The sequence below is a fragment of the Massilia timonae CCUG 45783 genome (assembly GCF_000315425.1).
GTDB classification, from domain to species: domain Bacteria; phylum Pseudomonadota; class Gammaproteobacteria; order Burkholderiales; family Burkholderiaceae_D; genus Telluria; species Telluria timonae.
The window spans coordinates 453,650-509,422 of sequence record NZ_JH992924.1 but is presented as its reverse complement, the minus strand read 5'-3'; the positions used below and the strand labels follow the sequence as shown (position 1 = coordinate 509,422).

Annotated in this window: 54 protein-coding genes and 1 tRNA gene (2 of these 55 only partly in view); 25 read left to right on the top strand and 30 right to left on the bottom strand. The window is 65.1% G+C overall.

Annotation, left to right across the window (positions count from 1 at the left end):
* From ntrC to glnA, 4 genes are all read right to left on the bottom strand, one after another.
* On the bottom strand, positions 1 to 1,358 hold the 5' portion of the coding sequence (gene ntrC, locus HMPREF9710_RS17450; protein WP_005668495.1) for a nitrogen regulation protein NR(I). Its footprint begins 145 nt before the window's first position; the window shows 1,358 of its 1,503 coding nt (coding positions 1–1,358); it begins with the start codon at positions 1,356 to 1,358; its stop codon lies beyond the left edge, outside the window.
* A gap of 64 nt (positions 1,359 to 1,422) precedes the next feature.
* Entirely contained in the window at positions 1,423 to 2,526 is a 1,104-nt protein-coding gene (gene glnL / locus HMPREF9710_RS17445) for a nitrogen regulation protein NR(II) (RefSeq protein ID WP_005668494.1), read from the bottom strand.
* Complete coding sequence (locus HMPREF9710_RS17440; RefSeq protein ID WP_005668492.1) at positions 2,523 to 3,047, bottom strand: DUF4124 domain-containing protein; 525 nt, start codon at positions 3,045 to 3,047, stop codon at positions 2,523 to 2,525. Before HMPREF9710_RS17440 ends, glnL begins: the two co-directional genes overlap by 4 nt.
* Before the next feature lie 162 nt (positions 3,048 to 3,209).
* Positions 3,210 to 4,625, bottom strand: coding sequence for a type I glutamate--ammonia ligase (glnA, locus tag HMPREF9710_RS17435; RefSeq protein ID WP_005668489.1), 1,416 nt, complete (start codon positions 4,623 to 4,625; stop codon positions 3,210 to 3,212).
* A 317-nt stretch (positions 4,626 to 4,942) separates the two neighbouring features.
* Here glnA and HMPREF9710_RS17430 point away from each other — a divergent pair, with 317 nt between their 5' ends.
* Both HMPREF9710_RS17430 and HMPREF9710_RS17425 read left to right on the top strand, forming a co-directional pair.
* Positions 4,943 to 5,398, top strand: coding sequence for a rhodanese-like domain-containing protein (locus tag HMPREF9710_RS17430; RefSeq protein ID WP_040776999.1), 456 nt, complete (start codon positions 4,943 to 4,945; stop codon positions 5,396 to 5,398).
* Positions 5,395 to 6,135 carry a hypothetical protein gene (locus HMPREF9710_RS17425; RefSeq protein WP_005668484.1) on the top strand — a complete coding sequence of 247 codons (741 nt, stop codon included), beginning with the start codon at positions 5,395 to 5,397 and terminating at the stop codon, positions 6,133 to 6,135. Before HMPREF9710_RS17430 ends, HMPREF9710_RS17425 begins: the two co-directional genes overlap by 4 nt.
* Here HMPREF9710_RS17425 and HMPREF9710_RS17420 read toward each other — a convergent pair.
* The gene (locus HMPREF9710_RS17420) at positions 6,128 to 8,077 is read right to left on the bottom strand and encodes a CocE/NonD family hydrolase (protein ID WP_005668482.1); all 1,950 of its coding nucleotides are present in this window, start codon (positions 8,075 to 8,077) and stop codon (positions 6,128 to 6,130) included. The two genes, HMPREF9710_RS17425 and HMPREF9710_RS17420, sit on opposite strands and share 8 nt — an antisense overlap.
* A gap of 307 nt (positions 8,078 to 8,384) precedes the next feature.
* Between HMPREF9710_RS17420 and HMPREF9710_RS27255 the strand changes: the two genes are divergently transcribed.
* Complete coding sequence (locus tag HMPREF9710_RS27255) at positions 8,385 to 9,026, top strand: IS607 family transposase (RefSeq protein WP_005668480.1); 642 nt, start codon at positions 8,385 to 8,387, stop codon at positions 9,024 to 9,026.
* On the top strand, positions 8,998 to 10,332 hold the full coding sequence (locus HMPREF9710_RS17410; RefSeq protein WP_005668478.1) for an RNA-guided endonuclease InsQ/TnpB family protein: 1,335 nt from the start codon (positions 8,998 to 9,000) through the stop codon (positions 10,330 to 10,332). Before HMPREF9710_RS27255 ends, HMPREF9710_RS17410 begins: the two co-directional genes overlap by 29 nt.
* On the opposite strand, the gene HMPREF9710_RS17405 is transcribed toward HMPREF9710_RS17410, so the two are convergent.
* The 4 genes from HMPREF9710_RS17405 to HMPREF9710_RS17390 all read right to left on the bottom strand — a co-directional run bounded on the left by HMPREF9710_RS17405 (position 10,329) and on the right by HMPREF9710_RS17390 (position 16,587).
* Positions 10,329 to 10,598: a hypothetical protein gene (locus HMPREF9710_RS17405; protein ID WP_005668476.1), complete on the bottom strand. Its 270-nt coding sequence runs from the start codon at positions 10,596 to 10,598 to the stop codon at positions 10,329 to 10,331. The genes HMPREF9710_RS17410 and HMPREF9710_RS17405 overlap by 4 nt on opposite strands.
* A 25-nt stretch (positions 10,599 to 10,623) precedes the next feature.
* On the bottom strand, positions 10,624 to 12,078 hold the full coding sequence (locus tag HMPREF9710_RS17400; protein ID WP_005668473.1) for a TAXI family TRAP transporter solute-binding subunit: 1,455 nt from the start codon (positions 12,076 to 12,078) through the stop codon (positions 10,624 to 10,626).
* Positions 12,075 to 15,407, bottom strand: a complete 3,333-nt coding sequence (locus HMPREF9710_RS17395; RefSeq protein WP_005668471.1) for a transglycosylase domain-containing protein — start codon at positions 15,405 to 15,407, stop codon at positions 12,075 to 12,077. Before HMPREF9710_RS17395 ends, HMPREF9710_RS17400 begins: the two co-directional genes overlap by 4 nt.
* Positions 15,408 to 15,771: 364 nt before the next feature.
* Positions 15,772 to 16,587, bottom strand: a complete 816-nt coding sequence (locus tag HMPREF9710_RS17390; protein ID WP_005668470.1) for an EI24 domain-containing protein — start codon at positions 16,585 to 16,587, stop codon at positions 15,772 to 15,774.
* Between the two features lie 132 nt (positions 16,588 to 16,719).
* On the opposite strand from HMPREF9710_RS17390, the gene HMPREF9710_RS17385 reads away from it, so the two are divergent.
* Positions 16,720 to 17,076, top strand: coding sequence for an FKBP-type peptidyl-prolyl cis-trans isomerase (locus HMPREF9710_RS17385; protein ID WP_005668468.1), 357 nt, complete (start codon positions 16,720 to 16,722; stop codon positions 17,074 to 17,076).
* Between the two features lie 177 nt (positions 17,077 to 17,253).
* Positions 17,254 to 17,508 carry an acyl-CoA-binding protein gene (locus HMPREF9710_RS17380; protein ID WP_005668466.1) on the top strand — a complete coding sequence of 85 codons (255 nt, stop codon included), beginning with the start codon at positions 17,254 to 17,256 and terminating at the stop codon, positions 17,506 to 17,508.
* Between the two features lie 42 nt (positions 17,509 to 17,550).
* Here the strand turns inward: HMPREF9710_RS17380 and HMPREF9710_RS17375 are convergent, their stop codons facing one another.
* On the bottom strand, positions 17,551 to 17,835 hold the full coding sequence (locus HMPREF9710_RS17375; protein ID WP_005668465.1) for a polyhydroxyalkanoic acid system family protein: 285 nt from the start codon (positions 17,833 to 17,835) through the stop codon (positions 17,551 to 17,553).
* Positions 17,836 to 18,016: 181 nt separating this feature from the next.
* On the opposite strand from HMPREF9710_RS17375, the gene HMPREF9710_RS17370 reads away from it, so the two are divergent.
* From HMPREF9710_RS17370 to HMPREF9710_RS17350, 5 genes are all read left to right on the top strand, one after another.
* Positions 18,017 to 19,555, top strand: a complete 1,539-nt coding sequence (locus HMPREF9710_RS17370; protein WP_005668463.1) for a gluzincin family metallopeptidase — start codon at positions 18,017 to 18,019, stop codon at positions 19,553 to 19,555.
* Entirely contained in the window at positions 19,552 to 19,827 is a 276-nt protein-coding gene (locus tag HMPREF9710_RS17365; protein ID WP_005668460.1) for a protealysin inhibitor emfourin, read from the top strand. Before HMPREF9710_RS17370 ends, HMPREF9710_RS17365 begins: the two co-directional genes overlap by 4 nt.
* Before the next feature lie 250 nt (positions 19,828 to 20,077).
* On the top strand, positions 20,078 to 20,401 hold the full coding sequence (gene fdxA, locus HMPREF9710_RS17360; RefSeq protein ID WP_005668458.1) for a ferredoxin FdxA: 324 nt from the start codon (positions 20,078 to 20,080) through the stop codon (positions 20,399 to 20,401).
* A gap of 102 nt (positions 20,402 to 20,503) precedes the next feature.
* Positions 20,504 to 21,601, top strand: coding sequence for an NAD(P)/FAD-dependent oxidoreductase (locus tag HMPREF9710_RS17355; RefSeq protein ID WP_005668455.1), 1,098 nt, complete (start codon positions 20,504 to 20,506; stop codon positions 21,599 to 21,601).
* A gap of 267 nt (positions 21,602 to 21,868) precedes the next feature.
* Entirely contained in the window at positions 21,869 to 23,104 is a 1,236-nt protein-coding gene (locus HMPREF9710_RS17350) for a polyhydroxyalkanoate depolymerase (RefSeq protein ID WP_005668454.1), read from the top strand.
* A 76-nt stretch (positions 23,105 to 23,180) separates the two neighbouring features.
* On the opposite strand, the gene HMPREF9710_RS17345 is transcribed toward HMPREF9710_RS17350, so the two are convergent.
* Positions 23,181 to 23,522, bottom strand: coding sequence for an RcnB family protein (locus HMPREF9710_RS17345; protein WP_005668452.1), 342 nt, complete (start codon positions 23,520 to 23,522; stop codon positions 23,181 to 23,183).
* Between the two features lie 191 nt (positions 23,523 to 23,713).
* Between HMPREF9710_RS17345 and rsxB the strand changes: the two genes are divergently transcribed.
* Both rsxB and nth read left to right on the top strand, forming a co-directional pair.
* Entirely contained in the window at positions 23,714 to 24,391 is a 678-nt protein-coding gene (rsxB, locus tag HMPREF9710_RS17340; RefSeq protein ID WP_051205134.1) for an electron transport complex subunit RsxB, read from the top strand.
* Between the two features lie 5 nt (positions 24,392 to 24,396).
* Positions 24,397 to 25,080, top strand: coding sequence for an endonuclease III (gene nth, locus HMPREF9710_RS17335; protein WP_005668448.1), 684 nt, complete (start codon positions 24,397 to 24,399; stop codon positions 25,078 to 25,080).
* A 9-nt stretch (positions 25,081 to 25,089) separates the two neighbouring features.
* Here nth and HMPREF9710_RS17330 read toward each other — a convergent pair whose 3' ends face one another.
* The 7 genes from HMPREF9710_RS17330 to rplU all read right to left on the bottom strand — a co-directional run bounded on the left by HMPREF9710_RS17330 (position 25,090) and on the right by rplU (position 30,658).
* Entirely contained in the window at positions 25,090 to 25,449 is a 360-nt protein-coding gene (locus HMPREF9710_RS17330; RefSeq protein ID WP_005668447.1) for a nuclear transport factor 2 family protein, read from the bottom strand.
* Between the two features lie 94 nt (positions 25,450 to 25,543).
* Positions 25,544 to 26,992: a methyl-accepting chemotaxis protein gene (locus tag HMPREF9710_RS17325; protein ID WP_005668445.1), complete on the bottom strand. Its 1,449-nt coding sequence runs from the start codon at positions 26,990 to 26,992 to the stop codon at positions 25,544 to 25,546.
* Between the two features lie 277 nt (positions 26,993 to 27,269).
* On the bottom strand, positions 27,270 to 28,388 hold the full coding sequence (proB, locus tag HMPREF9710_RS17320) for a glutamate 5-kinase (protein WP_005668443.1): 1,119 nt from the start codon (positions 28,386 to 28,388) through the stop codon (positions 27,270 to 27,272).
* The gene (locus tag HMPREF9710_RS17315) at positions 28,385 to 28,810 is read right to left on the bottom strand and encodes a hypothetical protein (protein ID WP_005668441.1); all 426 of its coding nucleotides are present in this window, start codon (positions 28,808 to 28,810) and stop codon (positions 28,385 to 28,387) included. Before HMPREF9710_RS17315 ends, proB begins: the two co-directional genes overlap by 4 nt.
* A gap of 2 nt (positions 28,811 to 28,812) precedes the next feature.
* Complete coding sequence (gene cgtA / locus HMPREF9710_RS17310; protein ID WP_005668439.1) at positions 28,813 to 29,925, bottom strand: Obg family GTPase CgtA; 1,113 nt, start codon at positions 29,923 to 29,925, stop codon at positions 28,813 to 28,815.
* Between the two features lie 106 nt (positions 29,926 to 30,031).
* Positions 30,032 to 30,304 carry a 50S ribosomal protein L27 gene (gene rpmA / locus HMPREF9710_RS17305; protein WP_005668438.1) on the bottom strand — a complete coding sequence of 91 codons (273 nt, stop codon included), beginning with the start codon at positions 30,302 to 30,304 and terminating at the stop codon, positions 30,032 to 30,034.
* Positions 30,305 to 30,346: 42 nt separating this feature from the next.
* Entirely contained in the window at positions 30,347 to 30,658 is a 312-nt protein-coding gene (gene rplU / locus HMPREF9710_RS17300; RefSeq protein ID WP_005668436.1) for a 50S ribosomal protein L21, read from the bottom strand.
* A gap of 282 nt (positions 30,659 to 30,940) precedes the next feature.
* Here rplU and ispB point away from each other — a divergent pair, with 282 nt between their 5' ends.
* From ispB to HMPREF9710_RS28930, 3 genes are all read left to right on the top strand, one after another.
* On the top strand, positions 30,941 to 31,930 hold the full coding sequence (gene ispB, locus HMPREF9710_RS17295) for an octaprenyl diphosphate synthase (RefSeq protein WP_005668435.1): 990 nt from the start codon (positions 30,941 to 30,943) through the stop codon (positions 31,928 to 31,930).
* A 54-nt stretch (positions 31,931 to 31,984) separates the two neighbouring features.
* Positions 31,985 to 32,061, top strand: a tRNA-Pro gene (locus HMPREF9710_RS17290).
* Positions 32,062 to 32,117: 56 nt separating this feature from the next.
* Positions 32,118 to 32,648 (top strand): DUF6538 domain-containing protein, encoded by a 531-nt coding sequence (locus HMPREF9710_RS28930; protein WP_370660080.1) that lies wholly within the window; start codon positions 32,118 to 32,120, stop codon positions 32,646 to 32,648.
* Here HMPREF9710_RS28930 and HMPREF9710_RS28265 read toward each other — a convergent pair.
* Both HMPREF9710_RS28265 and HMPREF9710_RS27990 read right to left on the bottom strand, forming a co-directional pair.
* Entirely contained in the window at positions 32,556 to 33,230 is a 675-nt protein-coding gene (locus HMPREF9710_RS28265) for a hypothetical protein (protein WP_005668433.1), read from the bottom strand. The two genes, HMPREF9710_RS28930 and HMPREF9710_RS28265, sit on opposite strands and share 93 nt — an antisense overlap.
* A 52-nt stretch (positions 33,231 to 33,282) precedes the next feature.
* Positions 33,283 to 33,753, bottom strand: coding sequence for a DUF6402 family protein (locus HMPREF9710_RS27990; protein WP_157225635.1), 471 nt, complete (start codon positions 33,751 to 33,753; stop codon positions 33,283 to 33,285).
* Here HMPREF9710_RS27990 and istA point away from each other — a divergent pair.
* Positions 33,721 to 34,800: an IS21 family transposase gene (gene istA / locus HMPREF9710_RS17280; protein ID WP_005663623.1), complete on the top strand. Its 1,080-nt coding sequence runs from the start codon at positions 33,721 to 33,723 to the stop codon at positions 34,798 to 34,800. The genes HMPREF9710_RS27990 and istA overlap by 33 nt on opposite strands.
* Entirely contained in the window at positions 34,797 to 35,582 is a 786-nt protein-coding gene (gene istB / locus HMPREF9710_RS17275) for an IS21-like element helper ATPase IstB (protein ID WP_005663619.1), read from the top strand. Before istA ends, istB begins: the two co-directional genes overlap by 4 nt.
* A 36-nt stretch (positions 35,583 to 35,618) precedes the next feature.
* On the opposite strand, the gene HMPREF9710_RS17270 is transcribed toward istB, so the two are convergent.
* From HMPREF9710_RS17270 to HMPREF9710_RS17260, 3 genes are all read right to left on the bottom strand, one after another.
* Entirely contained in the window at positions 35,619 to 36,647 is a 1,029-nt protein-coding gene (locus tag HMPREF9710_RS17270) for a DUF6402 family protein (protein WP_005668431.1), read from the bottom strand.
* A 368-nt stretch (positions 36,648 to 37,015) separates the two neighbouring features.
* Positions 37,016 to 37,654, bottom strand: coding sequence for an NAD(P)H-dependent oxidoreductase (locus HMPREF9710_RS17265; protein WP_005668429.1), 639 nt, complete (start codon positions 37,652 to 37,654; stop codon positions 37,016 to 37,018).
* A 115-nt stretch (positions 37,655 to 37,769) separates the two neighbouring features.
* Entirely contained in the window at positions 37,770 to 38,117 is a 348-nt protein-coding gene (locus tag HMPREF9710_RS17260) for a TonB-dependent receptor domain-containing protein (RefSeq protein WP_005668428.1), read from the bottom strand.
* Positions 38,118 to 38,260: 143 nt separating this feature from the next.
* Between HMPREF9710_RS17260 and HMPREF9710_RS27245 the strand changes: the two genes are divergently transcribed.
* The 6 genes from HMPREF9710_RS27245 (at position 38,261) to HMPREF9710_RS17230 (ending at position 43,484) form a co-directional block, all read left to right on the top strand.
* Complete coding sequence (locus tag HMPREF9710_RS27245) at positions 38,261 to 38,641, top strand: DUF4398 domain-containing protein (protein WP_005668427.1); 381 nt, start codon at positions 38,261 to 38,263, stop codon at positions 38,639 to 38,641.
* A gap of 9 nt (positions 38,642 to 38,650) precedes the next feature.
* A complete protein-coding gene (locus HMPREF9710_RS17250) occupies positions 38,651 to 39,481 on the top strand; it encodes an OmpA family protein (RefSeq protein ID WP_005668425.1) in 831 nt (276 codons plus the stop codon).
* Between the two features lie 265 nt (positions 39,482 to 39,746).
* The gene (locus HMPREF9710_RS17245) at positions 39,747 to 40,445 is read left to right on the top strand and encodes a dienelactone hydrolase family protein (protein WP_005668424.1); all 699 of its coding nucleotides are present in this window, start codon (positions 39,747 to 39,749) and stop codon (positions 40,443 to 40,445) included.
* 187 nt (positions 40,446 to 40,632) lie between these two features.
* Positions 40,633 to 41,613 (top strand): TerC family protein, encoded by a 981-nt coding sequence (locus HMPREF9710_RS17240; RefSeq protein WP_005668422.1) that lies wholly within the window; start codon positions 40,633 to 40,635, stop codon positions 41,611 to 41,613.
* Positions 41,614 to 41,786: 173 nt separating this feature from the next.
* Entirely contained in the window at positions 41,787 to 42,536 is a 750-nt protein-coding gene (locus HMPREF9710_RS17235; RefSeq protein WP_005668420.1) for a DUF6345 domain-containing protein, read from the top strand.
* Positions 42,537 to 42,539: 3 nt separating this feature from the next.
* The gene (locus HMPREF9710_RS17230; RefSeq protein WP_005668418.1) at positions 42,540 to 43,484 is read left to right on the top strand and encodes a hypothetical protein; all 945 of its coding nucleotides are present in this window, start codon (positions 42,540 to 42,542) and stop codon (positions 43,482 to 43,484) included.
* A 5-nt stretch (positions 43,485 to 43,489) separates the two neighbouring features.
* Here the strand turns inward: HMPREF9710_RS17230 and HMPREF9710_RS17225 are convergent, their stop codons facing one another.
* The 7 genes from HMPREF9710_RS17225 to HMPREF9710_RS17195 all read right to left on the bottom strand — a co-directional run bounded on the left by HMPREF9710_RS17225 (position 43,490) and on the right by HMPREF9710_RS17195 (position 53,713).
* On the bottom strand, positions 43,490 to 46,180 hold the full coding sequence (locus HMPREF9710_RS17225; RefSeq protein ID WP_005668416.1) for a nitrate reductase: 2,691 nt from the start codon (positions 46,178 to 46,180) through the stop codon (positions 43,490 to 43,492).
* A 13-nt stretch (positions 46,181 to 46,193) separates the two neighbouring features.
* Positions 46,194 to 47,411: an NAD(P)/FAD-dependent oxidoreductase gene (locus HMPREF9710_RS17220; protein ID WP_005668414.1), complete on the bottom strand. Its 1,218-nt coding sequence runs from the start codon at positions 47,409 to 47,411 to the stop codon at positions 46,194 to 46,196.
* Positions 47,408 to 47,755: a nitrite reductase small subunit NirD gene (gene nirD / locus HMPREF9710_RS17215; protein ID WP_005668412.1), complete on the bottom strand. Its 348-nt coding sequence runs from the start codon at positions 47,753 to 47,755 to the stop codon at positions 47,408 to 47,410. The genes HMPREF9710_RS17220 and nirD overlap by 4 nt, the downstream gene beginning before the upstream one ends.
* An 11-nt stretch (positions 47,756 to 47,766) precedes the next feature.
* A complete protein-coding gene (nirB, locus tag HMPREF9710_RS17210) occupies positions 47,767 to 50,292 on the bottom strand; it encodes a nitrite reductase large subunit NirB (protein ID WP_005668411.1) in 2,526 nt (841 codons plus the stop codon).
* Positions 50,293 to 50,306: 14 nt separating this feature from the next.
* Positions 50,307 to 51,605 carry an MFS transporter gene (locus HMPREF9710_RS17205; protein ID WP_005668409.1) on the bottom strand — a complete coding sequence of 433 codons (1,299 nt, stop codon included), beginning with the start codon at positions 51,603 to 51,605 and terminating at the stop codon, positions 50,307 to 50,309.
* 258 nt (positions 51,606 to 51,863) lie between these two features.
* Entirely contained in the window at positions 51,864 to 53,033 is a 1,170-nt protein-coding gene (locus HMPREF9710_RS17200) for a CmpA/NrtA family ABC transporter substrate-binding protein (RefSeq protein ID WP_005668408.1), read from the bottom strand.
* 35 nt (positions 53,034 to 53,068) lie between these two features.
* Complete coding sequence (locus HMPREF9710_RS17195; RefSeq protein ID WP_040776989.1) at positions 53,069 to 53,713, bottom strand: ANTAR domain-containing response regulator; 645 nt, start codon at positions 53,711 to 53,713, stop codon at positions 53,069 to 53,071.
* Between the two features lie 664 nt (positions 53,714 to 54,377).
* On the opposite strand from HMPREF9710_RS17195, the gene HMPREF9710_RS17190 reads away from it, so the two are divergent.
* On the top strand, positions 54,378 to 55,773 hold the 5' portion of the coding sequence (locus HMPREF9710_RS17190; protein ID WP_005668403.1) for a S9 family peptidase. It continues 989 nt past the right edge of the window; only the first 1,396 of its 2,385 coding nucleotides appear in the window; it begins with the start codon at positions 54,378 to 54,380; the stop codon falls past the right edge of the window.

The window sequence follows — 55,773 nt, the reverse complement described above, 5'->3', positions numbered from 1 at the left end:
CGCCCCAGGATGTCCATCACGTCCATCTGCCCCGCGCTGAGCATGCCGGCGGCCTGCAGTTCGAGCAGGTCGATCCAGCCGTCGGGCGAGGCCGGCGCCTGCGCCGCGACCTGCATGACGATGCCGCCGGCGCCGGCCACGGGCAGCGCGCCCGCCCCCACCACGCCGTCGGCCAGCGGCACCGGATTGGCGCCGGCGCCGGCCTGGCCCTGGGTCAGGTCGCGCGGCAAGTCCTTGATCTCGACGGTCTGGCCGGGCGCCATCACGGTGATCCAGTTGCACAGGTTTTCCAGCTGGCGCACATTGCCCGGCAATTCGAGCCCGGTCAGGAAGCGCATCGCCTGCTCGCTCATGCGCTTCGGTTCGACGCCCAATTGGTGTGCGCTCTGCACCAGGAAGTGGCGCGTGAGGATCGGGATGTCGTCGCTGCGCTCGCGCAGGGACGGCAGGCGCAGGCGGATCACGTTCAGGCGGTGGTACAGGTCTTCGCGGAACAACCCGTCGCGCACGCGCTGCTCGAGGTTCTGGTGGGTGGCGGCGATCACGCGCACATTGGCCTTCACCGGCTGGTGGCCGCCGACGCGGTAGAAGTGGCCGTCGGACAGCACACGCAAAAGGCGCGTCTGCAGGTCGAACGGCATGTCGCCGATCTCGTCCAGGAACAAGGTGCCATCCTCGGCCTGCTCGAAACGGCCACGCCGCATGGCCTGGGCGCCGGTGAAGGCGCCGCGCTCGTGGCCGAACAGTTCCGATTCCAGCAAGTCCTTCGGGATCGCCGCGGTGTTCAGGGCGATGAAGGGCTGTTGCGCGCGCGGGCTGTGCTTGTGCAGCGCGCGCGCCACGAGCTCCTTGCCGGTGCCCGATTCGCCCGTGATCAGCACCGTCACGTTCGATTGCGACAGGCGGCCGATGGCGCGGAACACCTCCTGCATCGCCGGAGCATGGCCCAGGATCTCGGGCGTCTCGGCGGGCAGCGCCTCGACGCTGGCTTCGCGCAGGCTTTCTTCCAGCGCGCGCCGAATCAGCGCCACCGCCTTGTCGATGTCGAACGGCTTGGCCAGGTAGTCGAAGGCGCCGCCCTGGAACGAGGACACCGCCGAATCGAGGTCCGAAAAGGCGGTGATGATGATGACCGGCAGGCCGGGATGGCGGGCCTTGACGGCCTGCAGCAGGTCGATGCCGGATTCGCCCGGCATTCGGATGTCCGATACCAGCACCTGCGGGGTATCGGTTTCAAAGGCGGTCAGGGCCTCGCGCGCGTTGGCGAAGCTGCGGGTCTCCAGGCTTTCGCGCGCCAGGGCTTTTTCGAGCACCCAGCGAATCGATGCGTCGTCGTCGACAATCCAGATTGGTTTCATGTATTCGTGCTTCCCGCAACATGGATTCAATAAAGGACTGGTCGGCGCTTCTCGCTGCCCGCGCTTATGGCAGGGGCAGCAGGATACGGAAATCCGTCAGTCCAGGCCGGCTTTCGCACTCGATCACCCCCAGGTGCTGCTGCACGAAGGTTTGCGCCAGCGTCAGCCCGAGGCCGCTCCCGCCGTCGCGCCCGGATACGAGCGGATAGAAAATGCGGTCGCGGATATCGGGCGCGATGCCCGGTCCATTGTCGATGATATGCAAGTCTAATGCCAGCCCGTAACGAACCTTGGCCAGGGTGACCTGGCGCGCCACGCGGGTGCGCAAAACGATCTCGGCATCGCCCCCGGCGATGCGGCCGGCGAGCGCCTGGGCGGCGTTGTGGGCGATGTTCAGCACCACCTGGATCAGCTGCTCGAAATCGCCGCGAAACTCCGGAATCGAGGCATCGTAGTCGCGCTTGATGCTCAAGCCTTGCGGGAATTCGGCCAGGATCAGGCTGCGCACCCGCTCGCACACCTCATGGATATTGACGTCCCCGACGATGTGAGGTTTCCTGTGCGGCGCCAGCAGGCGGTCGACCAGGGTCTGCAGGCGGTCGGCTTCCTTGATGATCACCTGCGTGTATTCCTGCAGCTCGAGCAGGTGGTGCGGCGGCAGCTCGAGCTCCAGCAGCTGGGCCGCGCCGCGGATGCCGCCCAGCGGGTTCTTGATCTCGTGCGCCAGGTTGCGGATGAGTTCCTTGTTGGCCTGGCTCTGGTCGAGGATGCGCTCCTCGCGGTCGAGCTTCAGCTGCTGCACGTTCTCGCGCAGCTCGATCAGGAGGGTGCCGTCGCCCAGCGCGCTGACGATGCTGTTCACGTGCAGCGGCTCGCGGTTATTGCGCTGCAGGGTCAGGTCCTGGCGCAGGTCGGCGTACTGGTGGGCCAGCGCCTGGCCGATCAGGGCCGCCAGCTCGGCGCCGTTCTGGAACAGCTCGGGCAGGCGATGGCGCTGCAGCGACTTGAGCGACAGCTCCATCAGGTTCTCGGCGGCGGCGTTCGCATACAGCACCTCGCCATCGGCGCCGGTCAGCAGCACGGCCGAGGCCAGCAGGTCGAGGCCGGCGTAGCGCGCCGGATCGCCCGCGTCAAAAGCGGGAGTGTCCTTCAAAGGTGGCAGGGTCATCTGATATTGCCGATCTCGCGCCGCAGCGCCTCGATATTGCGTTCGGTCCGGTTGATCTCGTCGCGCATCGACGCCACCCGCTCCTGGTACTTGGCGTAATTACGCTCGTTACCCTGGCGCTCGGGCTCGCCGTTATTGAATTCCTTCCTGAGGTCCGCCAGCTTGCGTTCCTCGATGCGCAGCTCGTCGCCCAGGATCTCGCGCCGCTCGTCGTCGCGCGCGCGCTGCACCACGTTGTCCACGCGCGGGAAGCCCGACGGGGTGCTGGCGGCGGCCGGGCTCGGCGCGCTTGCCGAACCCGATCCGCCCGAGGCGCTCGATGAGCGCGGGGCCGGGATCGGCTTCGACGCGGCCGGCGGCGAACTGTAGCCGGTGTCGATCAGCTGGCACTTGCCGACCTTGGTGTCGGTGTACAGCGGGCGGCCGTTGGCATCGAGACAGCGGTAGATCTGGGCTTGGGCCGAGGCGCAGAACAGCAGGGCGAACATGGCCACGGCGCCGTGAAAAACGATGTTTGTCATTCCTATCACTCGGTAGCTTGCATCGGCGGGAAGATGCATTGTAGTCGCGCCCGACTATACCCGAAGCAACAAAAAACGCGGGGAAAGCCATCGCTTTCCCCGCGTTTCATGGCATCGCCGTGGAGCATGGCGATGCGCAGGCACAACAGTATTGCTAACCGATTACGACGAGTAGTACATGTCGAATTCGGCCGGGTGCGGGGTCATGCGCAGACGCTGCACTTCGTTCATCTTCAGCTCGATGTAGGCATCGATCATGCTGTCGCTGAACACGCCGCCGCGGGTCAGGAACTCGCGGTCCTTGTCCAGGGCTTCCAGCGCTTCTTCCAGCGAGGCGCACACGGTCGGGATCAGCTTGTCTTCTTCCGGCGGCAGGTGGTACAGGTCCTTGGTCGCGGCTTCGCCCGGGTGGATCTTGTTCTGGATGCCGTCCAGGCCCGCCATCAGCAGCGCGGCGAAGCACAGGTAGACGTTGGCCAGCGGATCCGGGAAGCGGGTCTCGATGCGGCGGCCTTTCGGGTTCGCCACGTGCGGGATGCGGATCGATGCCGAACGGTTGCGGGCCGAGTAGGCCAGCTTGACCGGGGCTTCGTAGCCAGGCACCAGGCGCTTGTACGAGTTGGTGCCCGGGTTGGTGATCGCGTTCAGCGCGCGTGCGTGCTTGATGATGCCGCCGATGTAGAACAGCGCGGTTTCCGACAGGCCGGCATAGCCGTCGCCTGCGAACAGGTTCTTGCCGTCTTTCCAGATCGACTGGTGCACGTGCATGCCCGAGCCGTTGTCGCCGTTGATCGGCTTCGGCATGAAGGTCGCGGTCTTGCCGTAGCTGTGGGCGACGTTCCAGATGACGTATTTCAGGTTCTGGGTCCAGTCGGCGCGCTCGACCAGGGTCGAGAACTTGGTGCCCAGCTCATTCTGGCCGGCGCCGGCCACTTCGTGGTGGTGCACTTCGACCGGGATGCCCATCGATTCGAGGATCAGCGACATTTCCGAACGCATGTCCTGGAACGAATCGACCGGTGGGACCGGGAAGTAGCCGCCCTTGACGGTCGGACGGTGGCCGCTGTTGCCGCCTTCGAACTCCTTGTCGGTCGACCACGAGGCTTCTTCCGAGTCGATCTTGACGAAGCAGCCCGACATGTCGATCTTCCAGCGGACCGAGTCGAAGATGAAGAATTCAGGTTCCGGGCCGAAGTAGGCGGTGTCGCCGATGCCCGACGATTTCAGGTAGGCCTCGGCGCGCTTGGCGATCGAGCGCGGATCGCGGTCGTAGCCCTTGCCGTCCGACGGTTCGATGACGTCGCACTGCATGAACAGCGTGGTCTCTTCCATGAACGGGTCGAGGTTGGCGGTGTTCGGGTCCGGCAGCAGGAGCATGTCCGAGGCTTCAATACCTTTCCAGCCGGCGATCGACGAGCCATCGAAGGCGTGGCCGGATTCGAATTTGTCCAGGTCGAAGTGCGACACCGGGACCGTGACGTGTTGTTCCTTGCCGCGGGTATCGGCGAAGCGTAAATCAACGAATTTGACTTCGTTGTCCTTGACCAGTTGCATTACATCTGCGGCGGACTTTGCCATTCGGAATCTCCTAATTGAAAAAAGGAAGTCGAGTCATGAGAACCGACAACTTGCATCATGTTGAAGCACGAAGCATGCCAACTTGGTGACACCCCACGCGCCATCTCATTTGCATGAGGGCATGCACAAATCGTTCTTGGGGGACGGGCCAGTTTACCCATAAAATCGCGTCGATCGGCAAGCTTGTCGAAAGATTTACAGTACAGGCCGAATGCACCAATGGAGTGCGATCGTAGCCAGACGCACCATTTCAGAGCAGGATACACTGATCCATGGTGGTGCAGCGCGAGCGAATGCCCAAAAACGGAACGGACATTATGACTAAAGAAAACATTCTCGAAGCAGCGCGCCAGCGCGGCGCAGGGCAGCCCTATGCCGGTGCGGTGACGCCCCAGGAGGCGTTCGAGCTGCTCAAGAGCAGCCCGAAGGTCAAGCTGGTGGATGTGCGCACCAATGCCGAACGCGACTGGGTGGGCCGGGTCGCCATCCCCGACGCCCAGCACGCGGCAGTGCAATGGGCCACCTACCCGGGCGGCGTGCCGAACCCGGATTTCGGCGCCCAGCTCGAAAAAGTCGCGAGCAAGGACGACACCCTGCTGTTCCTGTGCCGCTCGGGCGTGCGCTCGCGCCACAGCGCCCGCGTCGCGACCGAACTCGGTTACGCCAACTCCTTCGACATCCTCGAAGGCTTCGAGGGCGACAAGGATGGCGAAGGCCATCGCAAGACGGTCGGCGGCTGGTGCAAGGCGGGATTGCCGTGGGTGGGCGCATGAGCGACGCCATGGAACGCCTGGTCAGGGCGCGCGAGCTGGCCGACCAGGGGCAGTATGACGCGGCGCTGCAAGAGCTGGCCTGGTTCCACGAGCACGCCCTGGAACAGGATCCCTCGTTGTATGGCGTGCGGCGCTCCTACGCGCTGGCCGACTGGGCGGTGCTGGCCGAGGCCCATCCGCCCGCGGCCGCAGCGCTCGAAGCGGTGCGCGAGCGCAATACCACTGCCCTGCTGAACGGCCAGGGCGCCCGCGACCAGCTGCTCGACGTCCTCTCGATCGACCATGCGCGCGACCAGCCGGTGCGCACGCGCGACTTGTTCCTGCAATTGGAAAAGGTGGCGCCGGCGCTGGCCGCTTCCTGCATCCGGGTCGTGCTGCCGCAGGTGATCGCCGCCGGCGACGCCGAGCTGGCCGAACGCCTGATGCCGAATCCCGAAGAGAACATCCGCCAGCATGCCGACTACCTGATGGACGCCTTCCGCGAGCGCCGCAAGCGTTTCACCGCCGCGCCCAGCATCCCGGCCGAGGTCCACAACTATGTGCAGGACGTGAACGCCATCCTGGACGTGCTGGCGGCGCGCGGCCGGCAGGCCGACGTGCGACGCCTGCGCCAGCTGGCGGCCGACGCGATTCCCGCCACCACCCTGCGCCGCGAAGTGCGCGCATCGCTCGTTCCCGGCGCGCCGGCGTGGTACGAGCGCGGCGTGCCGCGCCGTCGCAACGAACGGTTCAGTTAGGCATCACCATCAGCTGGAGGCCAGAGGCGCTGCCCGGCGTGCGATACACACGCTGGCTCGCTTTCCTGAAATCCTCCGGCCTGGCGTCGGGAATGCGCATGAAGCTCTGCGGATTCAGGTCGATCAGCGGAAACCACGAACTCTGCACCTGCACCATGATGCGATGGCCGCGGCGGAAGGTGTGGTTCACCTGCCCCAGCTCGTAGTCGATCGCTGTCACCTCGCCGGGCACGAAGGGCTGCGGCTTCTCATAGCTGTTGCGGAACTTGCCGCGCAGCGGATTGCCGCGCACCAGCTGCTGGTAGCCGCCCAGCTTCATGGCCGGCGGTGCGACGTCGTTGCCCGCGCGCGGCGAAGGGGGCGTCGGATAGTCGCTCGGGTAGACGTCGATCAGCTTGACCACCCAGTCGGCGTCCGTGCCGGTGGTCGAGACGAACAGCTTCGGGACGACGGAGCCGGCCACCGTGACGTCTTGTTCCAGCACCTCGCTCTGGTACACCAGCACGTCGGGACGGGTCGCGGCGAAGCGCTGGTCGGACACCATGTATTCACGCGGCACGCCCTGCGCCGGATAGCCGATGTAGGGCACCGGGCGCTTCGGATCGGCCACGTATTCATCGTAGCCGGCGCCGCCGGCGACCGGCTGCTGCCAGGTCAGGCTGCCGTTGGCGTTGAAATACAGGGTGCGCGCCCGGGCCGGCTTCGGCGGCCAGGCGTCGTAATTGCGCCAGACATTGGTGCCGGTCTCGAACATGGTGAACGGCGCCAGCTCCGTGGCCGGCTTGACGCCTTTCAGGTGCTGCTCGAAGAACGGGAACTGGATATGGCGCCGGAAGTAGTCGCTCGTATTGGCGTCGAAGCGCACGTGCCCGAGGCGCGCACCAATGCCGCGCATCCAGCCGCCATGCACCCATGGGCCCACCACCAGCTTGTTCGCCGCGGCCGGACTGTGGCGCCTGACCGCGTCGTGGATCGTGAACGGACCCTGGAAATCCTCCGCATCGAACCAGCCGCCCACGGTCAGCATCGCCGCCTTCACGTTCTTCATGTGCGGGCCGATGGCGCGCGACTGCCAGAATTCGTCATAGGTGTCGTGCTCGATGTTCGGCATGAACAGCGCGCGCTGGCGCTCGCTCATCGTGCCCGCGATCGCCCCCAGGGTCAGGTGCTTGAGGAAGAAATCGTAGCCGTCGGCCTCGTCGTAGTCGAAGCCGCCGCCCGACGCCGGCTTGGGCGATGGATTCGGCGCCGCGACGAACGACGAATAGAAGTCGAAGTTGGCGGCCAGCTTGAACGCGCCGCCATGATAGGAATCGTCGCCCATGTACAGGTCGGCGATCGGCGCCTGCGGCGAGGCGGCCTTGATCGCCGGATGCGAATCGATCACGCTGGCGGCGGCGTAGAAGCCGGGATAGCTGATGCCCCAGATGCCGACCTTGCCGTTGTTGTTCGGGACGTTCTTCAACAGCCAGGCGACGGTGTCGTGCATGTCCTCGGCTTCGACGCCCTCGCCTTTCGCGCGCTGCGTCTTGCCGTGCGGCGTCATCTCCTGCCACACGCCCTCGGACATGTGGCGGCCGCGCACGTCCTGGACCACGAAGATGTAGCCGGCCTCTTCGAACTCGCGCGAGGGGCCGAGCGTTTCCGGCATCCAGTCCACGCCGTAGCGCAACGCTCCTTCGGCGCGCACGCCGGCGCTGTAGGGCGTGCGCTGCATCAGGAAGGGATAGGAGCGCGAAGCGTCCTTCGGCACGTACACGGCCGTGAACAGGCGCACGCCGTCGCGCATCGGTATCCGGTACTCATACTTGGTATAGGCTTCGCGCGCCGGTCGCTCCCTCGCGGACGGCGCGGCGTCCATGCCGGCCGCAAGAACGGGCGAGGCGGCCGGCCAGGCCAGCAGGCAACCCAGGACGAGGGCGGAGAACGAACGGCGGATCATGGCTTCCTTCGGGACGGTACACGGGGCCGCCAGTGTAATCCGTTTGCCCCGGGCGTGGCTATGCCGACAAGTTCCTGGCCGGCTGCCGCAACTCGCACGCGACCACGCGGTCGCGGCCTTGCGCCTTGGCCTGGTACAGCAGCGCGTCGGCCGCTTGGCCCCATGCCAGGGCGGGCCCGTCGTCGACGGCGCATCAGACACCGGTGATGGAGCTGGAGTTCCACTCCTGGATCTGCGGCGTGACGGAGCGGAACTCTAGTCACAATAATGGTGTCTGAATCTACGTAAGCGTACATGCGAGAACACCATGGAAATGATGCTGAAGACCGGCGCGGCAGCGCGCCGGCTTGGCGTGACACCCAAGACGTTGCAACGCTGGGATCGCTGTGGCACGTTCTCTCCATTAGCGCGCAGCCCAACCGGCCTGCGCCTCTATAGCGAAACGCAGATTGCTGAGCGGATCGGCTTGCAGTCACGCCCGGTGCCATACCGGATCATCGCTTACTGTAGGGTGTCTAGCGCTGCGCAAAAGCCTGATTTACGCAATCAGCGCCGGGTTCTGGAAGAATTTTGCACAGCCCGTGGACTGGCAAATGTCGAGTTCATCAAAGAGATCGGCGGCGGGCTCAATTTCAAGCGCCCGCGCTTGCTGGAGCTGACCGACGCGATCGGGCGAGGCGAGGTCCGCACCCTGGTGCTGGCGCATCGGGATCGCCTGGCGCGCTTCGGGTACGAATGGTTCGAACACATAGCGCACGTGCATGGCTGCGAGCTTCTCGTACTGAATCAGGAGCGCCTGTCCCCCGAGCAGGAAATGGTGCAAGACATGATGACCATCGTGCATTGCTTTTCAAGTCGTTTAGATGGGCTGCGCAACTATCGCCGCCAGTTGGATGTTGCATTGAACAAGGATGTGCGCAATGTTGCTGTCACATCGCATCCGGCTTGAAGCCACATCCGAGCAGCGCGACTATTTCGTACGTGCGGCAGGGACGGCGCGCAAGGTCTGGAACTGGGCGCTGGCCGAGTGGCAGCGGCAAACCGCGCTGGGCCAGCGGCCGGATGCCATGAAACTGAAGAAGCAGTTCAATGGGATCAAGTATGCCCACCCGGACTGGCTCGATGCCGAAGGCAAACCGTGGTTGCGAACAATCCACCGCGATGCGCATGCACAGCCTTTCGCGCATCTTCAGCGAGCTTGGCGTCGCTACGTCGAGCAACGGCAAGCCGGCAAGAAAGCCTATCCACCGACGTTTAAACGGAAAGGTCGCTGCCGGGACGCGTTTTATATTGCCAACGACAAGATTCGTTTTGAGGGCAAGTGCGCCGTGCTGCCAAAGATCGGCGAGGTTTTGCTGACCGAGGTTCTACGGCTCCCCGGCAAGATCATGGGCGCCTGCGTGTCGCGCGAAGCCGACCACTGGTATCTGGCCGTGCAGGTCAAGCTACCGGAGCAACTGGCCCGTCTGCAGCGTCAGGGCGATGGCGTGGTTGGGGTCGATCTTGGCGTGAGCGCCGCGGCCGTTCTGTCCAGCGGCGAGAAGATCGCGGCCCCACGGCCGCTACGTGCAAGCCAGCGGCGCCTGCGCATCCGCTCGCGGCGCCATGCACGCAAGCTGAAAGCAGCGAAGGCCGGTGCCGGGATCACGGGCGCGATCCCGAAAGGGGTACGTTTGCCGGTGTCGCGCAACCGACAAAAGGATGCGCATGCGCTGGCGCGCCTGCATGCGCACATCACGCACGTACGCACCGATTTCATCCATAAGCTCACGACTCGACTGTGCCGCGAAAACCAAGCGATAGCGATCGAGGACCTGAACGTGAGCGGCATGCTGGCCAACCATCGGCTGGCGCGTGCGATCGCCGACGTTGGATTTTACGAGATCCGGCGTCAGCTCCAGTACAAGGCGCAACGTTACGACACGTTATTGGTGCTGGCGGATCGCTGGTATCCGTCCAGCAAACTGTGTTCGACATGCGGCGCGCATTACACCGGGTTGAAACTCGGTGAGCGCAATTGGATTTGCGCCTGCGGCGCGCGTCACGACCGTGATGTGAACGCCGCGGTCAATCTGCAACGGCTCGCCACCGGCGCCCTCGTGGCGAGAACGGCGCTACCCGAGGCGAGTCATGCGGCAACGTATGGCACTGCCGCTGGAGCGGTTCCAGCGGCAGGCGGGAAAGTCACGCCTGTCAGGTACGAGCACGGTCAACAGGACGGCTCGGGGCAGGAAGAGAACGGTGCGCACGTTTAGGCACCTTTTCGATAGCAGGCGATATGGGCCAGCCGCGCATGCAGCCCGGCATCCTCGGCGGCCACCGTCGCGCCGGCCCCGGCGCGCGCCGTCATCTCGTCCAGGATCGCGTCGCCCAGGTCGATCGTGCGCTCCGCGTGCGAGGCCAGCGCGCGCGCCATGTTGGTGGTGCTGGTGCCCGTATTGTCGATCTCGGCCTGGCGCGCCACCAGCGGCTTGCGCAGGCGGTCCAGGCGGTCGATCGCGGGTTGGGCGGAGTCGCACATGGGATCGCAATCGAAAAAGGAAAAATCAGGCGCTGCCGCGCACCGGATGGCCCGGCGTCGCATCGTGGCTCGCGTCGCTGGCCGTGCCCTCCTGCTGCCAGCCGCGCACGCGCTCGCGCACCAGGTGGATATGGCTGCGCAGCCGGTACAGCTCGTCCGCATAGGCCAGCGGCACCGAGATGTGGTTGACGCGGTCTTCGAGGCTGTCCAGGCGCCGTTGCAAATCGTTGCGCACCTTGTCGTCCGGCGCCGCGCCGCTGTCCTCGAACGCCTGCTCGATCGCGCGCAGTTCGCCGTACCAGCGATAGACGCGCGAGCGCACGCGCCACACGTAGATCGGCGGCACGATCTTCGACAGCGGGATCAACAAGGCGGTCAGCGCCACCACCACCACCCACAGGCGTTCGGCCAGGTTGGCCAGCCAGAAGCTCAGGTAGCGCTGCATGAAGGGCGGACCGTCGCGGTAGTAGCGCGCGGCTTCCGCCGCCACCGGGATCTCGGTGTACTTCGGCGACGGGAACTGGCCCTGCTGCTGGAACCAGCCGGCCCCGCCGTGGATCTCGGTGGCGGCCTTGACCAGCAGGCCCACCAGGGCCGGATGGATTTCCTCGCGCGCCACCAGGGTCGCGGTCGGCGCGATCAGGTGGTAATCCTGGGCCGGGATGTTGCGGCCCAGGTCGACGATCCCGCGCGGCAGCACCACATGGGTCAGGAACGGCAGGCGCCGCGTATACGCCTCGGCCTGGGCGAAGTCGAACAGCTTGATGCCGGGCGTCTGCAGCAGCATCTGGATCAGCGGCGCTTCCGGCGCCGAGGAAAACACCAGGCCGTCGATGCGGCCGGCCAGCAGCTCCACCGTGGCTGGCGTATCGGCCAGGTCGCCGATGCGCAGGTCTTGCGGCGCGATGCCGTTGGCGTCGAGCACCTGGCGCAGCAGGCGCGGCACGCCGGTGCCCTCCGGCCCCAGGTTGATGCGCTTGCCGCGCAGGTCGGTCAGCTTCGTGATATTGGCTTCCGCGCGCAGGAACAGCCACACCGGCTCGGTGAACAGGCTGCCCAGCGACACCAGGTCGCGGCGCTCGGCGCTGCCCTCGGCATCGGCGTTCATCGTGTCGCCGTCGGTCGAGCCGCTCTGCACGAAGGCGACGTCGGCCTCGCCCGCCAGCAGGCGCTGCAGGTTGTCGCGCGAGCCGAGCGTCGGCGCCAGCGTCACCTTGATCTCGTCGCGCGCGAGCACCGCGGCATACTGCTTGCCGAAGGTTTCGTAGGCGGAGTTTTCCTGGCCGGTGGCCAGGCGCAGGCTGCGCGGCGGCGCCGGGTCGACCCACCAGTAGGCCAGCAGCAGCGCCGCGCCGACCAGCAGGATGGTCGGGCCGGACGCCACGACCAGATCGCGCAGCGAGACGATGCTGAAATTCTGCAGGCGCGCGCGCAGGCCTTTCACCTGCGCGCCGCCGGTTGCGCCCTGGCCTGGCTTCAACGCACGCACTGGCGCTGGGCCGCCGCCGCAGGGGTCGCGCCAGGAGCCGCGGGCGCGGCCGAAGGCTCGATCATCGGCATCAGGCTCGGCGCCAGCGTCACCAGCAGCTGCACCGGCAGCGCGCTGGTGAAGTCGTAGTGTTCCGACTGCGGGCCGTGCACATAGGCCGTCATGCTGCCGTAGAAACGTTCGCCGATGTTGAAGACGAAGGTCGCCGAACGGTTCACGTAGCGCGATTCGATCAGGCGGCCGCCGCGCGCATACACGTCGAAGCGCTGGTCGCCGGTGCCGGTCTTGCCACCCAGCGCGATGATGCTGCCGTCGGCCTGCACGAAGGCGGTCTTGACGCGCTTGGCGGTGCCGTCCGAGACCACGCCCTGGATGGCGTCGGCCACGGTGCGCGCGACTTCCGGCGCCAGCACCTGTTCCTTGCCGCCCCCCTTGTTGCGCTTGACCAGGGTCTCGTACGGCGTGTCCTTGGCGAAGTGCAGCGAATCGATGCGCTCGGTGGGTTTGCGCACGCCGCCGTTGACGATGATGCCCATCAGCTCGGCCAGCGAGGCCGGACGGTCGGCCGAGGCGCCCAGCGTGGTCGCGTACGACGGCACCAGCGAATCGAAGGGATAGCCCATCTTCTTCCACTGGGCGTGGATCTTGAGGAAGGCCTCGACCTCGAGCAGGCCGGCGATGCGCTTGTCCTGGGCGTTCTTGCGGCTGGTCTTGAACAGCCACTGGTAGACTTCCTGGCGCTCCTTGACGCTGGCCGCCGTGACCTCGGACCAGGTGGCCTTGGGATGGGTGCGCAGATAGCTCACCAGCCACAGTTCGAGCGGGTGCACCGAGGCCACGTAGCCGCGGTCGGCCAGCGACATATTGCGCGGATCGTACATCTCGTACATCTTCGGGATGCGTTCCGGATCGACCTCGTTGGCGGACGGCAGGGTCGCATTGATGAAGGCGCCGAACTGGTCCAGCGTGGCGTTCGGCGCCACCGTGCGGTGGGCCGCGGCCAGCTTCGAGGCCAGCGGACGCACGCCGGAGAACAGCAGCGCTTCGATCTCCGCCGGGGTCTTGCCCTTGTATTTATTCCAGAACTTGGCCAGGAAGTCCTTGCCTTCGTTGTCAGCAAAGCGCGCCAGGTAGGCGGCGCGGCGCGGATCGTTGGCGTCGGCCAGCAGCTGGGCCGACGAGCCCGGCAGCTGGAACATGTAGAAGCGCACCACGTCGCGCATCATGCGCACGAACACCAGGTTCGTGGACTGGCGCAGGGCCTGGTGCACGTCCATGATCTTGCTGTCGTCGAGCTTGCTGAAGTTGCCGAAGGTGTGCAGGCCGCCGCCGGTCATGAAGCGCTCGTAGGGGCTGGCCGAATAGCGGCGCGCCATGGCCGCGTCGAGCATGGGCTTCAGGCCGCGGTCAGCGCCTTCCGGCAGGGTCTGGAAGTATTCCAGCGCCCATTGCGACAGGCGGTCCTTCGGATCGATCTCGACGCCATGCAAGCCGATCTTGTCGAGCGGCTCGAAGCGCTTGTGCAACTGGTCGACGATGTCGAGATAGGTCACCAGCGTGCGCAGCTTGGCGGTCGAACCGAGGTCGAGCTTGGCGCCCTCGTTGATGTCGAGCGGCTGGTCGTAGTTGTCGGTCTGGACCCGCAGGTAGTTGACGTGCTCGCCCCGCTCCATCAGGGTGAAGCTGTACACCACCTGGGCCGGGTCGCCGTTGCCGAGCAGGCCCTTGCCGGTCAGGCCGGCCGCTTTGGCGTGCTCGGCGTCGGACAGCTGGCGCAGGGCCGCCGTCACCGCCTGCTGGGCATTGCCGTCCAGGGTCGAGACCACCGACAGGTCGAGGCGGTCGACGTTGTACAGGCGCGTGTCGCCGATCAGGTAGCCGAGGTGGTTGCGCACCGCGTTGGCCGCCTTGCGCGACACGAAGGCGTCGGCCGGCGGCGGCGCCACGCCGCTGTGCAGCGCCGGCTGCAGCTTGACGCTCAGGGCGGCGTCGCGCAGCTGCGGCGAGATCACGCCGGCCTGGGCCAGCACGCGCAGGTGGCTGTCGGTCAGCACTTCGAGGTCGGGCTCGCCGGCGCCCAGGTAATAGGCCGGACGGCGCTGGGCGATCATCAGGGACAGCGCTTCCTTGTAGGCCAGCACGGCGTCCGGGCTCGTCATCGGGCCCTTGAGCATGGCGTTCACCTTGTCGAAGTCGCGGCCATACCAGACCCACAGGCCGTCGCCGATGCCGTTCACTTCGCCATAGCCGGACTTGGCCGACAGCGGCACCGTGTTCAGGTAGTCGAGCACGATCTGGCGGCGCGAACCGGTGGTGTCTTCGCCGTCCTGGTAGGCGCGCAGGGTGGCCGAGGCCATCTGGATGATCTTGTCGGTGGTCGAGCTGGTGCGGCCTTCGGGCGAATGGCGGTATTTCTCGATCTGGGTCGCCAGCGTGCTGCCGCCGGCCACGCGGCCGCCGCCGCCCAGGCCGACGCTGGACAGGGTCTTGTCGAACACGGCCTTCGAGAAGCGGTCCCATTCGACCGCCGGGTTGCGGCGCGGATGGCTGGCGTCGAGCAGTTCGCGGTTTTCGATGAACAGCAGGCTTTGCACCAGCAGCGGCGGCGCGGCGCTGAATTCGTGGTAGAAGCGCTCGGGGAAGCGCGAGGTATAGATCGGCTGCGAGCGGCAATCGAGGATCTCGAGGCCGACCTTGGTTTTCTCGTGGTAAGTCGCGTACAGGCCCAGGTCGGCCATCTTGACCATCTGCGGCGAGATGCGCGCCTGGGCTGCGATTGCGTAGTCGCGCGTCTGCAGCCGCTCGAGGTAGCGCGGCAGGCCGGCGTAGCCCAGCCGGGTGTCGTACGGACTGGCGGCCGGGAAGCGGATCGCATCGCTGGGACCGTTTTCCATGCGGAACGTGAGTTCGCTGGCCATGTCGGCGAAGATCTTCGCCTGCAGGCGCGAGCTGCGCGTCTCCAGCACCGCCCAGGCCGCCAACACGGCAACCAGCAACAGCAGGCCGAGCAGCAGCCACAGTTTCCAGCGGCGCTTGCGCGGGGCCGGCTCGTCGTCGCCGGGCTCGCCCGCCGGGCCGGCGGGAATGCCGCCATTGCCCGCCAGGTGCGGGAAGGCTTCGTACAGGGGGACGTCGTTGCCGCCGGCCGCGAGCGCAGGAGCGCTCTCCACGGCGGCGCCCGCGGCGCTGGCGCTCGCTGGCGCCGCGGAGGTCGCGACCGCGTCGCCGAAGCTCGGCTCGAAGGTCGGCTCACTGCGCTCGTTGGCGGCACGTTTGCCGGACACATTGCTTGGCCGTCCGAGACGGCGAATACTTTCCATGATGGCTTAACCGGTCTGAATCAAAACGCTAGCAATCCCCGCCAACCTGCTCGCCATCCGTGGTGCTGCTGGTCCGTTCGAGTGGTCGTGGTCTTTGTTAGTTCGCACGCTGATGGTGCAATCCCACTCCAGATCGCACCGTCCGTAGGCAATATTCCACCACATCAATACGTCCCACGCGAGACGCCGTTTAACAAATTTGCTGCGCCTGGAATATTTTCGCAAAAAAACAACGAGGTCTTGGCTGAGTGCTATTACCGCGTGCAATTCAGGCAAGCACCCCGGGCCGTTTTAGCTACCAATATTTAACGCGCTGGAAATGCCTTTGGTGCACAGCCAGGTTTGATCCATATCGAAAGACGGATCACGCCGGCTGCGTCGCCTCTTCCGCGCGCAGCTCTTCCAACCCTTGCAGGCAGTAGTACTGGAACCATAGCCCGGCGAACAGGAAAATCATGACGTACAGCCACAGCGACACCAGGGCCAGGATCGGGAACAGCACGATCGACAGCACCGCGCCTCCCATCCAGACGATGCCCGGCAGCGCGCCGGCCAGCCCGGTGACGAAGCCGATGGCGAGCAGGGCCGAGCGGCGGCGGCGCATCAGGGCCAGGCGTTCGGCCTGGCTGGCGTGGGCGGCCAGCGCGTCGTAGCTCATCACGCGCGAGGTCACCCAGGCCCACAGGCTGGCCTGCACCAGCCAGGCCAGCGGCGGCACCGCGTACAGCGGCAGGGTGAACAGCCACAGCAGGGCGAACACGGCGGTGCTGCCCAGGTTGATCGCCACGCTGCCGAAGAAGGAGCCGCCCTCTTTTTTAGCGAGTTGGGGAAACTGGCGCCTGCCCACATAGGTTTCGATGGCCGGCATCGCCACCACGCCCACGAACAGCAGGGCCGAGCCGATCATGAGCGGCAGCAGCAGCACGATCGCCATCAGCGGCACCACCATCACCTTGAGCATGCCCAGGCCGACCATTTCCAGCATGCTGCCGCTGGTCTCGAAGCCGCCGTAGTCGGCGAACATGCCGTGCAGCCAGTCGAGCAGCGGCTGCAGGCCCAGCCACATCGCCACACCCCACAGGACGAGCGCCAGCAACAGGGGCGCAAGCGACAGCAGCAGCATGCGGCCGCTGAACTGCGCGCCCAGGGCGCGCCGGCAAGCGGTCAGTACGGCGTTCATGGGGCTTTCCTTTGCAGCATGGTTTCTCCTGATGGCAGGTCGGGACGAGGATCAATGCCGCCATTCTACGGGATGGCACTTTCGAGACCCATGGACTACAATCGCCGTTCAATCTGAACAACAAGGAAGACCATGTCCACCATCACCACCGATTCCGGCCTCCAATACGAAGACCTCGTCACCGGCGAAGGCGCCGAGGCCAAGGCCGGCCAGCACGTCACCGTGCACTACACCGGCTGGCTGCGCAACGACGACGGCAGCCTGGGCGCCAAGTTCGACTCGAGCAAGGACCGCAACGACCCGTTCGAGTTCGCGCTCGGCGCCGGCCACGTGATCCGCGGCTGGGACGAAGGCGTGCAGGGCATGAAGGTCGGCGGTTCGCGCCGCCTGACCATCCCGGCCAGCCTGGGCTACGGCGCACGCGGCGCCGGCGGCGTGATCCCGCCGAACGCGACCCTGATCTTCGACGTCGACCTGCTGGCCGTCTAAGCGCGTTTTACCGTGCGCCGTCCTGCGGCGGCGCATGGTGCCGCCGTCTTGACGGCAGCTTTTGAACTTCCCTTCTAAAATGCGGCCCGAATTCCCGTGCCCGCCCTCCTCCTGCGCTAAGATGCCTGCCGAATTGTCCAAGCGACAATACCGCACTCAACCATCACAGGAGTTTCCATGAGCTTGCAGGAACAGTTCAACCAGGCCCAGGCCGATTCGAAGAACCTGTCGGAGCGTCCCGACAACATGACCTTGCTGAAGATTTACGCGCTGTTCAAGCAGGGCTCGAGCGGCGACGTGACCGGCGAGCGTCCGGGCATGACCGATTTCGTGGCGCGCGCCAAGTACGACGCCTGGGCCGGCCTCAAGGGCACCTCGCAAGAGGAAGCCCAGCAGCAGTACGTCGACCTGATCGAAGAGCTGAAGGGCTGATCGCCCACCGGGCCGGCGTCCATGCCCGGCCCGCCATCCCGGTCATGCCGCGGCGGCGAAGGTCTTGCGCATCTTTTCCGCCACCTTGGCCTCGATGGCCGGCGCGAACGCGCCCATGAAGAAGCCCAGGCGGATGCGCATCGCGGCGCGCTGGTCTTCGAGGGTCAACATGCCCTCCACGCCGCTGCGCTCGAAGCGCAGCACATCGCCGTCCCACCTGCATTCCAGCCCGTATTCGGCCGCGATACGCTGCGCCACCTGCTCGGCTGCCGAACGCGCCGCGTCCGGGCTCAGGCTGTGCTGCTGGACGATGCTGATTTCCGCCATCTGACTGATCCTTCCTGAATCGATTGCAAACAATCCGCCATGATGCCAGTTGCGGCCGGGCTATGCCAGAGCTCGCTACAACAGACGGCGCTCGCGCACCCTCAATTGATGAGTATCAAAGCGTGCCCAGCAGGGAGCGCGAGGATGAAGGCGCAAGCCCGTCATTACGCGAGGAGTCGATATGGAAACCCCCGTCGTCCAGCCCAACCGCCTGTTGCCCGGCGACCCCGATGCGCCGCAGGCCGCGCAGCCCCCGGTGCGCTTCGTGCCCACCCCGAGCGCGCCCTACCGCCAGCAGCACCGCGCCGCGCGCCTGCTCGAAGAACCCGACGTCCCCGATCCGGGCGCGCCCCCGGCCACCGAGCCGCCGCCGCACGCCATCGGCGCCCGCGTCCTCATGTGGAAGCAAGATCCTTCGGTCAGCGAAATCGGCACCCGCAAGGCCTTCCTGCCCGGCGTGGTGCTGGCCGGTCCGCGCGACGCCCGCATCGCCCCCGGCGAGCCGGGCATCGCCGCGGTCGAACCGAACGCCTTCGGCGACTTCGTCACCCAGCCCGACACGCCGCAGTTCGACGCCGTCCATACCTTCGTCGTGGTGCGCCAGACGCTCACCATGTACCAGCGCGCCCTGGCCGCCGCCGGCGGCGCCATGCCGCTGCCCTGGCAATGGAACAGCAGCACCGATACGCGGCCGCTGCTGGTCTTCCCGCATGGCCTGCCGAACGTCATGAACGCCTTCTACAGCCGCAGCCAGGCCGCCCTCAAGTTCGGCGACTTCGTTCCCAACGGCGCGACCGAGCGGGTCTTCACCTGCCGCTCGTTCGACATCGTGTCGCACGAGACCGCCCACGCGGTGCTCGACGGCATCAAGCCGCTCTGGCTGCAGGCCGACGCCCCGCCCCAGACCGGCGGCCTGCACGAAGCCTTCGGCGATCTCACCGCGATCTTCCTGGCGCTGTCCCAGCTCGACCAGTGCGAAGCCGTGATCGCCCAGACCAAGGCCGACCTGCACGACAAATCCTTCCTGACCGACATCGCCGAGCAGTTCGGGCTGGCGCTCGGCAACAGCACCGGCCTGCGCAACGCCGACAACGACCTCAAGCTGAGCGAGGCCGGCACCCAGGTGCACGCCATCTCGCAGGTGTTCACCGGCGCTGTCTACGACGTGCTGGCCGACCTGTTCGCGCATGAACGCGATCCCGAGCGCGAAGACTGCGCCGCCGTCCTGCACCGGGTGGCCGGCTACCTGAGCGGCGTGCTGATGCGCGCCCTGATCGCCGCGCCCGACGCAGCCGCCACCTATGCCGACGTGGTCAACGCCATGCTCCAGGCCGTGACAAGCGACGGCAAGCCGGCGGCCTACGCCGACGCCATCCGCCTCCAGTTCAGCCGGCGCGAAGTCGTGGAGGCCGGCCATGGCGGCGGTGCGGATGGCACGGCCTCGTTCGTCCCCGGCCTGCCGCTGGCGGCGCGGGTCTGCGACGCCCCCGGCGCGCGGCAAGACCGGCGCGCTTGCTGCGGCACCATGCAGCTGGCCGAATACGATTGCGCCGAGCGCGTGCTGGCCGGCGAGGCACGCCTGCTGGCGCGCTGGTGTGCCGAACACGGCCGCCACGGGCCGGCGCTGCCCGGCCTGCCCGCCGCCGCGGCGCCGGCCGCCGGAGCGCCGGCCGCCGGAACGCCGGCCGGATCGTCGGCCGAACCGTCGATGCTGGCATGAAGATCAGCGCCCGCGCCTGCGGCGGCTTCGCCGGATTGGCCGAATCCTACGAGCTGGATACCGCCCGCCTGGCCGACGGGCCGGCCCTCGAGACGCTGCTGCGGCGTCTCGACTTCTTCGGCGTCGCCCCCGCCTGCCCGGTTGGCGCCGACCTGCCGCGCTGGGAAATCACGGTCGAGGACGGCCCGCTGTGCCACACCGTGTTCCTGCGCGAAGACGGCAGCGGCGGCCAGTGGCAACACCTGCTCGACTACCTGCGACAGGCCGGCTGAGCGGGGCCTTGACGGCTTCCCTCCGCAGCGACCTTAATCGCGGTCAATATCCACTGCACGGTGGCTTGACAAGCCAAAATCCGCACGCCCGTGCGGATTTCTCGTTCATTTGCTTATGTAGATTGTGTATATAGGCGAATTTGTGAGAAAAGCCGAATTGCCCTAAAATACAGTGCTTTGCTCTGTCCGGCCAGCCTATTCTCTTTCTTGCGCTCGGCGACGCGACATCCCACCAATTGATAGGACTGTTATGACCCACGTTGTCACCGAATCGTGCATCCGTTGTCGTTACACCGACTGCGTCGATGTATGCCCGGTAGATTGTTTCCGGGAAGGCCCGAATTTCCTCGCCATCGATCCTGACGAGTGCATCGACTGCGCCGTCTGTGTCGCCGAGTGCCCGGTGAACGCGATCTATGCCGAAGAAGACGTGCCTGGCGACCAGCAGCAGTTCATCAAGCTGAACGCCGATCTCGCGCGCTTCTGGCCTTCGATCACCAAGACGAAGCCGGCCCTGCCAGACGCGGAAGAGTGGAAAGACGTCAAGGACAAACTCGACCAACTGGCCCGCTAATACCGCCGCTGCGCCGCCCGTTCGGCGCCGGCCCGGGGTCGTTCTGCATGGCAGTGCTGGCTGCCATCGCCTCACCAATCAAAAATCACAGGAAGTAAGCGCATGACTATCAGTGCCACCCACGAAGCGGGCAGCATCGCTCCCAACAGTTCCTTCGCCGGCGCCATCGAAGCGGATGCCGTGATCATCGGCGCGGGCCCGGTCGGCCTGTTCCAGGTGTTCGAACTCGGCCTGCTCGAAATCAAGGCCCACGTCATCGATTCGCTGCCGGCCGTCGGCGGCCAGTGCGTGGAACTGTATCCGGACAAGCCGATCTATGACATCCCTGCCGTCCCGGTGTGCACCGGCCAGGAACTGACCGACAACCTGCTCAAGCAGATCGAGCCGTTCGAGCCGACCTTCCACCTGGGCCAGGAAGTGACGACCGTCCAGCGCCGCGAAGACCAGCGCTTCAACGTCGAGACCTCGACCGGCACCCGGTTCATCACCAAGACCATCTTCATCGCGGCCGGCGTCGGTTCGTTCCAGGCGCGCACGATCAAGGTCGACGGCATCGACAAGTACGAAGGCGAGCAGCTGTTCTACCGCGTCAAGGATCCGGCACGCTTCGAAGGCAAGAACCTGGTCATCTGCGGCGGCGGCGACTCCGCGCTGGACTGGGCCCTGAACTTCGTCGGCAAGGCCGAGTCGGTCGTGCTGGTGCACCGCCGCGATGACTTCCGCGCCGCCCCGGCCTCGGTCGCCAAGATGAAGGCCCTGTGCGACGAATACGAAATGCAGCTGATCACCGGCCAGGTGACCGGTTTCGACGAAAAAGACGGCCAGCTGACCGAAGTGAAGGTCACCGGCGCCGACGGCGTCACCCGCCGCGTGCCGCTGGACATGCTGCTGGTGTTCTTCGGCCTGTCGCCGAAGCTGGGTCCGATCGCCGACTGGGGCCTGGACATCGAGCGCAAGCAGCTCAAGGTGATGGACACCGAGAAATTCGAGACCAACGTCCCGGGCATCTTCGCCGTGGGCGACATCAACACCTATCCGGGCAAGAAGAAGCTGATCCTGTCGGGCTTCCACGAAGCCGCGCTGGCCGCCTTCGGCGCCGCGCCGTACATCTTCCCGGACAAGAAGATCCACATGCAGTACACGACGACCTCGCCGAAGCTGCACAAGATCCTGGGCGTCGAAACCCCGGTGTTCGACTAAGACGAGCATTGCCGCCACGGTTACCGCGTTCACCCAGCGTTCAGTAACTTGGCGGCGACAGAGTCCCCTGAAGCGCCCCGCCTTGCGGGGCGTTTTGCTTTATGTGGGCCGACCAACGGAGCGGGTCCGGGTAAATATGCTACAAGTGCACCATGCATAAGGGATGGCGCAGACCCTTGTTTCCACCGGCCAACGCAAATCCCCTATAATCGGATGAAGCTTATGCGCGGGCGATATTAGCGCAGTGTCAATACGAAGGAATACTTTATGCTTTATCAACTGCACGAGATGCAACGCTCCTTCCTGACCCCGCTGATGCAGTGGGCCGATGCGTCCTCGAAACTGTTCTCCAATCCCGTGTCGCCGTTTGCGCACACCCCATTTTCCCAGCGTATCGCCGCCGGCTACGAGCTGATGTACCGTCTCGGCAAGGAATACGAAAAACCGGCCTTTGGCCTCAAGACCACCACCATCAACGGTGAAGAGGTCGGCATTGTCGAGCGCATCGTCGTCGACAAGCCGTTCTGCAAGCTGCTGCACTTCAAGAAAGACATGGGCGACGCCGCCTTCGCCGCGCTCGATCAGCCGTCGGTGCTGGTCGTGGCGCCATTGTCCGGCCACCACGCGACACTGCTGCGCGACACCGTGAAAGCCCTGCTGGTCGAGCACGACGTCTACATCACCGACTGGACCGACGCCCGTATGGTGCCGCTGTCCGACGGCCCGTTCCACCTGGACGACTACGTGTTCTACGTCCAGGACTTCATCCGCCACCTGGGCCCGGACGTGCACGTGATCTCGGTGTGCCAGCCGACGGTGCCGGTGCTGGCCGCGATCGCCCTGATGGCAAGCAACAAGGACCCCAAGCTGCCCCGGACGATGACCATGATGGGCGGCCCGATCGACCCGCGCAAGTCGCCCACCGCGGTCAACGACCTGGCCATCGAAAAGCCGTATTCGTGGTTCGAGAACACCGTGATCTATTCGGTGCCGGGCAATTACCCGGGCTTCGGCCGCAAGGTCTATCCGGGCTTCCTGCAGCACGCCGGCTTCATCGCGATGAACCCGGGCCGCCACGCCCAGAGCCACCGCGAGTTCTACCAGCACCTGGTGCGCGGTGACGATGACTCGGCCGAGGCGCACCGCAAGTTCTACGACGAGTACAACGCCGTGCTCGACATGCCGGCCGAGTACTATCTCGATACCATCAAGACCGTGTTCCAGGACTACAGCCTGCCGAAGGGCACCTGGAAAGTCGGCGGCCAGCTGGTGCGTCCGCAAGACATCGAGTCGGTCGCCCTGCTGACCGTCGAAGGCGAGCTTGACGATATCTCGGGCCTGGGCCAGACCAGCGCCGCGCTGACCCTGTGCAGCGGCATCCCGAAGGAAAAAAAGCACGACTTCGTGGTCGAGAAAGCCGGCCACTACGGCATCTTCTCGGGCCGCCGCTGGCGCGAGATCGTGTGTCCGAAGATTACCGAGTTCATCCGCGCGAACGGCTGAACCGGGGACGAACAACGCAAAAGCCGTGGCATGCCACGGCTTTTTTTCTTGCTCGCTCGGCTTCAGCGTCCCGGCTTCAGCGCCCCATGACCACCTGCGCCACGCGCCCGGTCGCGATCGCGACCAAGGCATAACTTTCGCCGGCATCGACCCACTGGTGCCCGCGCGGCGGCTTGGTCAGCCGCAATGCGCGCCAGTCTTCGACCACGTGCTGGTGCGCCTGGTAGCGTGCCGGCAGGCGCTCGCCGCGCCGCACTTCCCCGGTCGCTTCCACGCTGCGGTAGCGCGTCGGACTCAAATGCGCGACCTGCGCACGTCCGGCCTGCGCGTCTTCATCCGCCTTGGCGTCCCGCTGCAGCAAGCCATCGCCTGCCGAAAAGATGGCGGCGAACAGCAGCGGCCCAATCAACTCGTTCATGTCCCATCCCCGGTGATCCAGCGTGAGCCGACAGTACAGCAGGATTGTGACAAGTCGTCTGTTAGCTCTCCCACGTAGCGAATGGATGAGCGCAGCCGGGTCCGCCAAAAGGCCGTCCGGTCGCATCCAGCCCCGTTTTGGCGGATAATGTCGGCTTGACCAGATTGAATCGCCCGCAGATCCTCCCCCCCGTGACCAGCCCCCTCGCCGACCAGCTCGAAGACCTGCTGCCGCAGACCCAGTGCACCAAATGCGGCTATCCCGCCTGCCGCCCGTATGCCGAGGCCATGGCGCGCGGCGAAGCCGAGATCAACCAGTGTCCGCCGGGCGGCATGGAAGGCGTGCGCCGCCTGGCCGCCGCGACCGGACGCGCGGTCATTCCGATCAATCCGGCCAACGGGGTCGAGCGAGCGCGCCCGGTCGCCTTCATCGACGAATCGCTGTGCATCGGCTGCACGCTGTGCATCCAGGCCTGCCCGGTCGATGCGATCCTGGGCGCGGCCAAGCAGATGCACACCATCCTGCCGAGCCTGTGCACCGGCTGCGACCTGTGCGTCGCGCCCTGCCCGGTCGACTGCATCGCGATGATTCCCGTCACCGGCGAACGCACCGGCTGGGACGCCTGGAGCCAGCAGGACGCCGACGCGGCGCGCGAACGCCACGATTTCCGCACCGCGCGCCTGCGCCGCGAGCGCGAGGAAAACGATGCCCGCCTGGCCGCCAAGGCCGTCGAAAAAATGCGCGCGGTGACCGCCGAAGTGACGAACACCCCGGAAGAACTGGCCGAGAAGGAGCGCAAGCGCGCCATCATCGCCGCCGCCATGGAACGCGCCCGCCTGAAGGCGGCCGGCAACCAGGACAAGAACTGAACCAGATGAATCCCGCCAAACGCCTGGAAATCTTTACCCGCTTTCGCGCCGCCAATCCCAAGCCGACCACCGAACTCGAGTTCACGACCCCGTTCGAACTGCTGATCGCGGTGCTGCTGTCGGCCCAGTCGACCGACGTCGGCGTCAACAAGGCCATGCGCCGTCTGTTCCCGGTAGCGAACACGCCGCAGGCGATCCTCGACCTCGGCATCGACGAGCTCAAGACCTATATCTCGACCATCGGCCTGTACAACACCAAGGCCAAGAACGTGATGGCGACCTGCCAGATCCTGGTCGAGCAATACGGCGGCGAAGTGCCGCCCGTGCGCGAAGCGCTGGAATCGCTGCCGGGCGTCGGCCGCAAGACAGCCAACGTGGTGCTCAATACCGCTTTCGGCGAGCCGACCATGGCGGTCGACACCCACATCTTCCGCGTCTCGAACCGGACCAGGATCGCGCCCGGCAAGAACGTCGACATCGTCGAGCAGAAGCTGTTGAAATTCGTGCCCAAGGACTTTTTGCACGACGCCCACCACTGGCTGATCCTGCACGGCCGCTACACCTGCGTGGCGCGCAAGCCAAAGTGCTGGAACTGCCTGATCGCGGACCTGTGCGAGTTCAGGGACAAGACGCCGGCGCCGGCCGGCGTGCTCGATCCGGCGGTGGCCGCGGCCAACGCGGCGACTTAGCGTCGCAACTTAAACCCGGGTTTCGCCGCTGGCGAACGACGCGCGCACGATGCGTCCGTCGACCACCTCGTACACGCACAGCATCTCGACCGTGCCCTTCCCTTCGGGGAAGTTGCGGGTGACGATCTCGAGGTCAGTGACGAAGTTGCCGAGCACCGTGCGCGACAGCAGGCGCGCCTGCAGGTCGGGTTCGACAAAGCGCGCTTCGTAGCGCGGACGGATCTGGTCGTGGCCTTCGGCCAGCAGCGCGCCGTGCAGGGCGAATTGCTGCGCGTTGGGCGCATAGGTGGCCATCAGGGCGTCGAGGTCCTTGGCGTTGTAGGCGTCCAGTTGGGCCTGGACCACGGCGAGAGGGGAAGTTGGCGTCATTGGCATTCGATCGGTAAGGAAGCGCGCCGCCGCTTGTCCGGACGATCCGGGCAACACGGGCGCGTGCGCATCTTACGCTGTCTGGCGTGCGCCGTTAAGCGAGCGCCTTGCGCCATGGCGCGGCCGGCGCCGCTTGCGGCTGCTGTTCGACCTTGAACACGCTGACTACCTCGTTCAGGGCCACGGTCTGGTCGCGCAGCGACTGCGCCGCGGCGGCGGCTTCCTCGACCAGGGCCGCGTTCTGCTGGGTCGCGCTGTCCATTTCCGTCACCGCCTCGTTGACCTGGGCGATGCCCTGGCTCTGTTCGCTGCTGGCGGCGCTGATCTCGCCGATGATGTCCATCACCTGGCGCACGCTGGCGACGATCTCGCCCATCGTCGCCCCGGCCTCGCCGACCAGGCGGTTGCCATCCTCGACGCAGGTGGCCGATGCGGCGATCAGCTCCTTGATCTCCTTCGCCGCGACAGCCGAACGCTGGGCCAGCGTCCGCACCTCGCCGGCGACGACCGCGAAGCCACGACCCTGCTCGCCCGCGCGCGCCGCTTCGACCGCGGCGTTGAGCGCCAGGATATTGGTCTGGAAGGCGATGCCATCGATGACGCCGATGATGTCGGTGATCCGGCGCGACGAGGCGCTGATCGAGGCCATGGTGCCCACCACTTGCTCGACCACCTTGCCGCCCTTGGCCGCCACGTCGCAGGCCGATACCGCCAGCTGGCTGGCCTGGCGCGCATTGTCGGCGTTCTGGCGCACGGTCGAGGTCAGCTCTTCCATGGACGAGGCGGTTTCCTCGAGCGCGCCGGCCTGGCGCTCGGTGCGCGCGGAGAGGTCGAGGTTGCCCTGCGCGATCTCGTGCGAAGCCACGGCGATGCTCTGCGCGCCGCCGCGCACCTGCAGCACGATGCGCTGCAGGCTGGCCGACATCTCCTTCAGGGCCAGCAGCAGCTGGCCGGTCTCGTCGTCGCTACGAACCGTGATCGCGGTGCGCAGGTCGCCGGCGGCCACGCTGCGCGCCGCTTCCACCGCCGCGTCGAGCGGCCGGGTGATCGAGCGCGACACCAGCACGCCGGTCGCCACCGCCGCCAGCGCGCCGAGCAGCATCAGGCTGTAGCTGAGCGTGGTCGCGCGCGCGCCGACGGCGTCGGCCTGCCGCACGCTGGCGGCGCTGAGCGCCGACATCTTCTTTTCCGCCTGCACCAGCAGTTCGGCCGGCGCCCGGTCCTTGCCCTTGACCGCCACGTCGCCGGCGGCGGGGTCGAAGCCGGCCGCGACGAAGTCCTGGTAACCGCGCCGGTAATCAAGGCCCATCTGCGCATGCGCGGCGCCGAACCGCGCCACCAGCGTGCGCACTTCTCCTTCGGGCAGGCTGGCCAGCAGGGCCGCGACCTGGGCGGCCACCTCGGCTTCGTTCTGCTGGAACGCGGCCCAGTACTTGTCGCGCTCGCCATCATCCTTGCCGCGCAGGAGCGTGTTCTTCCATTCCTGGAGCTGCTTGCGGAAGTGGGCCAGCATGGCCTCGACCTGCGTCGATTGCCCTTCCATGGCGACCGGACGGAGCGGTTCAGCTGGCTCATGCCGAAGAAACCGGCGCAGGCGACGAGCAGGGTGACGGCTGCAAAACCCAGGGGGAGCTTGCGGCTTAGCTTCATGTGGTGATCCTGAAAAACTGGGAATGCGGCCCGGCTGGGCGGATATGCACAGTGTATAGGCTGGCGGGCGGTTTATCACCGCCAATGGAGCTTTCCAGACGGAAAGCGATACGGAACAGCGCTTATGTCCTGTCAGCGACACATCGCTGGCAGGAGCAAGCGCTTACTGATTACAAAAGCACCATATTGTCGCGGTGAACCAGCTCAGGCCCCTCGACGAAGCCCAGGATGCGCTCGATCTCTGTCGAGGAATGGCGCATGATGCGGCGCACCTCGCTGCTGGCATAGTTGGTCAACCCGCGTGCCAGCGGCTTGCCGGCCTCGTCGACGCAGGTGATCACCTGGCCGCGGCCGAACTCGCCGTTCACGGCCAGCACGCCGATCGGCAACAGCGACTTGCCCTCTTTCGTCAGCTTGGCCACGGCGCCGGCGTCGATCACGACTTCGCCCGTGGTGTGCAGGTGGTCGACCATCCACTGGCGGCGCGCCGTCAGGCGACCGGTGGCGGCCAGCAATTGGGTGCCGATCGCTTCGCCGCCGGCCAGGCGCGTGAGCACGTCCGGCTCGCGGCCCCAGGCGATCACGGTATGGGCGCCGGAGCGCGCCGCGCGCTTGGCGGCCAGCACCTTGGTCAGCATGCCGCCGCGGCCGATGCTGCTGCCGGCGCCGCCGGCCATCGCCTCCAGGGCCACGTCGCCGGCCTGGGCCTGCCCGATCAGCTGGGCGTCAGGATCCTTGCGCGGGTCGGCCGAGTACAGACCGGGCTGATCGGTCAGGATGACCAGGGCGTCGGCCTCGATCAGGTTGGCGACAAGGGCGCCGAGCGTGTCGTTGTCGCCGAACTTGATCTCGTCGGTGACGACGGTGTCGTTCTCGTTGATGATCGGAACCACGTTCAGGCGCAGCAAGGTGGTCAGCGTCGAGCGCGCATTCAGGTAGCGTTCGCGGTCGGCCAGGTCGGCGTGGGTCAGCAGCACCTGCGCGGTTTTCACGCCGTGGGCGCTGAAGCTGGATTCATAAATCTGGGCCAGGCCCATCTGGCCGCAGGCGGCGCAGGCCTGCAATTCATGGATGTCGGTCGGGCGTTTGGTAAAACCGAGGCGCAGCATGCCCTCGGCGATGGCGCCCGAGCTGACCAGGACGACGTCCTTGCCGAGCGCGCGCAGTGCGGCGATTTGAAAGGCCCAGCGGGCGATGGCGGTATGGTCGAGGCCCCTTCCCTCGTCGGTGACGAGGGAGGAGCCGACCTTGACGATGATGCGGGAGGCTTGGTGCAGTACGGAATTCATGGCGACAGGATTTTCCCCCGCGGTCGCAACGCGAGCAGGGAAAGTCCTGCCAGCAGTTCAACCGCGCAGACGACTAATAATACCCCCGAGGGCAAGCCGATCGCGAAAGCCGCAACGAGGCGGCCGGCCGGCTGGGCCAGGAGGAACAGGGCAGTAAGGTCGCCGAGGATGGGCTGGTCGCCCTGCCTGGCCGCCAACAGCGCCAACCCCGCGGTAGCGAGGCGGATGCCGACGTAGATGGCGTAGAACTGGCTGTAGCCGTTCACGCCGACGAGAAACAGGCCCATCGCGGCAGCGATGCGGTCGGGATCGAGCATGGCCGCGAGCGCGGCCAGCGAACTGGCGGTCGCGACCAGCTGCAACAGCTGGCCGCGCAGCCAGGCGCGGGTCCATTTGGTGGCAGGTAGTACGCTTGCGCTCAAGTTCAGTCTTCGATGATCTTGAAGCGTGGATCGTCAGGATCGATCGACGAGATGCCGCGCGCTTCCTCGGTCATCGAGGTTTCTTCGGCGCGCTGCTCGGAATGGCGCTTTTCTTCGAGGTGCAGGTAGATCGCGTTGATCAGGTCCTGGCAGCCTTCGCGGTTGAGGGCCGAAATCTCGAACACGGGGCCTTTCCAGGCCAGGCGCTTGATGACGTCCTTGACGCGCTTCTTGCGCTCGGCGTCGTCGAGCACGTCGAGCTTGTTCAGCACCAGCCAGCGCGGCTTGTTGAGCAGCTCTTCGTCGTACTTTTCGAGTTCCTTGATCAAGGCCTTGGCTTCCTTGACCGGATCGACCTTCTCGTCAAACGACGACAGGTCGACAATGTGCAGCAGCAGGCCGGTGCGCGCCAGGTGGCGCAGGAACTGGTGACCCAGGCCGGCGCCTTCGGACGCGCCTTCGATCAGGCCCGGAATGTCGGCGATCACGAAGCTCTTTTCGTGCGACACGCGCACCACGCCCAGGTTCGGGTGCAGGGTGGTGAACGGATAGTCGGCGATCTTCGGCTTGGCGTTCGACACGGCCGTGATGAAGGTGGACTTGCCGGCATTCGGCATGCCCAAGAGGCCCACGTCGGCCAGCACCTTCAGCTCGAGGCGCAGGGTGCGGCGCTCGCCATCCTTGCCCTCGGTCTTCTGGCGCGGCGCGCGGTTGGTCGAGGTTTTAAAGTGGATATTGCCCCAGCCGCCCTCGCCGCCCTTGGCCAGCAATTCGGTCTGGCCGTGCTCGGTCAGGTCGGCGATGATCTCGCCATTATTGTCGTCGATGATCAGCGTGCCGACCGGCATGCGGATAGTAATATCTTCGGCGCCCTTGCCATAGCAATCGGAGCCGCGGCCCGGTTCGCCGTTCTTGCCGGTATGGACTTTCGAGTAACGGAAGTCGACCAGGGTATTCACATTGCGGTCGGCAACCACGTAGATCGAGCTGCCCTTGCCGCCGTCGCCGCCGTCCGGACCGCCGAATGGGCGGAACTTCTCGCGACGGAACGAGGCGCACCCGTTGCCGCCGTCGCCAGCGATGACTTCAATTCTTGCTTCGTCAATAAACTTCATGATTGTGACCGCTAAAAAACTAAAAAGGCCCTACCGTGGGCAGAGCCTTTCGATGGAAGGCTTGCGCCTTGCAAAGAAGCGCCGCTGATGCGGCGCAAATGCGTTATTACGCTGCGACTGCTTCGTTAGCAACGACGGTCACGAACTGCTTCGAGCCCACGCCTTGCTTGACGAACTTGACGGTACCGTCGACCAGCGCGAACAGGGTGTGATCCTTGCCGGTGCCGACGTTGGCGCCAGCGCGCACTGGGGTGCCGCGTTGACGGATGATGATGCCGCCGGCGTTGATTGCCTGGCCGCCGTAGACTTTCACGCCAAGGCGTTTGCTTTCTGAGTCACGGCCGTTGCGGGTAGTACCGCCGCCTTTTTTGTGTGCCATTGTATTACTCCTTGATGACTAATGCTGGGAACCGGACGGCGATTAGCCGTTGATCGAAACGATCTGGATTTCGGTGAAGTTCTGGCGATGGCCCTGACGCTTCTGGTAGTGCTTACGACGGCGCATCTTGAAGATACGGACCTTGTCGTGACGACCATGCGAAACCACTTTCACCAGCACCGTTGCACCTTCGACCAGCGGAGCACCAAACTTGATGCTGTCGCCCGCGCCAACGGCGAGGACCTGATCGATCGTGAGTTCGGAACCAATGTCAGCCGGTATCTGTTCTACTTTAAGTTTTTCACCAGCGACAACTTTGTATTGCTTGCCACCGGTTTTTATGACCGCGTACATGATTTGAAACCTCATCAAATGTTAAAAGAATCCGCCAGCAACAGAGCCCCGCGCAAGCGCGCTGGACTGTTCGTAAGCCGGGGAACAGGGGATTATACATAAATCGCCGCGATGCGTCAAAAGCGACTGACGATCTCTTCCGTACGTGGCATGCCGCCAACGCCGCACCGACGCCCAGGATCCGCTCAAGAGCGAGCTCTACCCTGCCGGTGGGACGGATATCCCTTGCATACCGTATAATCGCGGCACTCTTATAGTTAACCCACGTTTCGCAGGTCAGCCTTGTCAGCCGCCACTCAACACGCCCAACAGAACTCCATCGTCCAGTCGATCGCCCCAGACATGGAGGCCGTCAACACGGTGATCCGCCAGCGGCTGCATTCCGACGTCACCCTGGTGAACCAGATTGCCGAGTACATCATCAGCGCAGGCGGCAAGCGCATCCGTCCAGTGCTGGTGCTGCTGCTGGCCAATGCCTACGGCTACCGCGGCACGGCCCACCACGAGCTGGCCGCCGTGGTCGAGTTCATCCACACCGCGACCCTGCTGCACGACGACGTGGTCGACGAATCCTCGATGCGTCGCGGCCGCCAGACCGCCAACGCCCTGTTCGGCAATGCCGCCTCGGTGCTGGTGGGCGACTTCCTGTACTCGCGCTCGTTCCAGATGATGGTCGGCCTGGACAATATGCGCGTGATGCAGATCCTGTCCGACGCCACCAACGTGATCGCCGAAGGCGAAGTGCTGCAGCTGCTGAACATGCACGACCCGGACGTGACCGAGGCCGCCTACCTGCTGGTGATCCGCTCCAAGACCGCCAAGCTGTTCGAAGCGGCGGCCGAGCTCGGCGCACTGGTGGCCGGCGCCAACGACGACCAGATCGCCGCGGCCGGCGAATACGGCCGCTCGCTGGGCACGGCCTTCCAGCTGATCGACGACGTGCTCGACTACGCGGGCGACGCCGCCGAGATCGGCAAGAACCTGGGCGACGACCTGCGCGAAGGCAAGCCGACCCTGCCGCTGATCTGGCTGATGGAGCATGGCACGCCGGAACAGCGCGCGCTGGTGCGCAACTGCATCGAGCAGGGTGACGAGCAGCAATTCGATGCGGTGCTGGCGGCAGTGACGTCCAGCGGCGCGCTGGATTACACCCGCAAGCAGGCCGAGGAAGCGGCCCGCCGCGCGTCGAATGCGATCGCCGATTTGCCCGACAGCGTCTTCAAAAACAGCCTCCTCCAGCTCAGCAGCTTCGCTGTTGACAGGAACCACTAAGTGATTTTATAGTAATGCCTTCCCGGGGTGACCTGTAAAGACACCCCGAACCGTCGGGGTGTAGCTTAGCCCGGTAGAGCGCTACGTTCGGGACGTAGAGGCCGGAGGTTCGAATCCTCTCACCCCGACCATTTCTTCTCGTTGATTCTCAACGATTTTCCTTGGTTCTCAAGGACTTACAGTACCAATGTCGCGAGTGAGTGTTACACCAGCTGAGGAGCAAGCTGTGTGTAGCCACCTAATCAAACGCGGCAGCCGGTATTCGATTCGCCGCAAAATCCCTGTTGACTTGCAGAGCCATTACGGCCGCACCCAAATAGTCAAAGCACTTGGCACCAGTGACCGCCGCGAAGCTGAACAGCTTTGCCGTATCGAGGGTGTCAAGTTCGATGTGGAGTTCGCGAGCGTTCGTGCCGCGCTTGCCGCTTCCGCTCCAACTCAGCCCACGCCTGCACCGCCCGCGCCACTGGTTCGCCCATTCGGATCAACGCGGATGAGGTTGCATCGCGAACGCTCGGCCCACCGGCGGGACGCTGCTGCTGCACAGGGTTATGAGGCTCTGGCCGCGTTCAATGAACGAATGAGGCGCGGCCTTGACGATCAAGAAGTGATTCTGTGTGGCGATTCAGGGAAGTCTGGCCCTGATCCAGTCGAGCCAAGTCGGGGGCATGGTGATGCTTCGCGGGCTGTCTTGGTCTTCATCGTCGTAGTAAGTTAATTTGTCCGTCTCAATACCGATGGGTTCATGTCCCGGCTCTCCATCCCAAAAGACCTTGTAGCGTCTCCTTGCAAGAAGCGCCCCTTGCTCATTAAGGACAGTCAGCTGAACGGCTTCCATACCATCCCCAAAGAAGGGACTGTTGTCCACTCCGCTTCCACAAATGTTGATGATGTATTTCTTGCCATTAAAAACTTTGACCCCGCCATTTAATTTCTCGTTGTAGTTGTTAATACGGCAGTCAGTTCCATCCCCATGACCGCCAATCAACGTCCCTACTGAGAAAACAACAACAAGCCAAATAATGACAATGGGGGTCATCTTGATAAATTCTTGACTTGGGGATTCAGCAGTTTTAAAGACCCTAAAAGCTTTGTATCCAAAGAAGACAAGGATACCAAAGACAAGTGCAAGCCCTGTCTCTTTGGCAAAGTACAGCGAGGCTAGAACAAGTCCGTTGTGGAATCGGCGCGGGAGAAACCAGTCAATGACAATCCATACTAAAATCAGAACAATGATTGAAGCAAGAATTAAGGCCAAATTCTTTAGCGACTTGTAAAAGTATTCCCGCATGGTCAACATACCGTGTCCGCTTTGAATACGGCTGATTGGTTGGAATTACTGCCCCCGAACATCAGCCGTTTGGTTTACATGCTTCTTCCAAAGTTAGTTTGATTGGCTTTGGCAGCTTGACTTTCTTAGGTTCCGTGTAGATTGCGAAATCGCCACCTCGGCCAAATTTCTCTCGCCATTTGTGATAATCGCTATTGCGAACGGGATAGTACACGTCCTGTGTGCGCATCTCGCCGAACATGCCCTTGAGGATGTCAACAGGCTTGTCGAAACCATCTTCCGTGTATGGGCCGTTCCCCCACTGTATGTCCTCGCCATAGTTGGCCGCAAGATCCGACGCAACAGCAGTCGGAACAAGTATTACACCGTTCCGGTTCCAATGGCCCAGGTATTGAGAAGCTTTCTTGCCCGGCTTGTCAGCAGCGGTTGTAAACTGATACAGGCAGCGATTGAAAACTGATACACCATTTTGAGAAGATGGCCGCTTTGCGGAGCGGCCTTGAAACCCAAAGAGGTGTACGTGGAAATCCAACTACTGAAGAAGCATGGGTTAAGCCTTCGGCAGATCGCCGCCGAGGTAGGCTGTGCAGTGAACACGGTGCGCCGGCACCTGGCCCTGGAGGCCGTGCCGAAGTACGAACGCAAAGTCAAACGCCAGACGAAGCTGGCGCAGTTCGAGCAGTACCTGAGGGATCGGCAGCAAGCTGCTCAGCCCGACGTGATTCCAGCCACCGTGCTGTACCGCGAGATTGCCGCGCGCGGCTACGAGGGCGGCATGAGCCAGTTGAGGGCCTTCGTGCGCACCTTGCGCCCGGCGCCTCCCGCCGATCCGGTGGTGCGTTTCGAGACGGCGATGGGTGAGCAGCTGCAGGTGGACTGGGTCGAATTTCGTAAAGGCAGCGCGCCATTGCACGCGTTCTGCGCGACGCTCGGCTTTAGCCGGGCCAGCTACGTGGAGTTCGTCAACAACATGAAGGTGGATACCCTGATCGCCTGCCACGAGCGCGCCTTTGCAGCGTTCGGCGGCGTGACGCGGCGGGTCCTGTACGACAATATGAAGACGGTGGTACTGGAGCGCGATGCGTACGGTGAGGGCGAGCACCGCTTCCACGCCGGCTTCCTGGACTATGCCAGGCATAGCGGCTTCGTGATCAAGCTGTGCCAGCCGTACCGGGCCAAGACCAAGGGTAAGGTCGAGCGGTTCAACGGCTACCTGCGCCGATCGTTCTATGTGCCGCTGGCGAGCCGGCTGGCACAGAGCGGCCAGAAGCTCGACGTCGTGACGGCCAACGTCGAGGTGGCCCACTGGCTGCGCGAAGTGGCCAATGCGCGCATCCACGGCACGACCGGAGAACCGCCAGCCGAAGCCTTGAAGCGGGAAGTGGAGCACCTGCAAGCGCTGCCGGCACCGTGGCGGGCGGACATCGCGGCAGCCAGGCCGCAGCCGGCTGCTGCAGCACCTGCGGCGCCGCGGCCGGCAGCAGTGGTGGAGCGGATCGCGCAACCTTCTCCGGTACAGCATCCGTTGCAGGTGTATGACGCGCTGCTGGTGCGGGTATCGGAAGGGGTGGCGGCATGAACCTGCAGCATGAGCGTATCGCGGCGTTGTGCGAGAGCCTGAACCTGCCGTTCGTGGCACAGGGCTACGGCGCCGCAACCCAGAAAGCAGCGAAACAGGAGATGGCCTACAGCGACTTCCTGGAGGGGCTGCTGAGGGAGGAAGCAGCTGGGCGCAACGTGCGCAAGCAAAACACGATGACCCGTCTGGCAGGATTCCCCGTGGTGAAGACGCTGGACGAATTTAACTATGACTTCGCCAAAGGCGTAAAGCGCAGCCAAGTCGAGGAGCTGGCCGGCCTGGGATTCGTCGAGCGGCATGAGAACGTGGTACTGGTCGGGCCGAGCGGTGTAGGCAAAACGCACCTGGCGATGGCACTGGGTTACAAGGCCACGCAGGCCGGCATCAAGACGCGCTTCACGACGGCGGCCGACCTCATGCTGGCACTGACGACGGCGCATACGCAGAACAATTTGAAAGCGGTGATGCACCGCGCGATCAAGGCATATCGGCTCTTGATCATCGACGAGATAGGTTACTTGCCGATGAACCGGGAACAGGCCAACCTGTTCTTCCAGGTGATCGCGGCCTTGTATGAGCGCAGCAGCCTGATCGTGACCAGTAACCTGCCGTTCGGACAATGGGACACGACCTTTGCGCAGGATACGACGCTCACCGCGGCCCTGCTCGACCGGCTGCTGCACCATGCGCATATCGTGCCGATTGCAGGTGAGAGCTACCGGCTGAAGCACCAGCGACAGGCCGGGATGATGAGGGGGAGCGATGTTGCAGAAATGGGCTGAACACGGACGGTGTTCGGCGACGGCGGTGTATCAGTTTTAAATCGCTGGGACGACGAAATCTGTATCAGTTTTCAATCGCCGTTGACACGGCTTGTCTGTGAATGAGTAGCTGTCCCGCGCATAGACATAAATGTGCGTCACCTCAACATGAGACTGGCAACAATAGACCGGGGCAGCCCCCTTAGGATACTTGTAATACTTCTCTGTGTAGACGCGGGCCTCAGCTACCGCCGCGCATAAGGCGAAGTTCGCCAAGGATGCTGTAAGATCAGTTAGGCCGTAACTCCAATCCAGTGTGTCGAAGTTGCTCACGACCTCCCTTTGGAATTGAAATTCTTTGTGCAGCTTCTGGATGTTACGGCCTGAATGGGCAAAGGCATCGAGTTCCCCTGAATAGGCGATGCCGTTGTCAATGAATTTCCGTGTTAACAGGTGCCCGACTTTCTCCCTGATTAACTTAATCGCCCTGTCATTGTAAATTCCACTACTGATTAGATGCTCGTATTTAGCCCGTACTTTCGGATACTTCAATACGAAATCCATTGACACAATCTTGGTATCTACCATGTCGTCTGGGTAGACGTACTTCGAATCGTTCTGAATCTCATGTTTTCTACCATTGAACCACCGCCTTGCCAGCTTAGCGGCGACGGGGAAACCCATGTGTTCCATCGCCTCCGGTAGATCAAGCATGTCGAATGGTGGCGGGGCTTTGCACTCCTCAACGGGTTCCTTGCTTTTGACTTGTGCGTTTGAGACCTTGGACGCCTGCGCGGCCTTTTCGCTCATAGCTCCGGCAGCAACCGCTGGCGAGGGGGCAGCTTTCTTTGCCTCTTGCTCTTGCGCAGCGGCTTTTGGATCAAGCTTCGGCTTCTCTGCTTTCTTCGGCTCAGGCGGCTTCTCGCCGGGCAACGGCGGGGGCTTTCTCTCCATGAGGATTGCCGCCTGCGGGTTCTTGAGCGGCTTACAGCCTTCCGTCTTGTCGACCAGCTTCCAGACCTTCTGGAGCGCAAAGAACCCGGCGAAGTCGAGCCTGTAGTACGGGATTCGGATTTGCGCTGGCATGGACTCTCGGGCAAGCAGATGGGAAGCTGACATTGTTGCTTGCCTTGCTCTGGGACAGGTTAGCGAACGTCAACTCAGGGAGTGGGCTAAGGCCTTCCAGTGCCTATGGATGCGAGCGGTCCTCCAAGGTGGCGACTTGTCATTCAGTCTGCTACACTACAGCTTTCCACGTGTAACACTGCACGCGACGTAAGTCATTGATTTGTAACGGCTCGGTGAAGTTCGAATCCTCTCACCCCGACCACAGAATTCAAAAAGCCAGACCAGGCATCAGCCGGTCTGGCTTTTTTCATTGTTACATGCCTGGCGTGGTCTCCACCGGCGCTCTTTGCTGGGCATCGAACGCCATCGCCAGGATGTCTGGTTGCCTACGCCAGTTCGGTGACGAACTGCGAAAACGGGCGACGCACTTTCTTCAGGTCGACCAGCCAGTCTCCTTCATCCGCACGGTAGCCAATAGGCAACAGGATCACCGAACGCAATCCCCGTTCGCGCAGCTTCAGGATCTCATCCACCTTGGCAGGATCGAACCCTTCCATCGGCGTGGCATCCACCTTTTCCTCGGCTGCGGCAATCAGCGCACTGCCGAGGCCGATATAAGCCTGGCGCGCGGCGTGTTCGAAATTGGTCTGGGCATCGCGTTGCGGATACGTCGACAGCAACTGCTGGCGGTAGGCTTCCCAGCCTTCGTTTCTGAAGCCGCGCTCGGCGTTCACCAGATCGAACATCGCGTTGATGCGCTCAGCCGTATAGTTATCCCACGCGGCAAACACGAGCAGATGCGAGGCTTCCGTCACCTGCGCCTGGTTCCAGGCATGCGCCCTGATCTGTTCACGCAGAGCCTCGTTCGTCACCACGAACATCTCGTACTGTTGCAGCCCACTGGAACTGGCCGTCAGGCGCACCGCTTCGAGAATGCGGTCGATCTTCTCCTTGGCGACCTTCTTGGTTGGATCCATTTTTTTGGTGGCGTAACGCCACTGCAAGGTTTGCAAGACATTGGACATGCAGAATTCCTTCTATGTGAGTGAATAATGCGCCATGATGCCCGACCCCGCAGTTTCTTGCCGAGCGCCGCCCAATCTGCCCGCGGCATGTGTTTATTTCACCTACCTCTTCCACTCAAAACGTACTGCGCAACCGAACGCCCAGCTGACGCGGCGTCCCCACCAGCACCCGCATGGCGCCGTCGGCGGACGTGTAATAAGCGCCCTGGGTCGGGCTGCTGGCCAGGTTCGGCACGAAGGACGTGGCGTAGTTGGCGTACAGCGACAGTTGCGGGCCGAGCTTGTAGAGCGCGCCGAAGCGCCGCAGCACTTCCGAGCCGGAGATATTCTGCGTCTCCACGAACTCGAGGCCAACGCCCTCCTCCTGGCGGTAGCGCTGGAACCTTACCGAGGCCGCGACGATCCAGCGCTCGCCGAGCGCCATGCTGTCCTGGGCGAACACCGAGGTGGTGGACTCCGGCATTCCTTCCCGATGTGGCCCCATGGCTAAGTACGGCACGCTCAAGCCCGGGAACTCTGGACCATTGTCCTTTGGTCTGATTGAACGATGAATATCTCTCCCGTAGGATGACATTCTCAAACTCAGGTTTCTCGGGGAGGCGCCTCATGATTCTCGCTAAACTTTCTCATCCGGCCCGCGTGGCGGCGGGATGCTGTCTTCTTGCCTTGTCCGCCTGTTCCAATCAAGCGTTGAACCACGAGCTTGCCGCCAGTCGGGAGGCGGTCGATCAAGCGCAGATGGCGGGTGCGGAGGTCAACGCTCCCGCGAATTACGGTGTCGCGGTCGACAAGCTGGGGCGGGCCAATGCCGCCGCCACCGGCCACCACAAGCATGACGCGATGCGCCTGGCCGAGCAGGCCAAGGTCGACGCCAATCTGGCGCGTGCCAAGAGCGAATCGACCCAGGCCAGGCTCGCGGCCGCCGAGATGGCCAAGAGTAATCAGATATTGCGCGAGACAATCAACCGCGCATACCCGAACCAGTAGAGGTGAGAGATGAACCACATCCTTCGATCAAGCATGGGCGCGGTCATTGCCGGCATCATCGCAGCGGGATGCTCGACGACCCCGCCTGCGTCCAATGTGGCTGCCGCCAATACCGCTATCGGCAACGCCCAGCAGGCGATCGACCAGGCGTCCGCCGATCCCCACGTCGCCAAATACGCTGCAAGCGAACTGGAACGCGCAAGCGCGTCGCTGCAGAAGGCGAAAACGGCGTGGAATGACAAGCATGACCTGACGACCACGACGCATTTCGCCTATATCGCACAGCAACGCGCCGCGACGGCGCAGGAATTCGCAGGCGAGCGGGCGGCGGGCGAGGCAGTGACGGTTGCGGCGGCGGAACGGGACCAGGTGTATTCGTCGCTTGCAGCAAGAAGCGGCAAACCGAAAGCAATCACGGAACTGGCGCAAAAAGACCTGGTAGGCTTCGCCCCCGGCCGAGCGAACATCCCGGCCAGCGCCAAGCGCGCGCTTGACGAGTTGGCAGCCACATTGAAAAGCAATCCCGAGCGCGAGGTCGTGATCGAAGGGTATACGGACAATATCGGCGGTCGCCGTTACAACCAGGCCCTGGCCATGAGACGGGCAGATGCGGTACGTGTCGCCCTGCTCCAGCGTGGCATCGACTCCGGCCGCATCGCCATCCGGTCTCACGGCGAACAGAATCCGGCGGCCAGCAACAAGAGCAGGATCGGGCGTCTGGAAAACCGGCGTGCGGAAGTCGTCACGGGCGACTCCAACACGCAAATGCTGGGTTCGTCACAAATCTCTTCCACGACGTCGAGCGACGAAAACGGGCAATCCAGGCAGCCCGAGCGATGATGCCTGGGGCACGGATCTGCATGCGCATGGTCCGGATATCCTCGCCCCAGCGACAGGATTGGAAAAGCCAGATACGGTGAGCCGGTCTGGCTTTTTTACTGCTTGCAGGTCTTCCGGCGTCGGACCGTGATGTTCAGGCCAGGGCATATCGGCTCGGGTAATCACCAGTGTTTGTTCCAATACCGCCATCCGTTTTATGATATGCATCGCAAGCCGGTCATTGCCGTCACCGGCTGGCATCCAACCTTCAACCAAAAGGAATCCCATGTCCGAAACCCTCACCGTCACCACCGCCGACCGCAGCTTCGACTGCTACGTCGCGCGTCCCGATGTCGTCGGCACCTACCCTGTGATCATTGTGATCCAGGAAATCTTCGGCGTGAACGCCGGCATCCGCAGCATCGCCGACAACTACGCCGCCAAGGGCTATATCGCTGTCGCCCCCGACCTGTTCTGGCGCACCGACCCAGGCATCCAGCTCTCGGAGGCGAATGAAGCCGACGTCGCCAAGGCCTTCTCGATGTACCAGGCCTATGACTTCGACCACGGCGTGCAGGACATCGCCGCCACCATCAGCGCCGCGCGCACGATGGAAGGCAGCACCGGCAAGGTCGGCGTCACCGGCTATTGCCTGGGCGGCCTGATGACTTACCTGGCCGCGGCCCGCACCGATGGCGACGCCTTCGCGGCCTATTATGGCGGCGGCACCGACCAGTACCTGCACGAGGCCAAGCATATCGGCGCTCCCCTGCTCTACCACCTGGCCGGCGCCGACGAATACATCGGACCGGAAGCGCAGGCGCAGATCAAGGCCGCGCTGGAAGGCAAGGCCGATGCCGAAGTGCATGTGTACCCGGGCCGCGACCACGCCTTCGCCCGTCCGGGCGGCAGCCACTACGACCATGACGATGCGACGCTGGCCAACAGCCGCACCGACGAGTTCTTCGCCCGCACCCTGCGCTAAGAGCCCTACATCAAGCCCTATCGACTGCCGGCGCCATGCCGGCAGGCGCCGTTCCCACTTCGCTTCCCTTCACTGATCCGCTTTTTTCCGCACGCCGCCATGCGTGCGGCGTTCCTCCAAGGCTCATGCTCTAATTCCAACGCCGCTGGACTCCAGACCGTCCGGCACGCCTTGCCTTGGAGAAGCCATGCTCGAATCCGTCGGTACGCCCACGCTCTATCTCTCATTCTCCGCCTTCGTGGTGGTCATGCTGGCCATCGACTTCTTCGGGCTCAAGACCGCCGGCGACCACAAGGTCAGCACTAGGGAAGCGGCCCTGTGGTCTCTCGTGTGGATCACGGTCGCCCTCGCCTTCGGCGGCTGGTTCTACTGGTACCTGGACGGCATCGCCGGGCCCGTCGTCGCGCGCGACAAGGCCTTGGAATACCTCACCGGCTACCTGATCGAAAAATCCCTGGCGGTCGACAATGTGTTCGTCTGGATCACCCTGTTCAGCTTTTTCGGCGTGCCGGCCCAATATCAAAAACGCGTGCTGATGTATGGCGTGCTCGGCGCCATCGTGCTGCGCGCCATCCTGATCTACCTGGGCGCCCTGCTGCTGGCCCAGTTCCACTGGATCCTCTACGTATTCGGCCTGTTCTTGCTGTACACCGGCATCCAGATGCTGATGTCGGCCGACAGCGAACCCGACCTGGCCGACAACAAGCTGCTGAAATGGCTGCGCGGCCATATGCGCATCACCAACGAATACCATGGCGAACGTTTCTTCGTCATCCAGAACGGCCTGCGCTACGCCACCCCGATGTTCATCGTGCTGATCATGGTCGAGATCACCGACGTCATCTTCGCGGTCGACTCAATCCCGGCGATCTTCGCCGTCACCAGCGACCCGTTCATCGTGTTCACGTCGAACGTGTTCGCCATCCTGGGGCTGCGCGCGATGTACTTCCTGCTGGCCGACATGGCCGACCGCTTCCACCTGCTCAAGTACGGCCTGGCCGGGATCCTGATCTTTATCGGAATCAAGATGCTGCTGCTCGATATCTACAAGATTCCGACCGGTATCGCGCTCGGGGTCGTCGGCGCCATCCTGGTCGTCTCGGTCGTCGCGAGCCTGCTGACGACCAAGCCGACCAAGCCGCAGAAGACCCCGCCACCGGCCGCCTGAGAGTCGACGCCGCGCAAGCCCGCGCGGCGCTTCTATCCCGCTGGAACGCCAACTCTCCCGAAGCCTGATCTTCGCCAGAGCCGCCGCGTTCGCTCCGACTACTGTATCTCGACCACCCCGCCGCGCCCATCAGGGTGCGGCGGCATGGCGTCTTGACACGAAAGGAGAATCTCATGGCGAGGTTCGGCGTAGAAGCAATCCGGTACTTCAACCATGCGCGCGCCGCCGGCGTGAGCACGGCGGGAGACCTCACGTACACCTTTAATAGAAGCAATGGGTTCGACAGCAAGTTGCGCTCGGCCGGGCACACGCGCGCCTTCTACTGGGCCAATACCGACGTCTGGGAGACCGACATCCGCGACGTCGACCAGGGCGGGAGCGACCGCAACTGGGTCGACGACGTCGACCTGTTCTGGATCGAGACGCACGGCAATTCCGAGGCCGATGGCCGGGCGCGCATGCTGTACGACATCGCGCACAGCGAATGGCGCACCTGGTCCGACGGGTGGCAACTGGGCGAGGACTGGAACAGCGAATGGGTGATGGCCTATTCCTGCCACACCGTCAACCTGGACGCCGTCGCCGGTCTGTGGAACATCTTCGCGCGCCTGCACATCTATTGCGGCGCCTGGGGCGATATGTACGACGGCATCACCACCGACGAATGCGGCGAGGACGTGGCCGACAACCTGGTCGACGGCGACACCGTCTCGGGCGCCTGGCACGACGGCGTGTCCGACTGGTGGGTCGACAACCATCCGGTCACCGTCTGCGTGGGCGACGCCGCCACCTGGAATGGCGGCGCCATCCGCTGGGATCTGTCCGCCCTGAACCGCGACCACCTGTGGGGCCACGGCGGCGTGAGTCCCGACCTGGCGCCGGCGCAGCAGGCATGTCTCTTGTGGAAGTGGACGGAGGGCTGAACCATGAACCAGCAAACCCTGATCGATACCCTGATGAAGACCGGCGCGCATGCCGTGCCCGGCCGCGCCGACGTGATCGCGCTCACCCCGCTCACCCGCGACGACGCGCGCGCCAACATGAACCGCTTCCTGACCGCGCTGCACGAAGCCGACATCTGCCGCCACGACCGCGCCAACCTGGCCGACCGCGGCGAGCGCAGCGTGGTGCACCTGGCCGACGGCGCGCGCGCCGTGGTCTACCACGCCTCGGGCGCGCTGCAGTACGTGTCCGGCCTGGCGCCGTTCCAGGCGCCGTGGCAGCGGCTGGAAGAAACGCCGGTGCTGGTGCGCCAGCTGGAACAAGCCGCGCAGCGCATCGACCTCGCCGCCTGGGTCGGTGAGCGCGGCAGCCTTGCCTTCGAACGCCTGTGGCAGACCAAGGCGCGCGGCAGCGACCGCGACCAGAAGCTGTCGGACACGCTGCTGGTGCGCGCCACCGGCGCCTGGCGCCATGCGGTGGGAGAAATCCCGGTGCTGGGCGCCGCCTCGGTGGCGCTGCGCCTGGCCGGCGACGGCACGGTTGACGCGCTCGCGCTGAACATCCGCCACAGCGATGCCGAAGTGCTCGACAGCGCGCCCGTCATCGAGGCCGAACTGGCGGCGCGCCAGCTGGCCGAACGCCTGGCCAGCGTGCTGGGCAAGTCGAAGGACCGGCTGCCGAGCGACGTCGTGCAGTCGGCCGTGATGCGCTTCGGCTATCTCGACCTGGGCAAGCGCAAGGCCCAGCGCGTGCTGGCCCCGGCCTACGTGGCGCAGGTCGTGCTGCAGCACCGGCTCGAGCGCCAGGCCTATGTGCTGGCGGTGTCGGGCACCGAGCGGCCGTATATCGAGTTGCCGCTGTTCGGCAACGAGGCGCCGGTGGTGCGCTCGCGTGGTTTGCATCCGGAGTGCCGCGATGGGGCATCGTGATCCGGTCACGCCACGGCTGAGCGCGCCTCCTGCAACAGCGACCTGATCTCGGGCAGGCACGACCCACAGTTGCCGCCGGCCCGCAGGCAGGCGGTTACCTCGGCCGGCGTCGTCAAGCCCTGCTTGTCGATCGCCGTGCAGATCGTGTTGCGGCCGACGCCAAAGCAGGAGCAGACGGTCGGCCCCGGGTCCGGTCCCAGCGTCGGCGCGCGGCCGGCCAGCAAGGTCGCGCGTTCGCGTGCGCTCAGTTCGGCTTGCGCGAACAATCCGCCGAGCCAGGCGCGCGCCGGCAAGTCGGGCCGGCGCGACGCGAACAGGCAGGCTTCCAGGCGACCATCGACCACGAGCGCCGCCCGCAGCATGCCTTCCGACTTGTCCTCGTACTCGATCCAGTCGGCGTCCTCGTCCGCCCCGAGCAGCGCGCGCGCCATCGCGGGCGATACCGGCTCGCGACCGCCCAGCTCATAGCGCAGGAAGCCGCTGCCGCGCACGCGCGTCCAGTGCGCCACCCGTTCCAGGTTCAGTTCGGTGCGGCTCAGGATGAAGCCATGCCAGGCCACGCCGAACGGTTCCACCCGCACCGGCGTGTGCTTGAACTCGGGCTCGCCCGACACCGGATCGACCTCCGGATTGACCAGTGCGCCGACGCGCGCATCGGAGGCGTTGTGCCCATTCCAGTGGATCGGCACGAACACCGCGCCGCGCGCGATGCCGCCGCCATGCGCCACGCGCGCCACCATCGCGCCCCACTGCGAGCTCACACGGGCCAGTTCTCCTTCGCGCACGCCGGCGAGCAGCGCGTCGTGCGGATGCAAATCCACGAAGGGTTCCGCCGCATGGCCGGCCAGCCGCGGCGACTTGCCAGTGCGCGTCATCGTGTGCCATTGGTCGCGCAGGCGGCCGGTGTTGAGCGCCAGAGGATACTCTCCGCCCGTCGCGTGCACGGGTAGCCGCGGCGCGGTCGCGACGAAGCGCGCCTTGCCGTCCGGGTGAGAGAAACGACCATCGCCGAACAGCCGCGCGGCGCCGTCGGTCGGTGCGCGCAGCGGCCATTGCACCGGTTCCAGCGCATCGTAGGCCGCGCGGTCTATGCCGACCAGCGGATCGAGCCGAAAAGCACGGCGGTAGCCGTCTTCGTCATTCTTCCAGGTGGACAGGCGCGCGTGCTCATCAAAAATCGCGTGCGCGCCGTCGTAATCGAAGCCGGCAAAGCCCATGCGCCGGGCCACGTCGCACAGCGCCTGCCAGTCGGCGCGCGCTTCTCCCGGCGCCGGCAGGAAGGCGCGCTGGCGCGAGATGCAGCGCTCGGAATTGGTCACCGTGCCATCCTTCTCGCCCCAGGCCAGCGCCGGCAGCAGCACATGCGCATACGGCGCGACGTCGGTGTTCGCCACCACGTCCGACACCACCACCAGTTCGCAGGCGGCCAGCGCGCGCCGCACCTGGTCGGCGTCCGGCATGCTGACCACCGGATTGGTGGCCATGATCCACACCGCCTTGACCTTGCCCGCCTCCACCGCGCGGAACAGGTCCACCGCCTTCAGGCCCGGCTTGTCGGCGATGCGCGGCGCGCCCCAGAAGCTGCGCACCGCCTCGCGGTGGCCGGCGTTGTCCAGGTCGAGGTGGGCCGCCAGCATGTTCGCCAGGCCGCCCACTTCGCGTCCGCCCATCGCGTTCGGCTGGCCGGTCAGCGAGAACGGACCCATGCCGGGACGGCCGATGCGGCCGGTGAGCAGGTGGCAGTTGATGATGCCGTTGACCTTGTCGGTGCCGCTCGATGATTGGTTCACGCCCATCGAAAACGCCGTCACCACTTTCTCGGTGCGCGCGAACAGTTCATAGAAAGCGCGCAGCTGGGCCGGATCGACGCCGCAGGCGCGCGCCACCTCCTCCACGTCACCGCCAAGCCTGGCCTCGTCCAGCGCCGCCTCCATGCCGCTGGTATGCGCCGCGACGAAAGCGTGGTCGACGGCCCCCTCGCCCACCAGATAGGTTAGCAGGCCGTTGAACAGCCGCACATCGCTGCCCGGCTTGAGCGGCAGGTGCAGGTCGGCCAGCTCGCAGGTGGCCGTGCGGCGCGGGTCGAGCACGACGATCTGCAGTTCGGGCCGCGCCTCCTTCGCCTTGACGATGCGCTGGAACAGCGTCGGATGGCACCAGGCGGCGTTCGAGCCGACCAGCACGATCGCGTCGGCCAGTTCGAAGTCCTCGTAGCAGCCGGGCACCACGTCTTCGCCGAAGGCGCGCTTGTGGCCGGCCACGGCGGACGACATGCACAGGCGCGAATTGGTGTCGATATTGGCGCTGCCGACGTAGCCCTTCATGAACTTGTTGGCGACGTAGTAGTCCTCGGTGAGGATCTGCCCCGAGACATAGAGGGCCACCGCATCCGGACCGTGCTCGGCGATGATGCGCCTGAAGCCGTCGGCGACGGTGTCCAGCGCCTCCTCCCAGCCGGCGCGCGCCATGGCGCCGTCGCGCCTTACGGCCGGATGGAGCAGGCGGCCATCCAGGCCCAGCGTCTCGCCCAGGGCCGAGCCCTTGACGCACAGGCGGCCGCGGCTCGCCGCATGGCCAGCGTCGCCCTCGATCAGCGCGCCGCCATCGCCCAGCGGCGTGGCTTTCACGCCGCAGCCGACGCCGCAGTAGGGACAGGTGGTGCGGACTTCTTGCAGCGGGATCGGCATGTGCGACATGAGTGACTCTCTTCTATGCGGCCTGCGCTTCACACATGGCAGGCCCGAACAACAATCGATCGCGCAGCGCCGACACGTCGGCGCCACGCTGGATCAGGTCGAAATACCAGGGACCATCGAGCACGTCGCCATACAGCACGGCGCCCGTGATGCGGTTCCCCTCGAGCACCAGGCGTTTATAGACGCCGGCGCGGCGGTCGCGCAGCACCAGGTCTTGCGTGCCCGGCCCGCCGACGATGTCGCCGGCCGAGTACAGGTCGATGCCGGTGACCTTCAGCTTGGTGGCCGTGGCCTGCTGCACGTAGCGGCGATGGCCCAGGCCTGCCAGGTGGGCGGCGCACACGCGCGCCTGGTCCCAGATCGGCGCCACCAGGCCGAAGGTCGCCTTGCGATGCTGGACGCATTCGCCCACCGCATACACTCGCGGGTCGAAACTTTGCAAGGTGTCGTCAACCACGATGGCGCGCTCGACGTGCAGGCCTGCGGCGCGCGCCAGCGCCACATTGGGACGCACGCCGGCCGCCATCACCACCAGGTCGGCCGGCACTTGCGTGCCGTCCTTGAAGCGCACGCCCTCCACCTTGCCGGCGCCAAGGATGGCCTCGGTCTGGGCGCCTAGCAGGATGCGCAGGCCGCGTCCCTCCAGCGCGCGCTTGAGCAGCGTTGAGGCGTCGCCGTCGAGCTGCTGGTTGAGCAGGCTCCCGGTCAGGTGCACCACGGTGACGTCCATGCCGCGACGCAGCAGGCCGTTGGCCGCTTCCAGTCCGAGCAGGCCGCCACCGATCACGACCGCATGCCGGCCCTCGCGCGCCGCCTGCAGCATGGCGTCGACGTCGTCCAGGTCGCGAAAACCCACCACGCCGGGCAGCTCGGCGCCCGGCACCGGCACGATGAAGGGTTGCGAGCCGGTCGCCAGCAGCAGGCGGTCGTAGGCCACTTCCTTGCCCGACCGGGCGCGCACGACGCGCCGCTTGCGGTCGATCGCCACCACCGGGTCGCCCGCATGCAGGGTGATGCCGTGCTCCTCGTACCAGCTGCGCGGATGCAGCACGATCTCGTCCGCCGTCTTTTCGCCGGCCAGGACCGGCGACAGCATGATGCGGTTGTAGTTCACGCGCGGCTCGGCGCCGAACACGGTGATGTCGTACAGATCGGGCGCCAGCGCCAGCAGCTCCTCGACAGTGCGCATGCCGGCCATGCCGTTGCCGACCACGACCAATGACGGTTTCATGCGGCGACCCACACCTGTCCGCCGTCGATCCGCGCCGGATAGCTGGCGACCGAATGCGCCGGCGCTTCCAGGCACTCGCCGCTCTGCAGGTCGAAATGCTGCTTGTAGATCGGGGACGCAACGACGATGCGCTCGCCGATGCTGCCCACCAGTCCGCGCGACAGCACGGCGGCCTGCGAATTCGGATCGTAGTTATCGATGGCGAACACCCTCGGCTCATCGGCGCCGACGCGGAACACGGCCACCTGGCGGCCGTTCAGCAAGGCGCACACGCCGGTATCGGGCACGATGTCGGAAAGTAGGCAGACGGCGGTCCAGTGTTCGAGTTGAAGATCACGGTGCATGATGCTCTCCTTTATGCTGCGCTGGCGATGGGAATGACGCGACGGCGTTCGTCGAAAGTGGCGGGACGCACCTGCCCGCGCTCGGGCACGAACACGACGTTCTCGTCGACCTGCGCGCTGTTGACGAAGTGGCGGAAGCGGCGGCGCACGGTCGGATCGGTGACGGCCTCCTTCCATTCGCAGGCATAGGTGTCGACCACGTGCTGCATCTGCGCTTCCAGCTCCTGCGCGATGCCGAGGCTGTCGTCGACCACCACCGCCTTCAGGTAATCGAGACCACCTTCCAGGTTCTCGCGCCAGGTGCTGGTGCGCTGCAGGCGCTCGGCCGTGCGCACGTAGAACATCAGGAAGCGGTCGGTCAGGCGCACCACCTCTTCTTCGGAGAGGTTCGAGGCGATCAATTCGGCGTGGCGCGGCTTCATGCCGCCATTGCCGCACACGTACAGGTTCCAGCCCTTGTCGGTGGCGATCAGGCCAACGTCCTTGCCCTGGGCCTCGGCGCATTCGCGGGTGCAGCCCGAGACGCCGAACTTGATCTTGTGCGGCGCGCGCAAGCCTTTATAGCGGTTTTCCAGCGCGATGGCGAAGCCGACGCTGTCGCCGACGCCATAGCGGCACCAGGTCGAGCCGACGCAGGATTTCACCGTGCGCAGCGACTTGCCATAGGCGTGGCCCGATTCGAAGCCGGCCGCGATCAGCTCTTCCCAGATCGCCGGCAGCTGGTCCACGCGGGCGCCGAACAGGTCGACCCGCTGGCCGCCGGTGATCTTGGTGTACAGGCCATACTTCTTGGCCACCATCCCCACTGCGATCAAGCCGTCGGCCGTGACTTCGCCGCCCGGCATGCGCGGCACCACCGAGTAGGTGCCGTCCTTCTGGATGTTGCCGAGGAAGTAGTCGTTAGAATCCTGCAGGCTGGCGTGCTTCGGTTTCAACACGAAATCGTTCCACACCGAGGCCAGGATGTTGGCGGCGGTCGGCTTGCAGACGTCGCAACCGAGTCCCTTGCCGTGGCGCGCCAGCAGCTCGCCGAAGTCCTTGATACCTTCGACACGCACCAGGTGGTACAGCTCCTGGCGCGAGTACGGAAAGTGTTCGCACAGGTGGTTGTTGACCGCCACGCCCAGTTTCTTCAGCTCGGCATTGAGGACCTGCGTCACCAGTGGCACGCATCCGCCGCAGGCGGTGCCGGCCGAGGTGCAGCTCTTGAGGGCGCCGATGGTGGTGGCGCCGCCGGCCACCGCTTCGCACAGCGCGCCCTTGCTGACGTCGTTGCACGAGCAGACCTGGGCCGTGGCCGGCAGCTTGTCGACGCCGATCGCCGGACGCGCCGCGCCGGTGTCGGGCAGGATCAGGTATTCCGGCGCCTCCGGCAGCTCGATCCTGTTCAGCATCGTCTGCAGCAGCGCGCCGTAAGCCGACGCCTCGCCCACCAGCACGCCGCCCAGCAGGTATTTGCCGCAGCTGGAGACGACGATCTTGCGGTAAGTCTGGCGACGTTCATCGAGGAACTGATAGCTGCGGCTGCCCGGCGTGGCGCCGTGGGCGTCGCCGATGCTGGCCACGTCCACGCCCATCAGTTTCAATTTGGTGCTCATGTCGGCGCCAGCGAAACCGCATTCCGTGCCTGCCAGGTGCCGCGCCGCGGTGCGCGCCATATCGTAGCCCGGCGCGACCAGGCCGAACAGTTGGCCGTTCCACAAGGCGCATTCGCCGATGGCATAGATGTGCGGGTCCGAGGTCTGGCAACGGTCGTCGATGACGATGCCGCCGCGCGGGCCGATCTCGAGGCCGCAAGCGCGCGCCAGCTCGTCGCGCGGGCGGATGCCGGCCGAGAACACGATCATGTCGGTGTCCAGGTGCGTGCCGTCCGCGAACTGCATGCGGTGGGTGGTTTCTTCGCCATCGACGATGGCCAGCGTGTTCTTGCCGGTATGGACGCCGACGCCCAGCTCCTCGATGCGGGTGCGCAGCACGCGCGCGCCTGGATCGTCGACCTGCACCGCCATCAGGCGCGGCGCGAATTCGACCACGTGCGCGTTCAGGCCCAGGTCGCGCAGCGCCTTGGCGCATTCAAGGCCCAGCAGGCCGCCGCCGACCACGACGCCCGACTTCGACCGCGCGCCGCATTCCTGCATCGCCTCCAGGTCTTCGATGGTGCGATAGACGAAGCAATCCTTGCGGTCGGCGCCCGGCACCGGCGGCACGAAGGGATACGACCCGGTCGCCAGCACGAGGCGATCGTAGGCGACGGAGGAGCCGTCGGCCAGGGTCACCTGCTGCGCCGCGCGATCGATCCCGACCACTTTCGCGTTCAGGCGCAACACCATGTCTTGCCGGTCGAAGAAGCCGGGCGCGACCAGCGACAGGTCGTCCGCACTTTTACCGGCAAAGAACTCCGACAGGTGCACGCGGTCGTAGGCCGGCCGCGGCTCTTCGCCCAGCACCGTCACGCGCAGGTCTTCCCGGCCGCTGGCGGCCAGGGTTTCGAGGAATTTGTGGCCCACCATGCCGTGGCCGATGACGACGATATGCATTTGCTGCTCCCTAATCAAGCTGCTGCGGCTGCCGGCGCCGTGCTGGCGCTGGTCGCGGTGAATCGGGCTGCGATGGCGCAGACGCTGGCGACCAGCACCAGGCCGCTGAGGATCGTGAGCGTCTGCTTGATGTCGCCCGTGCCCTTCATCAGGAAGCCGGCCGCCACCGCGCCGACGTTGCCGCCGGCGCCGACGATGCCGGCCACGCCGCCCAGCGCCTTCGGCGCGATGAACGGCACCAGCGCATAGATCGCGCCGCACGCCATGTGGGTGAACAGGCCGAACACCAGCATCGCGACCACGGCGAACACCACGCCCTCGGCCTGGGCGAACCACAGGAGGCCAAGGCCTTCGCCGATCATCAGCACGAACAGCACGGTCACGCGGCGGTTCAGGTCACCCGACAGAGCCGCCTTGTCCGACAGCCAGCCGCCCAGCGCGCGGGCGAACAGCGCCAGCAGGCCGAAGCTGCCGGCGGCCATGCCGGCCTGGGCCAGCGACAGGTCGAAGTGCTCGACGTAGTACACGGCGGCGATGTTGTGGATGAAGATCTCGATGCCGAAGCAGGCGCCATAGGTGACGAACAGCAGCCAGGCGCGGTAGTTGCGGCAGCCGGCGACGAAGCTCGCCCAGCCGCCCTTGCCGCCGCCCTCTGGCATGCGGCCGGTCTTGCGCAAGTCGTCGTAATTGCCGGCCGGGCAATCCTGCGTATAGCGCCAGTAGAAGAAGGCCATCACGATCATCATCACGCCGGGCACCACCAGCGCCAGGCGCCAGCTCAGCGACTGGCTCACGCCCAGCATCACGATCGCGGTGAGCATCAGCGGCATGACCGCTTGCGCCGCGCCGCCGCCGGCATTGCCCCAGCCGGCCGCCGCCGCGTTGGCGGTGCCGACCACCTTCGGGCCGAACATGACGGAAGTGTGGTACTGGGTGATGACGAAGCTGGCGCCGACCGCGCCGATGCCCAGGCGCGCCAGCAGGAAGGCTTCGTAGCTCTGCGCCAGCGCCACGCCCAGCACGGGAATCGCGCCCAGGAGGAGCAAACCCGTGTACGTCTTGCGCGGGCCGTAGCGGTCGCACAGCGGGCCGACCAGCAGACGCACGAAGATGGTGATCGCGACCGCCGCGATATTGATGTTGGCGATCTGCTCCATCGAGAGCCCGAATTCGCCCTTGATGACCGGCATCAGCGGCGCGCAGGCGAACCAGGCGAAGAAGCAGATGAAGAAGGCGACCCAGGTCAGGTGGAAGGCGCGCATGGGCGCGCCCTGGAAGGAAAAGAGCTTGATGCTGTCCGCTTTGCTGGCCATTGTTCTTCCTTTGAAAAACGAAAAGGCGTCCGCGCTTGCTGCCATGGGCAGTAGCTGCGGACGCCGTTGTCCTGTTGCCGTCCCCGCGTTGGGCCGGCGCTAAGTGAAAATCGTGAAGAGAATCGCCATTGATCCTGTCAGAGGTATGAGCAAGAGGCGTGCCACCGCGGCTTCAGGGGGCGTACCTCAACGGATCGCATCCGGATGCTGCATTGCGGTGCATCGCTCACCATGATGATGCGCCCGCATGCACCGCGTTCAAGATCGCGCTGGTGCGCCGGCCCAGGCCTGCGGGTCGCTGCCGTCCCATACCCGTCCGCCGAGCAAGGTCGAGCTGCGCATCGGGGAGGCGGGCAGCATCGTGCCGGTGCGTTCGGCCGCCTCGCGATACAGGTCGATGCGGTTGACCTGGGCCGCCAGCGCCAGGTAGGCGGGCGCTTCGCGCAGCAGGCCCCAGCGCCGGTGCTGGGTCATGAACCACATGCCGTCCGACAGCCAGGGGAAGTTGGCCTCGCCGTCGGCATGGAAGCGCAGGCCGTTATGGCCGCGCCAGCAGCCCTCTCCGCGATGCTCGTCGATATGGCTGCCGGCCAGGCAGAACTGCAGCGTCTCGCGGCTGGCGTTGACATAGGCGGGACTGGCCAGCACCTCGGCCGCGGCTTCGCGGTTGGTGCGCGAGGCGTCGAGCCAGCGCGCCGCTTCCAACAGCGCGGCAATCATGGCGCGGCAGGTGTTCGGGTGGCTGGCCGCGAAGGCGGCGCGCGTGCCGAGCGCCTTGCCCGGATGGTTCGGCCATATCTGTTCGCTGGACGCGGCCTGCACCCCGGCGCCGTCGCGCTGCGCGCGCTGGCCCCACGGCTCGCCCGCGCAGAAACCATCCATATGCCCGGCCGCCAGGCTGGCCGCCATCTGCCCGGGCGGCACCGTCACCGCCTGGCAGTCGGTGAGCGGATCGATGCCATGCGCGGCCAGCCAGTAATACAGGAACATCGCGTGGTTCCCGGTCGGGAAGGTGTGGGCCAGGGTCAGCTTGCGCCCTTTCTCGTCCACCTCGCGCCGCAGCAGGCCGGGATCGCGGGCGGCGTTGGCGAGCGCGCGCGACAGCGTGATGTTCTGGCCGTTCTGGTGCAGGTTCATCAACACCGCCATATCGCACTGCTGGGTGCCGATGCCGTTCTGGATGCCATACACCATCCCGTACAGCGCATGGGCCGCGTCGAGCTGCTGGCCGATCAGGCGGTCGCGCATGGCGGTCCACGACAGCTCGCGGGTGAGCTCGAAGCGCACGCCATACTGCTCGTCGAAGCCGAGCACCGACGCCATCACCAGCGGCGCGCAATCGGCCAGCGGCATGAAACCGATGCGGACGGTCTCGATCTCGGGCCGGTCGGTGCCGGCGATCCAGGCGCCTTTGCCTGCCAATGTCATACGTCTCCTTTTCCTTGTATATAGTAAAGCGTGGCCTAGCCCAGCAGGTCTTCCACGTCGATCAGGCGCTGCGCGACTTCGGCCAGCTTCAGGTTCTTGTTCATCGCCAGGGTGCGCAGGCGCTGGTAGGCCTGCTCCTCGGTCAGGCTGTAGCGGTTCATGAGCAGGCCCTTGGCGCGATCGACGGTCTTGCGCTCCGCCAGCTTCTGGCGCGTGTCGCTCAGCTCGTCGAGCAGCTTCTGCTCGCGCCGGAAGCGCGCCAGCGCCACGTCCAGCACCGGCTTGACGCGTTCGGCCTGCAGGCCGGCCACGATATAGGCCGAGACGCCGGCGTCCATCGCCGCGTCCATGCTGGCCGGCGCATCGTCTTCGGTGAACAGGACGATCGGCCGCCGCGCGTCGCGGGTGGCGATCACGATGTGCTCGAGCACGTCGCGCGCGTCGGACTCGCTGTCGGCGATGATCAGGTCGGGCTGCAGCTGGGCGATGCGCTCGGGCAGGAAGACGTCGGCCGGGAGCGAGGCGATCAGGTCGTAGCCCGATTCGAGCAGGCCGATGCGCAGCGCCGTGCTGCGCCGGGCCTGCGCGGCCTGGGCGGCATCCGGGTCGATGCCGGGTGCTGTTGCGGAAAGCACGACGACGATCCGCAGGTGTGGTGAAGCACTGTCTCGCGATTTCATGTGCTTACGATATGCAAGATTCGCACCAGGCGCGAGCATCGACGATTGCCCATGCCCTTCTTATGCAAAACCCCTTGGCCGAGATATTCGCATGACGAATATCTTGTATGAGAGCAACTTTGCAACCATTCACCAGACGCATCGCTGGAATCACAAATCTAAAGTTTGTTTATGACGGAGACGCCCCTATACTGCAACGCAACATCGAAGTATTTATCTTAGGGGAACTATCATGACTGCAGCCATCCAACGCACCAGCTTCTTCGCGGCAGCCATCTCGGCCATCCGCAGCTTCTCGCAAGAACTCTACGTCGCCCACGGCGGCTACGCTCCGGCAGTGCGGGGTTGATCATGCACCCTCTCGAATATATCACCATCGCCCTGGCCGTCGTGGCCGTGGCAGCCCGCGTTTCCATGTTCCTGCCGCGTCCGCCAAAGGGTCCGTTCAAGGCCATGTAATTCATGTGCGATTGCGGCGCACCATCGTCGCAATACCCGCTCCGCCTCTCGCGCCGGCCGTACTGACGTACCGCCGGCGCTTGTCTTTACAGCAAAAAAAACCTGTCATATTTCGCGGTCGCGGTGAGTGCCTGCGCTAGAATGCATGCGCATTTCTGGCAAGCATCTTTGGCAACCAAGCCATTTCTCACTCATCAGACTCCACATGCGAACACCTGCACTTACCCTGTTTGCGGCCTCTTTCGCCGCACTGATCGCGCTGCCGGCGGCGGCATCCACCCCCATCACCCTCGACCAGGCCATGAGCCATCCAGACTGGATCGGCACCCCGGTGGAAGACGCCTGGTTCAGCTGGGACGGCAAGCAGGTGTACTACAAGCAGAAGCGCACCGGCTCGCCCGTGCGCGACGTGTTCCAGGTCGCGGCCGGCAAGGCCCGGCTGGTAGCCGATGCCGAACTGCCGAAGATCGACAGCGCCGACGTGGTCTACAACCGCAACAACAGCCGCATGCTGGTCCTGCGCAACAACGACCTGTTCGAGCGAGACCTCAAGTCGGGCCAGCTAGTCCAGGTCACGCGCGGCGCCAGCCGCATCACCGCCGCCCAGTACACGGCGGACGAACGCGCGGTCCAGTACCGCATCGGCAACGACTGGTATGTGTGGGACCGCGGTAGCCGTGTCACCGGCCCCGCCGCCCTGCCGCGCGCCGCCAAGGACCCGAACGCGCCCGAGGACGATCCCTACCGTTCGACCGAACTGCGCCTGATCGAGCACCTCAAGCGCCAGAAGGATGACCGCGACGCCCTGCGCGCGCGCGCCGACGAACTGCGCCGCGCCGACGCCTCGATGGCGCCAAGCCCGGTCTACCTGGGCGACAAGGTCACCATCGAAGGCAGCTCGCTCTCGCCCGACGGCCGCTGGCTGCTGGTGGTCACCGCCGCCAAAAGCGCCGACAAGGGCCGCGCCGGCAAGATGCCGCGCTACGTGAACGAGTCGGGCTACGAGGAAACCGAAGACGTGCGCACCCGCGTCGGCCGCAATATGCCGGTGCCGCATGCACTGAAGCTGGTCGACCTGCGCACCAACAAGGTGCAGGACATCGCCTTCGACGCGCTCCCGGGCGTCAACGTCGACCCGCTGGCCGAGCTGCGCGCCGCCGCCAGGAAGGACCCGCTCAAGGGCAACCGTCCGGTGGTCGTCTCGGGCGGCCGCAACGCGATCGACTGGAGCGCGAACGGCGCCAACGTCGCCGTCATGCTGCGCGCGGTCGACAACAAGGACCGCTGGATCGCCAGCGTCGACCTGGGCGCCGCGAAACTGAAGCCACTGCACCGCCTGACCGACGGCGCCTGGGTCAACTACGACAACGCCGAATTCGGCTGGCTGCCGGACAACCGCACGCTGTGGTACCTGTCCGAGGAAAGCGGCTACTCGCACCTGTACACCAAGGACAGCGCCACCGCCGCCGCCCCGCGCGCCCTGACCACGGGCAAATGGGAAGCCAGCGACGTGCGCTGGACCTATGACGGCAGCACCGCCTACATGCTGTGCAACCGCGAGACCCCGGGCGACTACGAAGTCTGCGCCGTCGACGCCAACG

Coding starts and splice junctions, on each gene's coding strand:
- proB (WP_005668443.1), bottom strand. CDS start 28,388: ATGAATTCCGTACTGCACCAAGCCTCCCGCATCATCGTCAAGGTCGGC.
- HMPREF9710_RS17350 (WP_005668454.1), top strand. CDS start 21,869: ATGCTTTATCAACTGCACGAGATGCAACGCTCCTTCCTGACCCCGCTG.
- HMPREF9710_RS17440 (WP_005668492.1), bottom strand. CDS start 3,047: ATGACAAACATCGTTTTTCACGGCGCCGTGGCCATGTTCGCCCTGCTG.
- HMPREF9710_RS17395 (WP_005668471.1), bottom strand. CDS start 15,407: ATGGAAAGTATTCGCCGTCTCGGACGGCCAAGCAATGTGTCCGGCAAA.
- istB (WP_005663619.1), top strand. CDS start 34,797: ATGAACCTGCAGCATGAGCGTATCGCGGCGTTGTGCGAGAGCCTGAAC.
- HMPREF9710_RS17220 (WP_005668414.1), bottom strand. CDS start 47,411: ATGAAACCGTCATTGGTCGTGGTCGGCAACGGCATGGCCGGCATGCGC.
- HMPREF9710_RS17250 (WP_005668425.1), top strand. CDS start 38,651: ATGAACCACATCCTTCGATCAAGCATGGGCGCGGTCATTGCCGGCATC.
- HMPREF9710_RS17345 (WP_005668452.1), bottom strand. CDS start 23,522: ATGAACGAGTTGATTGGGCCGCTGCTGTTCGCCGCCATCTTTTCGGCA.
- HMPREF9710_RS17230 (WP_005668418.1), top strand. CDS start 42,540: ATGAACCAGCAAACCCTGATCGATACCCTGATGAAGACCGGCGCGCAT.
- HMPREF9710_RS17245 (WP_005668424.1), top strand. CDS start 39,747: ATGTCCGAAACCCTCACCGTCACCACCGCCGACCGCAGCTTCGACTGC.
- HMPREF9710_RS17330 (WP_005668447.1), bottom strand. CDS start 25,449: ATGACGCCAACTTCCCCTCTCGCCGTGGTCCAGGCCCAACTGGACGCC.
- glnL (WP_005668494.1), bottom strand. CDS start 2,526: ATGACCCTGCCACCTTTGAAGGACACTCCCGCTTTTGACGCGGGCGAT.
- HMPREF9710_RS28930 (WP_370660080.1), top strand. CDS start 32,118: ATGTCGCGAGTGAGTGTTACACCAGCTGAGGAGCAAGCTGTGTGTAGC.
- glnA (WP_005668489.1), bottom strand. CDS start 4,625: ATGGCAAAGTCCGCCGCAGATGTAATGCAACTGGTCAAGGACAACGAA.
- HMPREF9710_RS17260 (WP_005668428.1), bottom strand. CDS start 38,117: ATGCCGGAGTCCACCACCTCGGTGTTCGCCCAGGACAGCATGGCGCTC.
- cgtA (WP_005668439.1), bottom strand. CDS start 29,925: ATGAAGTTTATTGACGAAGCAAGAATTGAAGTCATCGCTGGCGACGGC.
- nth (WP_005668448.1), top strand. CDS start 24,397: ATGAATCCCGCCAAACGCCTGGAAATCTTTACCCGCTTTCGCGCCGCC.
- rplU (WP_005668436.1), bottom strand. CDS start 30,658: ATGTACGCGGTCATAAAAACCGGTGGCAAGCAATACAAAGTTGTCGCT.
- HMPREF9710_RS17205 (WP_005668409.1), bottom strand. CDS start 51,605: ATGGCCAGCAAAGCGGACAGCATCAAGCTCTTTTCCTTCCAGGGCGCG.
- nirD (WP_005668412.1), bottom strand. CDS start 47,755: ATGCACCGTGATCTTCAACTCGAACACTGGACCGCCGTCTGCCTACTT.
- HMPREF9710_RS17225 (WP_005668416.1), bottom strand. CDS start 46,180: ATGTCGCACATGCCGATCCCGCTGCAAGAAGTCCGCACCACCTGTCCC.
- HMPREF9710_RS17325 (WP_005668445.1), bottom strand. CDS start 26,992: ATGGAAGGGCAATCGACGCAGGTCGAGGCCATGCTGGCCCACTTCCGC.
- HMPREF9710_RS17235 (WP_005668420.1), top strand. CDS start 41,787: ATGGCGAGGTTCGGCGTAGAAGCAATCCGGTACTTCAACCATGCGCGC.
- HMPREF9710_RS17420 (WP_005668482.1), bottom strand. CDS start 8,077: ATGATCCGCCGTTCGTTCTCCGCCCTCGTCCTGGGTTGCCTGCTGGCC.
- fdxA (WP_005668458.1), top strand. CDS start 20,078: ATGACCCACGTTGTCACCGAATCGTGCATCCGTTGTCGTTACACCGAC.
- HMPREF9710_RS17195 (WP_040776989.1), bottom strand. CDS start 53,713: ATGAAATCGCGAGACAGTGCTTCACCACACCTGCGGATCGTCGTCGTG.
- HMPREF9710_RS17270 (WP_005668431.1), bottom strand. CDS start 36,647: ATGCCAGCGCAAATCCGAATCCCGTACTACAGGCTCGACTTCGCCGGG.
- nirB (WP_005668411.1), bottom strand. CDS start 50,292: ATGCATATCGTCGTCATCGGCCACGGCATGGTGGGCCACAAATTCCTC.
- HMPREF9710_RS17385 (WP_005668468.1), top strand. CDS start 16,720: ATGTCCACCATCACCACCGATTCCGGCCTCCAATACGAAGACCTCGTC.
- HMPREF9710_RS27245 (WP_005668427.1), top strand. CDS start 38,261: ATGATTCTCGCTAAACTTTCTCATCCGGCCCGCGTGGCGGCGGGATGC.
- HMPREF9710_RS17240 (WP_005668422.1), top strand. CDS start 40,633: ATGCTCGAATCCGTCGGTACGCCCACGCTCTATCTCTCATTCTCCGCC.
- HMPREF9710_RS27255 (WP_005668480.1), top strand. CDS start 8,385: ATGGAAATGATGCTGAAGACCGGCGCGGCAGCGCGCCGGCTTGGCGTG.
- HMPREF9710_RS17200 (WP_005668408.1), bottom strand. CDS start 53,033: ATGACATTGGCAGGCAAAGGCGCCTGGATCGCCGGCACCGACCGGCCC.
- HMPREF9710_RS17380 (WP_005668466.1), top strand. CDS start 17,254: ATGAGCTTGCAGGAACAGTTCAACCAGGCCCAGGCCGATTCGAAGAAC.
- HMPREF9710_RS17410 (WP_005668478.1), top strand. CDS start 8,998: ATGTTGCTGTCACATCGCATCCGGCTTGAAGCCACATCCGAGCAGCGC.
- HMPREF9710_RS17425 (WP_005668484.1), top strand. CDS start 5,395: ATGAGCGACGCCATGGAACGCCTGGTCAGGGCGCGCGAGCTGGCCGAC.
- HMPREF9710_RS28265 (WP_005668433.1), bottom strand. CDS start 33,230: ATGTTGACCATGCGGGAATACTTTTACAAGTCGCTAAAGAATTTGGCC.
- HMPREF9710_RS17365 (WP_005668460.1), top strand. CDS start 19,552: ATGAAGATCAGCGCCCGCGCCTGCGGCGGCTTCGCCGGATTGGCCGAA.
- HMPREF9710_RS17355 (WP_005668455.1), top strand. CDS start 20,504: ATGACTATCAGTGCCACCCACGAAGCGGGCAGCATCGCTCCCAACAGT.
- HMPREF9710_RS17265 (WP_005668429.1), bottom strand. CDS start 37,654: ATGTCCAATGTCTTGCAAACCTTGCAGTGGCGTTACGCCACCAAAAAA.
- HMPREF9710_RS17390 (WP_005668470.1), bottom strand. CDS start 16,587: ATGAACGCCGTACTGACCGCTTGCCGGCGCGCCCTGGGCGCGCAGTTC.
- HMPREF9710_RS17430 (WP_040776999.1), top strand. CDS start 4,943: ATGACTAAAGAAAACATTCTCGAAGCAGCGCGCCAGCGCGGCGCAGGG.
- rpmA (WP_005668438.1), bottom strand. CDS start 30,304: ATGGCACACAAAAAAGGCGGCGGTACTACCCGCAACGGCCGTGACTCA.
- HMPREF9710_RS17370 (WP_005668463.1), top strand. CDS start 18,017: ATGGAAACCCCCGTCGTCCAGCCCAACCGCCTGTTGCCCGGCGACCCC.
- HMPREF9710_RS17405 (WP_005668476.1), bottom strand. CDS start 10,598: ATGTGCGACTCCGCCCAACCCGCGATCGACCGCCTGGACCGCCTGCGC.
- HMPREF9710_RS17375 (WP_005668465.1), bottom strand. CDS start 17,835: ATGGCGGAAATCAGCATCGTCCAGCAGCACAGCCTGAGCCCGGACGCG.